At 66.8% G+C, this 56,087-nt stretch carries 54 protein-coding genes and 1 pseudogene (1 of these 55 only partly in view); 43 read left to right on the forward strand and 12 right to left on the reverse strand.

Features of this window, described 5'->3' with window-relative positions; translation table 11 throughout:
• Positions 1–455: the start of a lipase maturation factor family protein gene (locus AC5RU7_RS06230; protein WP_494051547.1), read on the reverse strand. The gene continues 1,003 nt to the left of window position 1, outside the view; the window shows 455 of its 1,458 coding nt (coding positions 1–455); its start codon is at positions 453–455; the stop codon falls past the left edge of the window.
• A gap of 58 nt (positions 456–513) precedes the next feature.
• On the opposite strand from AC5RU7_RS06230, the gene dxr reads away from it, so the two are divergent.
• The 8 genes from dxr (at position 514) to AC5RU7_RS06270 (ending at position 7,636) form a co-directional block, all read left to right on the forward strand.
• Positions 514–1,695, forward strand: a complete 1,182-nt coding sequence (dxr, locus tag AC5RU7_RS06235; protein ID WP_494010468.1) for a 1-deoxy-D-xylulose-5-phosphate reductoisomerase — start codon at positions 514–516, stop codon at positions 1,693–1,695.
• An 18-nt stretch (positions 1,696–1,713) separates the two neighbouring features.
• Positions 1,714–3,045 carry a M50 family metallopeptidase gene (locus tag AC5RU7_RS06240; RefSeq protein WP_494010467.1) on the forward strand — a complete coding sequence of 444 codons (1,332 nt, stop codon included), beginning with the start codon at positions 1,714–1,716 and terminating at the stop codon, positions 3,043–3,045.
• Positions 3,046–3,180: 135 nt separating this feature from the next.
• The gene (locus AC5RU7_RS06245) at positions 3,181–3,888 is read left to right on the forward strand and encodes a MarR family transcriptional regulator (RefSeq protein WP_494051548.1); all 708 of its coding nucleotides are present in this window, start codon (positions 3,181–3,183) and stop codon (positions 3,886–3,888) included.
• The gene (locus AC5RU7_RS06250) at positions 3,885–4,412 is read left to right on the forward strand and encodes a hypothetical protein (RefSeq protein ID WP_494010465.1); all 528 of its coding nucleotides are present in this window, start codon (positions 3,885–3,887) and stop codon (positions 4,410–4,412) included. Before AC5RU7_RS06245 ends, AC5RU7_RS06250 begins: the two co-directional genes overlap by 4 nt.
• Positions 4,413–4,492: 80 nt before the next feature.
• Complete coding sequence (locus AC5RU7_RS06255; RefSeq protein ID WP_494010464.1) at positions 4,493–4,786, forward strand: YciI family protein; 294 nt, start codon at positions 4,493–4,495, stop codon at positions 4,784–4,786.
• 32 nt (positions 4,787–4,818) lie between these two features.
• Positions 4,819–5,985 carry a flavodoxin-dependent (E)-4-hydroxy-3-methylbut-2-enyl-diphosphate synthase gene (gene ispG, locus AC5RU7_RS06260; RefSeq protein ID WP_411376019.1) on the forward strand — a complete coding sequence of 389 codons (1,167 nt, stop codon included), beginning with the start codon at positions 4,819–4,821 and terminating at the stop codon, positions 5,983–5,985.
• A complete protein-coding gene (locus AC5RU7_RS06265) occupies positions 5,948–6,838 on the forward strand; it encodes a GNAT family N-acetyltransferase (RefSeq protein WP_494051619.1) in 891 nt (296 codons plus the stop codon). Before ispG ends, AC5RU7_RS06265 begins: the two co-directional genes overlap by 38 nt.
• Positions 6,839–6,925: 87 nt before the next feature.
• Positions 6,926–7,636 (forward strand): hypothetical protein, encoded by a 711-nt coding sequence (locus tag AC5RU7_RS06270; RefSeq protein WP_494051549.1) that lies wholly within the window; start codon positions 6,926–6,928, stop codon positions 7,634–7,636.
• Here the strand turns inward: AC5RU7_RS06270 and AC5RU7_RS06275 are convergent.
• From AC5RU7_RS06275 to AC5RU7_RS06285, 3 genes are read right to left on the reverse strand one after another with little or no spacing between them, the layout of a single operon-like run.
• Positions 7,613–8,245 carry a TetR/AcrR family transcriptional regulator gene (locus AC5RU7_RS06275; RefSeq protein WP_494051550.1) on the reverse strand — a complete coding sequence of 211 codons (633 nt, stop codon included), beginning with the start codon at positions 8,243–8,245 and terminating at the stop codon, positions 7,613–7,615. The genes AC5RU7_RS06270 and AC5RU7_RS06275 overlap by 24 nt on opposite strands.
• Positions 8,242–8,997, reverse strand: a complete 756-nt coding sequence (locus AC5RU7_RS06280; RefSeq protein ID WP_494051551.1) for an ABC transporter permease — start codon at positions 8,995–8,997, stop codon at positions 8,242–8,244. Before AC5RU7_RS06280 ends, AC5RU7_RS06275 begins: the two co-directional genes overlap by 4 nt.
• Complete coding sequence (locus AC5RU7_RS06285; RefSeq protein ID WP_494051620.1) at positions 8,997–9,827, reverse strand: ABC transporter ATP-binding protein; 831 nt, start codon at positions 9,825–9,827, stop codon at positions 8,997–8,999. Before AC5RU7_RS06285 ends, AC5RU7_RS06280 begins: the two co-directional genes overlap by 1 nt.
• Before the next feature lie 426 nt (positions 9,828–10,253).
• On the opposite strand from AC5RU7_RS06285, the gene AC5RU7_RS06290 reads away from it, so the two are divergent.
• From AC5RU7_RS06290 to AC5RU7_RS06300, 3 genes and pseudogenes are all read left to right on the forward strand, one after another.
• Positions 10,254–12,059 (forward strand): proline--tRNA ligase, encoded by a 1,806-nt coding sequence (locus AC5RU7_RS06290; RefSeq protein WP_494051552.1) that lies wholly within the window; start codon positions 10,254–10,256, stop codon positions 12,057–12,059.
• 9 nt (positions 12,060–12,068) lie between these two features.
• Complete coding sequence (locus AC5RU7_RS06295; protein WP_494010458.1) at positions 12,069–12,863, forward strand: sulfite exporter TauE/SafE family protein; 795 nt, start codon at positions 12,069–12,071, stop codon at positions 12,861–12,863.
• Between the two features lie 66 nt (positions 12,864–12,929).
• Positions 12,930–14,322: pseudogene (locus tag AC5RU7_RS06300) on the forward strand (pyridoxal phosphate-dependent decarboxylase family protein).
• A gap of 13 nt (positions 14,323–14,335) precedes the next feature.
• Here the strand turns inward: AC5RU7_RS06300 and AC5RU7_RS06305 are convergent.
• Positions 14,336–15,373, reverse strand: coding sequence for an aminoglycoside phosphotransferase family protein (locus tag AC5RU7_RS06305; RefSeq protein WP_494051553.1), 1,038 nt, complete (start codon positions 15,371–15,373; stop codon positions 14,336–14,338).
• 70 nt (positions 15,374–15,443) lie between these two features.
• Positions 15,444–16,637 carry a DUF4439 domain-containing protein gene (locus AC5RU7_RS06310; protein ID WP_494051554.1) on the reverse strand — a complete coding sequence of 398 codons (1,194 nt, stop codon included), beginning with the start codon at positions 16,635–16,637 and terminating at the stop codon, positions 15,444–15,446.
• A gap of 106 nt (positions 16,638–16,743) precedes the next feature.
• Between AC5RU7_RS06310 and rimP the strand changes: the two genes are divergently transcribed.
• The 5 genes from rimP (at position 16,744) to rbfA (ending at position 22,689) form a co-directional block, all read left to right on the forward strand.
• Positions 16,744–17,361, forward strand: a complete 618-nt coding sequence (gene rimP / locus AC5RU7_RS06315) for a ribosome maturation factor RimP (RefSeq protein ID WP_494051555.1) — start codon at positions 16,744–16,746, stop codon at positions 17,359–17,361.
• Positions 17,361–18,341, forward strand: a complete 981-nt coding sequence (gene nusA, locus AC5RU7_RS06320) for a transcription termination factor NusA (protein WP_494010453.1) — start codon at positions 17,361–17,363, stop codon at positions 18,339–18,341. The genes rimP and nusA overlap by 1 nt, the downstream gene beginning before the upstream one ends.
• A gap of 162 nt (positions 18,342–18,503) precedes the next feature.
• Positions 18,504–18,866, forward strand: a complete 363-nt coding sequence (locus tag AC5RU7_RS06325) for a YlxR family protein (protein WP_133349936.1) — start codon at positions 18,504–18,506, stop codon at positions 18,864–18,866.
• Between the two features lie 152 nt (positions 18,867–19,018).
• A complete protein-coding gene (gene infB, locus AC5RU7_RS06330; protein WP_494051556.1) occupies positions 19,019–21,946 on the forward strand; it encodes a translation initiation factor IF-2 in 2,928 nt (975 codons plus the stop codon).
• Positions 21,947–22,179: 233 nt separating this feature from the next.
• On the forward strand, positions 22,180–22,689 hold the full coding sequence (rbfA, locus tag AC5RU7_RS06335) for a 30S ribosome-binding factor RbfA (RefSeq protein ID WP_494051557.1): 510 nt from the start codon (positions 22,180–22,182) through the stop codon (positions 22,687–22,689).
• A 90-nt stretch (positions 22,690–22,779) separates the two neighbouring features.
• Here rbfA and AC5RU7_RS06340 read toward each other — a convergent pair whose 3' ends face one another.
• On the reverse strand, positions 22,780–23,931 hold the full coding sequence (locus AC5RU7_RS06340) for a ScyD/ScyE family protein (RefSeq protein WP_494051558.1): 1,152 nt from the start codon (positions 23,929–23,931) through the stop codon (positions 22,780–22,782).
• Between the two features lie 182 nt (positions 23,932–24,113).
• On the opposite strand from AC5RU7_RS06340, the gene AC5RU7_RS06345 reads away from it, so the two are divergent.
• Both AC5RU7_RS06345 and trxA read left to right on the forward strand, forming a co-directional pair.
• Positions 24,114–24,599, forward strand: a complete 486-nt coding sequence (locus AC5RU7_RS06345) for a nucleoside deaminase (RefSeq protein ID WP_494010448.1) — start codon at positions 24,114–24,116, stop codon at positions 24,597–24,599.
• Between the two features lie 2 nt (positions 24,600–24,601).
• Positions 24,602–25,039: a thioredoxin gene (trxA, locus tag AC5RU7_RS06350; protein WP_494010447.1), complete on the forward strand. Its 438-nt coding sequence runs from the start codon at positions 24,602–24,604 to the stop codon at positions 25,037–25,039.
• A gap of 12 nt (positions 25,040–25,051) precedes the next feature.
• Here the strand turns inward: trxA and AC5RU7_RS06355 are convergent, their stop codons facing one another.
• Positions 25,052–26,215 carry a pyridoxal phosphate-dependent aminotransferase gene (locus AC5RU7_RS06355; RefSeq protein ID WP_494051559.1) on the reverse strand — a complete coding sequence of 388 codons (1,164 nt, stop codon included), beginning with the start codon at positions 26,213–26,215 and terminating at the stop codon, positions 25,052–25,054.
• A gap of 65 nt (positions 26,216–26,280) precedes the next feature.
• Here AC5RU7_RS06355 and truB point away from each other — a divergent pair, with 65 nt between their 5' ends.
• The 10 genes from truB (at position 26,281) to AC5RU7_RS06405 (ending at position 36,484) form a co-directional block, all read left to right on the forward strand.
• A complete protein-coding gene (gene truB / locus AC5RU7_RS06360) occupies positions 26,281–27,219 on the forward strand; it encodes a tRNA pseudouridine(55) synthase TruB (protein ID WP_494051560.1) in 939 nt (312 codons plus the stop codon).
• 1 nt (position 27,220) lies between these two features.
• Positions 27,221–27,574 (forward strand): hypothetical protein, encoded by a 354-nt coding sequence (locus AC5RU7_RS06365; RefSeq protein ID WP_133349922.1) that lies wholly within the window; start codon positions 27,221–27,223, stop codon positions 27,572–27,574.
• Between the two features lie 19 nt (positions 27,575–27,593).
• Positions 27,594–28,049, forward strand: a complete 456-nt coding sequence (locus AC5RU7_RS06370) for a hypothetical protein (RefSeq protein WP_494051561.1) — start codon at positions 27,594–27,596, stop codon at positions 28,047–28,049.
• Between the two features lie 78 nt (positions 28,050–28,127).
• Positions 28,128–29,111 carry a bifunctional riboflavin kinase/FAD synthetase gene (locus tag AC5RU7_RS06375; RefSeq protein ID WP_494051562.1) on the forward strand — a complete coding sequence of 328 codons (984 nt, stop codon included), beginning with the start codon at positions 28,128–28,130 and terminating at the stop codon, positions 29,109–29,111.
• An 89-nt stretch (positions 29,112–29,200) separates the two neighbouring features.
• Entirely contained in the window at positions 29,201–30,055 is an 855-nt protein-coding gene (kynA, locus tag AC5RU7_RS06380) for a tryptophan 2,3-dioxygenase (RefSeq protein ID WP_494051621.1), read from the forward strand.
• Positions 30,052–31,311 carry a kynureninase gene (locus tag AC5RU7_RS06385; protein WP_494051563.1) on the forward strand — a complete coding sequence of 420 codons (1,260 nt, stop codon included), beginning with the start codon at positions 30,052–30,054 and terminating at the stop codon, positions 31,309–31,311. The genes kynA and AC5RU7_RS06385 overlap by 4 nt, the downstream gene beginning before the upstream one ends.
• A gap of 181 nt (positions 31,312–31,492) precedes the next feature.
• Positions 31,493–31,762, forward strand: coding sequence for a 30S ribosomal protein S15 (gene rpsO / locus AC5RU7_RS06390; RefSeq protein ID WP_494010440.1), 270 nt, complete (start codon positions 31,493–31,495; stop codon positions 31,760–31,762).
• Positions 31,763–32,002: 240 nt separating this feature from the next.
• Positions 32,003–34,261, forward strand: a complete 2,259-nt coding sequence (locus AC5RU7_RS06395) for a polyribonucleotide nucleotidyltransferase (protein WP_494051622.1) — start codon at positions 32,003–32,005, stop codon at positions 34,259–34,261.
• Positions 34,262–34,373: 112 nt separating this feature from the next.
• On the forward strand, positions 34,374–35,717 hold the full coding sequence (locus AC5RU7_RS06400; RefSeq protein ID WP_494051564.1) for a M16 family metallopeptidase: 1,344 nt from the start codon (positions 34,374–34,376) through the stop codon (positions 35,715–35,717).
• An 89-nt stretch (positions 35,718–35,806) separates the two neighbouring features.
• Entirely contained in the window at positions 35,807–36,484 is a 678-nt protein-coding gene (locus tag AC5RU7_RS06405) for a DUF1579 domain-containing protein (protein WP_494051565.1), read from the forward strand.
• A 35-nt stretch (positions 36,485–36,519) separates the two neighbouring features.
• Here the strand turns inward: AC5RU7_RS06405 and AC5RU7_RS06410 are convergent, their stop codons facing one another.
• The 3 genes from AC5RU7_RS06410 to moaA form a co-directional block, all read right to left on the reverse strand.
• Positions 36,520–38,373: an HNH endonuclease signature motif containing protein gene (locus tag AC5RU7_RS06410; protein WP_494051566.1), complete on the reverse strand. Its 1,854-nt coding sequence runs from the start codon at positions 38,371–38,373 to the stop codon at positions 36,520–36,522.
• Positions 38,374–38,524: 151 nt separating this feature from the next.
• Positions 38,525–38,791: a MoaD/ThiS family protein gene (locus AC5RU7_RS06415; RefSeq protein ID WP_494051567.1), complete on the reverse strand. Its 267-nt coding sequence runs from the start codon at positions 38,789–38,791 to the stop codon at positions 38,525–38,527.
• A gap of 6 nt (positions 38,792–38,797) precedes the next feature.
• Positions 38,798–39,919, reverse strand: a complete 1,122-nt coding sequence (moaA, locus tag AC5RU7_RS06420; RefSeq protein ID WP_494051568.1) for a GTP 3',8-cyclase MoaA — start codon at positions 39,917–39,919, stop codon at positions 38,798–38,800.
• 309 nt (positions 39,920–40,228) lie between these two features.
• Here moaA and AC5RU7_RS06425 point away from each other — a divergent pair, with 309 nt between their 5' ends.
• The 7 genes from AC5RU7_RS06425 to AC5RU7_RS06455 all read left to right on the forward strand — a co-directional run bounded on the left by AC5RU7_RS06425 (position 40,229) and on the right by AC5RU7_RS06455 (position 45,776).
• Positions 40,229–41,644 carry a molybdopterin-dependent oxidoreductase gene (locus tag AC5RU7_RS06425; RefSeq protein ID WP_494051623.1) on the forward strand — a complete coding sequence of 472 codons (1,416 nt, stop codon included), beginning with the start codon at positions 40,229–40,231 and terminating at the stop codon, positions 41,642–41,644.
• Positions 41,645–41,667: 23 nt separating this feature from the next.
• On the forward strand, positions 41,668–42,909 hold the full coding sequence (locus tag AC5RU7_RS06430; protein WP_494051569.1) for a molybdopterin molybdotransferase MoeA: 1,242 nt from the start codon (positions 41,668–41,670) through the stop codon (positions 42,907–42,909).
• Positions 42,897–43,391: a cyclic pyranopterin monophosphate synthase MoaC gene (gene moaC / locus AC5RU7_RS06435; protein ID WP_494051570.1), complete on the forward strand. Its 495-nt coding sequence runs from the start codon at positions 42,897–42,899 to the stop codon at positions 43,389–43,391. The genes AC5RU7_RS06430 and moaC overlap by 13 nt, the downstream gene beginning before the upstream one ends.
• On the forward strand, positions 43,388–43,918 hold the full coding sequence (locus AC5RU7_RS06440) for a MogA/MoaB family molybdenum cofactor biosynthesis protein (RefSeq protein WP_494010433.1): 531 nt from the start codon (positions 43,388–43,390) through the stop codon (positions 43,916–43,918). The genes moaC and AC5RU7_RS06440 overlap by 4 nt, the downstream gene beginning before the upstream one ends.
• On the forward strand, positions 43,908–44,396 hold the full coding sequence (locus AC5RU7_RS06445; RefSeq protein ID WP_494010432.1) for a molybdenum cofactor biosynthesis protein MoaE: 489 nt from the start codon (positions 43,908–43,910) through the stop codon (positions 44,394–44,396). Before AC5RU7_RS06440 ends, AC5RU7_RS06445 begins: the two co-directional genes overlap by 11 nt.
• 124 nt (positions 44,397–44,520) lie before the next feature.
• On the forward strand, positions 44,521–45,291 hold the full coding sequence (dapB, locus tag AC5RU7_RS06450) for a 4-hydroxy-tetrahydrodipicolinate reductase (RefSeq protein WP_494051571.1): 771 nt from the start codon (positions 44,521–44,523) through the stop codon (positions 45,289–45,291).
• A 2-nt stretch (positions 45,292–45,293) separates the two neighbouring features.
• Complete coding sequence (locus AC5RU7_RS06455; protein ID WP_494010430.1) at positions 45,294–45,776, forward strand: hypothetical protein; 483 nt, start codon at positions 45,294–45,296, stop codon at positions 45,774–45,776.
• A 59-nt stretch (positions 45,777–45,835) separates the two neighbouring features.
• Here AC5RU7_RS06455 and AC5RU7_RS06460 read toward each other — a convergent pair whose 3' ends face one another.
• Complete coding sequence (locus tag AC5RU7_RS06460) at positions 45,836–47,071, reverse strand: heparan-alpha-glucosaminide N-acetyltransferase domain-containing protein (protein WP_494051572.1); 1,236 nt, start codon at positions 47,069–47,071, stop codon at positions 45,836–45,838.
• 142 nt (positions 47,072–47,213) lie between these two features.
• Between AC5RU7_RS06460 and AC5RU7_RS06465 the strand changes: the two genes are divergently transcribed.
• From AC5RU7_RS06465 to AC5RU7_RS06500, 8 genes are all read left to right on the forward strand, one after another.
• On the forward strand, positions 47,214–47,558 hold the full coding sequence (locus AC5RU7_RS06465; protein ID WP_494051573.1) for a hypothetical protein: 345 nt from the start codon (positions 47,214–47,216) through the stop codon (positions 47,556–47,558).
• A 103-nt stretch (positions 47,559–47,661) separates the two neighbouring features.
• Positions 47,662–48,474: a carbon-nitrogen hydrolase family protein gene (locus AC5RU7_RS06470; protein ID WP_494051574.1), complete on the forward strand. Its 813-nt coding sequence runs from the start codon at positions 47,662–47,664 to the stop codon at positions 48,472–48,474.
• Positions 48,475–48,532: 58 nt separating this feature from the next.
• A complete protein-coding gene (gene dapA, locus AC5RU7_RS06475; RefSeq protein ID WP_494010426.1) occupies positions 48,533–49,441 on the forward strand; it encodes a 4-hydroxy-tetrahydrodipicolinate synthase in 909 nt (302 codons plus the stop codon).
• A gap of 40 nt (positions 49,442–49,481) precedes the next feature.
• Positions 49,482–51,173 (forward strand): ribonuclease J, encoded by a 1,692-nt coding sequence (locus AC5RU7_RS06480; RefSeq protein ID WP_494010425.1) that lies wholly within the window; start codon positions 49,482–49,484, stop codon positions 51,171–51,173.
• A gap of 167 nt (positions 51,174–51,340) precedes the next feature.
• Positions 51,341–54,238: an FtsK/SpoIIIE family DNA translocase gene (locus tag AC5RU7_RS06485; RefSeq protein WP_494051575.1), complete on the forward strand. Its 2,898-nt coding sequence runs from the start codon at positions 51,341–51,343 to the stop codon at positions 54,236–54,238.
• Between the two features lie 22 nt (positions 54,239–54,260).
• Positions 54,261–54,905 carry a CDP-diacylglycerol--glycerol-3-phosphate 3-phosphatidyltransferase gene (gene pgsA, locus AC5RU7_RS06490; RefSeq protein WP_494051576.1) on the forward strand — a complete coding sequence of 215 codons (645 nt, stop codon included), beginning with the start codon at positions 54,261–54,263 and terminating at the stop codon, positions 54,903–54,905.
• Positions 54,902–55,381 carry a CinA family protein gene (locus tag AC5RU7_RS06495; RefSeq protein ID WP_494051577.1) on the forward strand — a complete coding sequence of 160 codons (480 nt, stop codon included), beginning with the start codon at positions 54,902–54,904 and terminating at the stop codon, positions 55,379–55,381. Before pgsA ends, AC5RU7_RS06495 begins: the two co-directional genes overlap by 4 nt.
• A 200-nt stretch (positions 55,382–55,581) precedes the next feature.
• Positions 55,582–56,034 (forward strand): helix-turn-helix domain-containing protein, encoded by a 453-nt coding sequence (locus AC5RU7_RS06500; protein ID WP_494010421.1) that lies wholly within the window; start codon positions 55,582–55,584, stop codon positions 56,032–56,034.
• The last annotated feature ends 53 nt before the right edge of the window (positions 56,035–56,087 follow it).

Here is a 56,087-nt window from a genome sequence, read left to right on the forward strand (position 1 = left end):
GTGCGGGGCGGGTCTGTCTGGTTGGAACCCAGAAAGGCTACGGTGAAGCCGGCTTCCAGGAGCAGCATTTCCCAGCCGAAGCCGTAGAACGTCTGGCCAACGTTGACGATCGACATGTACAGCAGCCAGAGGGCCAGGAAGGCAATGAGCGGCACCCACGGCGGTCCGAGTTGCGGAATCCCCGCCACCAGCAGTGCGGATACCACCAGCCCCGTGGCGCAGACAACCCGCAACAGCCGGTCCGAGTACCGCCAGCGGAACAGGGTGGGCCGGCGCATCCTGTTGAAGGCGCCGACGTATTCCGGGACCGGCAGAAGCCCGCGTTCGCCCAGCAGCGCAGGGAACTGGTTGAGCGAGGAGAGGAACGCCACGAAGAAGAGCGCGGCGACGCCCCGTTGCAGCACCTGCCGGGCGAACTCGTATTCCGGCGCATCGAACCATGACAGCCAGTCCACGGGATCCACGTTACGCCGGGCCGTCAGGAGGTCAAGAATGGTGCGGGATACTTAAGCAATGCAGCGCAGAGTCGTCCTCCTCGGATCCACCGGTTCCATCGGCACCCAGGCGATTGACGTCGTCGACGGCGCCCCGCACCTCTTCAAGGTCGTGGCACTCAGCGCGGGCGGCGGCAACCTTGAACTCCTGGCCAGGCAGGCTGTCCAGACCGGTGCTTCCGCGGTTGGCATCGCCGGGGGCGATCCGCGGCAACTGGAGTCGCTGATTGCCGGAGCGGCAGCCGCGGCCGGAAGGCCGGGCTACCGGCCGGAAATCGTTGCCGGCCCCGATGCCTCCACCCGGATCGCCGAAATCGAGGCGGACGTGGTGCTCAACGGCATCACCGGGTCCATCGGGCTTGCCCCCACCCTGGCGGCACTGAAATCAGGCGCCACCCTGGCGCTTGCCAACAAGGAATCGCTCATCGTGGGCGGAGAACTGGTCAAGGCCGCAGCGCGGGAAGGCCAAATCGTGCCCGTTGACTCCGAGCACTCCGCCATCGCCCAGTGCCTGCGGTCCGGATCCACCGCGGAAGTGGAGAAACTGATCCTCACGGCCTCGGGCGGGCCTTTCCGGGGCAGGAGCCGCGAAGACCTCCACGGCGTTACCCCTCAGGAAGCCCTGGCGCACCCCACCTGGGATATGGGCGTCATGGTCACCACCAACTCGGCCACGCTGGTGAACAAGGGCCTTGAGGTCATCGAGGCGCACCTGCTGTTCGATGTTCCGCTGGACCGGATCGACGTGGTGGTCCACCCGCAGTCAGTGGTGCACTCCATGGTCCAGTTCATTGACGGATCCGTCATCGCCCAGGCATCGCCGCCGGACATGCGCCTGCCCATCGCGCTCGGGCTGGGCTGGCCGGACAGGGTGCCCAAGGCTGCCGCCGCGTGTGATTGGACCAATTCAGTCACGTGGACCTTCGAGCCGCTGGACGCGGCGGCGTTCCCCGCCGTCAACCTCGCCAAGGACGCAGCACGGCAGGGGAGCACCTTCCCAGCGGTCTTCAATGCCGCAAACGAGGAGGCCGTGATGGCCTTCCACGCGGGCCGCATCCGCTTCACGGACATCGTGGATACCGTGGATAGTGTCCTCAGTGAACACTCAGGTTCCTCCCGGCTGACGCTGGAATCAGTGCTGGATGCTGAAGGATGGGCACGGTCCCGCGCCCATGAACGTTTAGCAGTCAGCAGTCTTTAGGAAGCAGCAGCACCCTCTATGACCCCCGTTCTCCTTTTTGTCCTCGGCGTCGTGTTCGTGGCCATCGGCATCGCTGCCTCCATCGCGCTCCATGAAGTGGGCCACCTGGTACCGGCCAAGCTCTTCAAGGTTCGGGTCACCAAGTACATGATCGGCTTCGGCCCCACCCTGTGGTCCCGGCGGAAAGGCGAGACCGAGTACGGGATCAAGGCCATCCCGCTGGGCGGCTACGTGTCCATGATCGGCATGTACCCGCCCAACAAAGAGGATGGCTCGGTCCGCCCCTCAAGCACCGGAATGTTCCAGACGCTCGCAACGGAAGCACGCTCCCTGGCTCATGAGGAAGTAGGCCCGGGCGACGCGAACCGGGTCTTTTACCGGCTTCCGGTGTGGAAGAAGATCATCGTCATGCTCGGCGGGCCGGCCATGAACATGGTCCTCGGCCTGATCCTCACTGCCGTCCTGCTGATGGGCTTCGGCATGGCAACGGCTACCACCACCATCTCGGACGTGTCCAAATGTCAGGTGGCAGCGGGCGAAACGGTGGACCCGGACTCTGCGGACTGCCAGTTGACCCCGGCCGCCGCGGCAGGACTTCAACCCAACGACACCGTCACCTCCTTTGACGGGAAGGTGGTCACCAGCTGGGACCAGCTGACAGAGTGGATCCGTGCCTCCGCCGGCCGGGAAGTGGACATCACCGTGGAGCGGGACGGCGCCTCCGTTTCCACCACGGTGACGCCGGTCCTGTCCGCCCGGCCCATCATCGGCGCCGACGGCAGGCAGGCAACGGACGACGCCGGCACCCTCCTGTACCAGGACGTAGGCTTCCTGGGCATTGGCGCGCAGACGGAGTTGGTGCCGCAGCCGGCGTCGTCCGTCCTTCCGATGGCGGGGGAGAACATCCGCCAGGTGGCCGGAGTCATCTTCAATCTGCCGGCGCGGGTGGTGGGTGTTGCGAAGGCGGCATTCAGTGAGGAACCGCGGGACCCCAACGGCCCCATCAGCGTGGTGGGCGTGGGCCGGGTTGCCGGCGAAGTGGCCGCGATGGAAGAGATCCCGGTCCAGTCCCGGGTGGCCACCCTGATTGGCCTGCTGGCCGGGCTCAACTTCGCGCTGGCAGTTTTCAACCTGGTCCCGCTCCTGCCGCTCGATGGCGGCCACGTTGCCGGGGCACTCTACGAAGGTGCCCGGCGCCAGGTGGCAAAACTGTTTGGCCGGCCTGATCCCGGGGCGTTCGATATCGCGAAACTGCTTCCCGTCACATACGTGGTGGCGGCCCTGCTCATGGGAATGAGTGCCCTGCTGATCTACGCCGACATCGTGAAACCTGTGAACCTCTTCGGCTGATGGCGGCGCCCCTTCTTCCGCGGAGCCGGTTCCCGCCCTGCCCAATGACGGGTCCATATCAGCCGTTGATGGCTGATATCAGAAAATCAGCTAATTCCGATTGATTGATGACGATCAGCCGCTTACGGTTGAATCATGTATGTCCTGACGATCGACCAGCGCGGCAGTACCTCCGATGTGGACCGGGTGCCGGAGCTCATCTCGGACCTGGCAAGGCTGACGCCCGCCACTTTTGAACGCTCCGTGGGTGACGAACTCCAGGGCGTGCTGGCCTCCGCCGACGAGGTGGTGGATGTAGCCCTGCATGCGCTGCGGGGCAGGCACTGGTATGTGGGGATCGGATTGGGAAACGTACAACTTGCCCCTGGCGGCAGCCCTCGTGAAGGCTCCGGGAGCGCCTTTGTGGCGGCGCGCAAAGCTGTGGAACTGGCGAAGGGTGCGGCCAGCCAGGTTCCGTTGTCAGTGGTGGCCGGGACGATGGGTGGTGATACCCGGACCCCAGCCCAGGAAGGTGACATGGCGAGCGCAAATGCGCAGGCGGTGCTTCGTTTGATCGGGCGCCTGGTGCAGCAGCGGACCCCTGCGCAGTGGCGCGTAGTAGACCGGCTGCGCGCACTGGAGGGCGGGGCAGGCAGGCACGGTGGCCAGAAACTCGTGGCCGGGGAACTGGGAATTACGGAACAATCGGTGAGCCGTACCGTGCTGAGGTCCGGATGGCAGGAAGAATGGGCTGCCAGGCCGGCAGCTTCCATGCTCCTTGTCCATGCCCACTCCCTGGTGGCTGCCGGCTCCCGTCCCAAAGGCACCCACACTGAACCTGGCCAGACCGAAGGAGACCGTTGACTGCATTCTGGATCGCTGCCGCCCTGCTGCTGGCCGGGTTTGGCGGATGGCCTGTCACGGCGTTCGTCTTCAAGCTCGCCCGCACCATCGACGACAAGGCGGACGCGGCGAAGGCGGCGGAAGAGGCGCGGAGGGCGGCCGAGGACCCCGCCGCGGACGTCACGGTGGACCGTTCCACCGGGCACCGGCCGGACACGCCCCACCAGAATGTGGACGGTGAACTCACCGCTGAACCCGGCCGGCCGGCCTCAGACGCTGCGCCTGCCGGGCCGGCGGTCCCCAGCCAGCGGATCCTGCGCGGCGGGGCCATCATTGGCATCCTGGAGCGGCTGGGCGTGTGCCTTGCCATCCTCACCGGCCAGCCGGTCGCCATCGCCTATATCGTGGCCGTCAAAGGCCTTGGCAGGTTCGCCGAGCTGAAGGAGACGCCGGTAGCTGCGGAGCGCTTCATCATCGGGACCCTCACGTCGATGCTCTGGGCCGCAGGAATCGCTGCTGCCACCAAGGTCCTGTTCCTCACCTAGCATCCCGCCGGGTACCTTCCCGCACGGCCGGACAGCCTGCGGGATGGGTGGTAGGGCAGGCAGGGCGATAGGGTAGCAGTATGACAGTTTTTGCCGTTGAGTACGTTTACGCCGCCGATTCCGCCGAAGCCCGGAACGAGGCACGGCCCGCCCACCGAGAATGGACCGGCACCCTGGCCCAGGACGGAGCCATCCTGGCCAGCGGACCCTACGGCGACGGCGCAGGCGCGCTCCTGATCTTCAAGGCAACGGACGAAGCAGCACTCAACTCGATCCTGAAGCAGGACCCGTTCGCTGCTGCCGGAGTCATCGCCGGAATCCGCATCACTGAATGGTCTCCGGTCACCGGCATGCTCGCCGGGCTCACCGCCTAAGCCGTTTCCACTTTTTACCTTTAGGAGTCCACGTGACCTCGGTCAGCCTGGGAATGCCGTCCGCCCCGCCACCCGTCCTTGCCCCCCGCCGGAAGACGCGCCAGATCAAAGTCGGTTCCGTCGGAGTCGGCTCGGACTATCCCATCAGCGTGCAGTCCATGACCACCACGCCCACCACTGACATCAACGCGACCCTGCAGCAGATCGCTGAGCTGACGGCATCAGGGTGCGACATTGTGCGTGTTGCCTGCCCGTCCGCGGACGACGCCGAGGCGCTGCCCATCATTGCCCGGAAGTCCCAGATCCCGGTCATCGCGGACATCCACTTCCAGCCGAAGTATGTGTTTGCCGCCATCGAGGCCGGCTGCGCCGCCGTCCGGGTAAACCCCGGAAATATCCGCAAGTTCGATGACCAGGTCAAGGAAATCGCCGCCGCCGCACGCGACCACGGCACGTCCATCCGCATCGGCGTGAACGCCGGTTCGCTGGAACCCGGGATCCTCAAGAAGTACGGCAAGGCCACCCCCGAGGCCCTGGTGGAGTCCGCCGTCTGGGAGGCGTCCCTGTTCGAGGAGCACGGATTCCACGACTTCAAGATTTCCGTGAAGCACAACGATCCGGTGGTCATGGTGGCCGCCTATGAAATGCTGGCGGAGAAGGGCGACTGGCCCCTGCACCTTGGCGTGACCGAGGCCGGACCAGCCTTCCAGGGAACCATCAAGTCGGCAACCGCCTTCGGAGCGCTGCTGTCCCGCGGCATCGGCGACACCATCCGCGTCTCCCTCTCGGCTCCGCCGGTGGAAGAGATCAAGGTGGGAAACCAGATCCTGCAATCGCTCAACCTGCGCCCCCGCAAACTCGAAATCGTCTCCTGCCCCTCGTGCGGACGTGCCCAGGTGGACGTGTACACCCTGGCCGAACAGGTCACCGCCGGACTCGAAGGAATGGAAATCCCGCTCCGGGTGGCCGTGATGGGCTGCGTGGTGAATGGACCGGGAGAGGCGCGGGAAGCCGACCTGGGCGTTGCCTCCGGCAACGGCAAGGGCCAGATTTTTGTGAAGGGCGAAGTCATCAAGACTGTCCCCGAGAGCGCGATTGTTGAGACACTGATCGAAGAGGCCATGCGTATCGCGGAAGAGATGGGGGAGGCCGATGGCGAAGATGCTGTCAAGGGTAGCCCCGTGGTTAGCGTCTCGTAGGGACGCTCCTGATCCGCCCGGGCTCTCCGTCCGTACGTTGGACGGCCAGGACACCGCGGCGCTGAAGTCGCTTGCGCAGCAGGACCCGGTGGCCAATGTGTTCATCCTTGCCCATCTGCGGGCTGTCGGCACGGCGGCGCCCACCAGCGGCGGCGCCGGGATTATCGGGGTTTTCGACGACGGCGTGCTGGTGGGTGCATGCTGGGCAGGCGCTAACCTGGTGCCGGTCCAACTGGACCCGGCCCTGGCCGCGGCGGTTGCCGGCGCGGCGAACAGGTCCGGGCGCCGCTACGCCTCCGCCTTCGGGCCGGCGCCCGCGGTGCTGGCCATTTACGCCGAACTCTTGGAACTGGGGCACCGGGCGCATGAGGTCCGTGAGGACCAGCCGCTGATGATCATCGACGGGCCACCGTGCGTGGAGCCCAATCCCGCGCTTGGGCTGGGGAGCCTCGCGGATTTCGACCGGATCCTTCCTGCCTGCGCCGCCATGTTCGAGGAGGAGGTAGGGTATTCGCCTTACCTCGGCGGCAGGGAGTTCTACAGCCGCCGCGTGGAGGGCCTCATCCGGCAGGGCCATTCCCTGGTGCACCTCAATGAGGTTCAGGAGGTGGTGTTCAAGGCCGAACTCGGGGCGGTCACCTCCGAGGTCACCCAGGTCCAGGGCGTGTGGATGAATCCGCTCTTCCGCGGGAAGGGGCTCAGTTCCGGCTATATGTCTGCGGTGGTGGAGCACGCACAAAAGGTGGCACCCATCACCAGCCTGTACGTCAACGGCTTCAACGTCCGGGCCCGCTCAACCTACGAGCGCGTCGGTTTCCGCCAGGTGGGAACGTTCGCTACAGTTCTCTTTTAGCCGGCCATCGCAGGCTTGAATCTGAATATTGGGGGAAAATTGAAGACGTCCGTGCTGGGAACTTTTGCGGCCACAGCCCTGCTTGCCATGGCAATCACTTCCTGCGGCGGCGCATCCGCTCCGGCCACCGGCTCCGAAGCCACCACGGACGCCCCGGCGGCAACCACAGCTTCCGCCCCAACCCCAACACCAACCCCCACCCCCGAGCCGAAGGTTTACACGGCTGAGGAGCTGTCCGCTGTCCTGGCACAGTTGCAGGACTCCAACGGCAGGAAACTGTCGGTCATGGCCAGCTCCGACCTCGCCGGGAGCATTGAGCAGGGTAAGGCCCTCATCGCATCCATGGACGTCCAGCCCGCGGAGTGCAAGGAAATGGCCGCCTCCACCGGGGTCCCGGCTTTGGATGACGCCGTCATGGCGGTGGGCCAGAGCCTGGACACCGCCGCCGGTTCAATGACCATGCTGACGCTCGCGACGGGCCTTGACCAAGCGTTCGTCGCCGGAGCCGCCGCGCAGGAGCAACAACTGGCAGCCTGTTCCGCCATGACCATGACCGTTTCCGGTGTGACAGCGGACGTCACGCTGACGCCGCTGGAGGCAGTGGGGACGATTCCGGGCACTCTGGCCTTCCGCACGGACACTTTCCTGCCGGACGGCCAGGTACAGTCCATGATCACGGCACAGGCACTGCAGCAGGGCGTGCTGTTCACGGCTGTCGCCGCTGGCGGCGAGAGCGAGGCGGAAGCTGTTGCCCGCACCGGCGCGCTCCTCGACTCAGCGGCGGCCCTGCTCAAATAAGTCGCCGGTGAGGTACCGCTGCACGGTGGGGGCGACGAGCCGGACCACCTCGTCCTGCCGCGCAGACGCCAGGGGCTCAATCCGGACCACGTAGCGGACCATCATCAGTCCCACCATCTGGGTTGCCACCAGGTCCCCGCGCAGGGCCACCTCTGCGGGCAGCCCTGGTACGCCGGCCATGATGCGGCTGATGATGGTGCGGCCCACCATCTCCCGAAGAAGTGTTGTCTTCGCCCGGGATCCGAGTGTTCCGCGCAGGAACGCCACCAGGCTCGCCTGCGCGGGGCTTTCCCACAGGTGCAGGACGGTGCGCACGAGCAGTTCTGCCCGCTGGCCCGGGTCCGTGTCCGCCACCCCGCGAAGGACCTCCTCGGGGTCGGCCGGCAGCTCCACGCTCAGGGCGAAGAGTTCGTCCTTGCCCTTGAAGAAGTGGTGGATCATGGCCGGGTCAACGCCTGCCGCACGGGCAACCTGGCGAAGGCTTGTCCCCTCGAAGCCATGTTCGGCGAACAACCGCCTGGCGGCGTCGAGAATGTGCTCACGGGATACGGCGGCGCCGCCCCGGCGTCCCCGCCGGGCCGTGGCACCACCAGGTCCGGGAGACGTCATGCGCTGCGCCTGCGCAGCGTCAGTGATGCGAGCACCAGTACGGCCAGGACAATGGCAACCATGATGCCGGCATCCTGCCAGAGCTGTCCGGTGGCCTCCGGATGTGCCGCGATTTCCTGCAGTGCGTCCACGGAGAACGTCAGGGGAAGGACATTGGAGACTGACTCCAGGACGTCATTCATCCGGTCACGGGGCACGAACAGCCCGCACAGCAGGATCTGCGGGACCACCACCACCGGCATGAACTGCACCGCCTGGAACTCTGTCCTGGCGAAGGCGGAACACAGCAGGCCCAGGGCCACGCCCAGTACGGCATTGATCACGGCGATCATCACCACGTAGCCCGGCGGGCCTTCGATGTCCAGGCTGAAGATCCAGTAGGCCACGGCGGTTGCCACCATCGACTGCAGGGCCGCCATGATGGAAAACGCCAGGCCGTAGCCGAAGAGCAGGTCCGCTTTATGCACCGGCGTTGTGAGCAGCCGTTCCAGCGTTCCGGAAGTCCGTTCCCGGAGCATCGTGATGGAGGTGACCAAGAACATCACCACGAACGGAAAGATCGCCAGCATCATGAGGCCCACCCGGTCGAAGGTGCGCGGCATTCCCGGCGGAAGCGCCTCGTTCTCGAAGAGGTAATAGACCGCCGTGAGCAGGAGCGCCGGAACCACCAGAATAAGGGCGATGCTCCGCCGGTCATGGCGCAGCTGGTCCAAAACGCGGCCTGCGGTGGCCAACAGCATCCTGGCGTCCATTACCCTGCACTCCTGTCTGCTCCAGCACCGCGGTGCCCCTGGCCGCTGCCCGTGTCCTCTGCCGGCGCCTGGTTCCCGCGGCCGCCACCGGATTCGCGGATGATGGAAAGGAACGCCTGCTCCAGGTCACTGCTGTGCCCGCGCCTGCCCAGCTCGTCGGGAGTCAGCTGCGCCAACAGCAGGCCCTCGCGGAGAAGCAGCAGCGTGTGGCAATGGCTGGCTTCCTCCATGACATGGCTTGACACCAGGAGCGTGGTCCCCGCCTCCGCCATGGAGCGGAACCGGCTCCAAAGGTCCGCCCGGAGCACCGGATCCAGGCCCACGGTGGGCTCGTCCAGTACCAGCAGCCTGGGGCGCGCCACCAGCGCGCACGCCAGTGAGGCGCGGCTGAGCTGGCCGCCGGAGAGGTTCGCCGTCTTCTGGCGGGCCTCCCTTTCCAGGCCGACGGCGGCTATTGCCTCTGCCGCGTCGGCCTTGCCTTTCCGGTGCATGGCACCGAAGTACCGCACGTTCGCTTCCACCGTAAGGTCCGGATACACGCTTGGAGACTGGGTCACGTAGCCCACCCGGTGCCGCAGTACGGTACTGCCCGCCGGCACCCCCAGGACGTGCACTGTCCCGGACGAGACAATCTGGGCCCCCACAATGGCCCGCATGAGGGTGGTTTTGCCGCTGCCGGACGGTCCCAGCAGCCCGGTGATCCGCCCTGCAGGGACGGTGAAATCCAGTCCCCGGAGGACCTGCAGCCTGCCCCGCGTGACCATCAGCCCCGAGGCGGCCACGGCCACAGAGGAGTCAAAGTGTTGTGGTTGGGTTGCCGCGTGGGACATGGCGCCTCCGCCGTCGTACAGGCTGCCGGGCACCTTACTGGCCCTGGAATTCACCACCTGATGAATTAAAGCTAGGCACCGCTCTGCTGCCCGTCAATGGGTCCCGAACCGAAAAATACTTGTCAACGTGGGCGCCGTCACATAGGTTCGATCTAGCTGCGCTGGAGTGGTTTGGGCGGTCTCACCAGTCCTCACCAGTACTTGGGCGATAACGGCGTTGAGCCACGCCCGGATGCGATGACCAGCCTCACGGGGGGGCCAGGGGCTTTGTTATTCCGGGCGTGGCTCTACTGTGTCCGGCGCCGGATGTGTCCGACCGGTGCCGGCCACAGTCGGGAGCGGGGGCCGGGTGCCGGTAGATTAGTACCCAGACGAAAATTGTCCGGCCCTGCTGATCCAGCACTTCCCCAGAAACGGATACCACCCGTGGTCCTAAGACTGTCCCAGCTTTTCCTGCGCACCCTGCGTGAAGATCCCGTCGACGCCGAGGTCGCCAGCCACAAGCTCCTGGTCCGCGCCGGATACATCCGCCGCGCAGCCCCCGGCATCTACACCTGGCTTCCGCTGGGGCTCAGTGTCCTGCGCAAGGTCGAGGACATCATCCGTGAGGAGATGGCGGCCATTGGAGCCCAGGAAGTCCACTTCCCGGCGCTGCTGCCGCGTGAGCCGTATGAGGCAACCAATCGCTGGACCGAATACGGTGAGGGCCTGTTCCGCCTCCAGGACCGCAAGGGTGCTGATTACCTCCTGGCCCCCACGCACGAGGAAATGTTCACGCTGCTGGTCAAGGACCTGTACTCCTCGTACAAGGACCTGCCCCTGAGCCTCTACCAGATCCAGAACAAGTACCGTGATGAGGCCCGTCCCCGCGCAGGCCTGCTGCGCGGGCGCGAGTTCATCATGAAGGATTCCTACTCTTTCGATGTTGACGACGCCGGCCTGGACGCCAGCTACGCCGCCCACCGCTCCGCCTACCTGAAGATCTTTGCGCGGCTTGGCCTGGAGGTTGTCCCGGTCACAGCCACCGCCGGCGCCATGGGCGGCTCCAGAAGCGAGGAATTCCTGTACCCCACGGAGATTGGCGAGGACACCTTCGTCCGCTCGGCATCCGGCTATGCAGCGAACGTCGAGGCCGTAACCACCGTGGTCCCCGAGGAGATCGACTTCAGCGACGCCCCCGCGGCCCAGGTGCTCGAGACCCCGGACACCCCCACCATTGAAACCCTGGTGGCCGCCTCGAACCAGATTTTCCCGCGTCCCGACGGCCGCGACTGGACTGCCGCCGACACCCTCAAGAACGTGGTCCTCGCCGTCACGCTGCCCACGGGCGAGCGCCAGATCGTCGTCATCGGTGTACCCGGCGACCGCGCCGTGGACCTCAAGCGCGTCGAGGCAAACATCGGAGCCTTCCTGCCGGTCGCAGGCGAGATCGGACTGGAGGCCGCAGGCGAAGAGGACCTGAAGAAGCACCCGCTGATCGTCAAGGGCTACCTCGGCCCGGGCATGTCCCTGGACCAGGCCCTGCTGGGGTCCGAAGGCGCCGCCAAACTGCCCTACCTGGTGGACCCCCGCGTTGTCAGCGGGACCGCCTGGATCACGGGTGCCAACGAGGCCGGCAAGCACGTCTACGGCCTGGTGGCCGGACGCGACTTCACCTGGGACGGTGTCATCGAGTGCACCGAGGTGCGTGCCGGTGACCCCGCGCCTGACGGCTCGGGCCCCCTGGAGACGGCGCGCGGCATTGAAATGGGCCATATTTTCCAGCTGGGCAGGAAGTACGCCGAGGCCCTGGACCTGAAGGTCCTGGACCAGAACGGCAAGCAGGTCACCGTCACCATGGGCTCCTACGGCGTGGGCGTCACCCGGGCCGTGGCAGCGCTGGCCGAGTCCAACCATGATGCCAAGGGCCTGGTCTGGCCCCGTGCCGTGGCGCCTGCGGACATCCACGTCGTGGCCGTCGGCAAGGGCGAGGACATCTTCGCCACCGCTGAACAGCTGTCACTGGACCTTGAGGCGGCAGGCCTAACGGTCATCTACGACGACCGCCCCAAGGTATCGCCCGGCGTAAAGTTCGGCGACGCGGAACTCGTGGGCGTTCCCACCATCCTGGCGGTCGGCCGCGGATTGGTGGATGGCGTGGTGGAGATCAAGGACCGGCGTACAGGCGAAGCGGAAAACGTGGCGGTTGATAAGGCCGTTGACTACGTGGTCAACGCCGTCCGCAACAGCTGAACCGCGGCAGTGGAATTTGGACTTGAATCCCTCCAACTGACAACGCTGCTCCTGCTGGTGCTGGCAGGCTTCGCTGCCGGCTGGGTGGATGCCGTGGTGGGCGGGGGCGGTCTGATCCAGCTCCCCGCCCTCCTGCTGGTTCCCGGCATCACGCCGGTGCAGGCGCTGGCCACCAACAAGCTGGGCTCGATCTTCGGAACGGCCACCAGTGCCACCACGTATTACCGCCGGGTGGGGCCGGACCTTAGGACGGCCCTCCCCATGGCGGTGATTGCCCTGGCGGGAAGTTTCGGCGGGGCAGTGCTCGCGGCCACGTTGCCGGCCAACGTCTTCAAACCCATCATCGTCGCGGCCCTGGTTGCCGTCGCCCTCTTCACGGCGCTTAAGCCCGACGTCGGTGACATCACCGCGCTGCGCCATGATGGCCACAAGCACTATGTGGTGGCATGCCTGATCGGCGCGGTCATCGGCTTCTACGACGGCCTGATCGGACCGGGTACCGGATCCTTCCTGGTCATCGCGCTGGTCTCGGCTATGGGCTACGCCTTCCTCGAGGCCAGCGCCAAGGCAAAGATCGTGAACATGGCCACCAACGCCGGCGCCCTGTTGTTTTTCATGCCGCACGGCTCCATCCTGTGGGGACTTGGCCTGCTGCTGGGCGCGTCAAACATGGCCGGCGGCTATCTCGGCGCCCGGACTGCCGTCAAGCAGGGCAGCAAGTTTGTCCGCATTGTCTTCCTGGCGGTGGTGGCGGCCCTCATCATCAAACTCGGCTATGACATCTGGCAGGAAAACTTCGCCTGATTTCCGCACTGAGTGAGGGGGGTGCCGGTGCTCGTGGCCCCGCGGGGGCAGGCGTAGCATGCAGGTATGTCACACGGCGACGATGACTACGCCCGGGCCCTGTCAGCCGCCCTTCACCACGCCACGGGGTGGCTGCACAGCCTTCCGGAGCGGCCGGTTGGACCAAGCGCCACTGCGCATGACCTGGCCGGCGTCTTCGGCGGCCCCCTTCCCCGGCACGGAATGCCGGCCGAACAAGTGCTGGACTTCCTCGCCCGGAGCGCTGGGCCCGGGCTGATGGCCATGCCGTCCGGCCGCTTCTTTGGCTGGGTTATCGGCGGCACACTGCCGGCGGCACTCGCTTCGGACTGGCTTGTCAGCGCGTGGGACCAAAACGCCGGCCTCCGCTATGCCACCCCCGCCGCCGCGGCCATCGAAGAAAGTGCAGGTGCCTGGCTGCTGGAACTGCTGGGCCTTCCCCCGGAGTCCGACGTCGGGTTCGTAACCGGCGCCACGATGGCGAACTTCACCGGAATGGCGGCCGCCCGGTGGCGCCTCCTCGCCGACGCAGGCTGGGACCTGGACCGGGACGGGCTGGCAGGTGCCCCGCGCATCCGCTGCTTCGTCGGCCGGGAACGGCATGACACGGTTGATCTTGGACTGCGCTACCTCGGACTGGGGCAACCAACGGCGGTGGCTGCAGACCACCAGGGACGCCTGCTTCCCGAGGCGCTGGACGCGGCGCTGGGGAAAGGCGGGGGACCGGCGCTGGTCTGCCTGCAGGCGGGCAAATGTGCACTCCGGCGCCTTCGATCCGTTTCCCGAGGCCATCGCCGTTGCCAGGAAGCATGACGCCTGGGTGCATATCGACGGCGCGTTCGGGTTGTGGGCGGCAGCAGCCCCCGGACTGCGCCACCTGACCAATGGATACGAGGCGGCGGACTCATGGGCGACGGACGCGCACAAGACGCTGAACGTGCCCTACGACTGCGGGATCGCCATCGTCCGGGACGCAGCCGCGCTCCGCTCCGCCATGGGCCTGCACGCCAGCTACCTGGTGCACGACGCCGAAGGGCCCGGGGACCCGTTCGAGAAAGTGCCCGAGCTTTCCCGCCGCGCACGCGGCGTCCCGGTCTGGGCTGCCCTGAAAAGCCTTGGCCGCGACGGCGTGGCAGCACAGGTGCACGGCTTGGCGGCAGCCGCCTCGGACATCGCCGCCGGGCTCGCCGGGCTGGATGGCGCCGAGGTCCTTAACGACGTCGATTACACGCAGGTGTGCGTGGCCTTTGGCGACGACGGCACCACCCGCGCGGTCACGGCCCGCATCATCGAGGACGGCAGGGTCTGGATGTCCGGCTCCCGCTGGCACGAGCGGGACATCCTGCGGGTCTCCGTCAGCAACTGGCAGACGGCCGAAGAAGAAGTGCGCCTTGCTGTGGCAGCCGTCGGCTCGGCCCTCGCCGCAGTCCGCAGCAGCTGAGCGGATAACATCGTCAGTCGGTACCGGCCGCCGCGCCCGGCTCCGGCAGTTCCTGCACCGGCGGCAGTTCCGGCAAAGTACGGCCGGCCAGGGTACTGGCCACCCAGAGTGAACGTGCCAGGTCGCCTTGATGGCCTGGCTTCCCGGCATACCCCAGCGCGTTGGCAACCTCCCTGGCGACGGCCCACTGCCTGGCCACCTCGCCATCCAGTCCCGCTGCAGCGCTGAAGTCGCTGCACCGGCGCCGCAAGGCTTCGGCCGCGCCGCCAGCCGGCAATCCGCTGATCCGGTTCCAGAGCAGGGGTGCCACGGCATACTCGGGTTCGCCGATCATGGGCTGGGGGTCGATGGCTGCATAGTCCGCGGCCGTCGGCCGTCCGTCCAAGCTGCCCTGCCTGGCCAGGACATTGAGGAAATGCAGGTCAGTATGAACCAGGACATCCCGTCCGGACCGCCGTCCCACCGCACCCCGCGTCTGGCAAACCTCCAGCGCGGCTTCCAGCAGCCAGCGGGGGAACGGGCGGCCCAGCTGCTCCCAGTCGGCGGGCAGGTCATCGCTCCACTGCTCGGCGCGGGCGGCAATGTGGTCGAACTCCCGCCACTGCGGCCGGTGGTCCGGTGTGAGGCTCAACTGCCGCACCAGCCCGCCCCACACTTCGGCAGCCGCCTCAAAAGGCACTGTGGCAAGCGAGCTGCCGGCGTCCAGCCGCTGCAAGAGCATGGCGCACGTGCCCGCGTCCGCTTCGAGCAGGGCCACCGCGCCCTCCCCACCCCACAGCTCCAGCGCGTGCCGCTCAACCCGGGCTTCGTCGTGCGGAAAGGCAACTTTGAGGGCCGCCGTGGAACCATCGGCCTGCCGTACCGGTACCACCACGCCGCCGTGCCCGTTCCAGGGAAGGCTGCCGGCGGGGAGGTCGGTTTCGAGGCGCCATTGCTCCAGCCGGCCCTGGATCAGGTCCGGCAGCGAGGCAAGCCAGGCACGTCCTGCGCTGCTCCGGCTGTACCGGGCGGTAAGGTCCGGCGGGATGGGTACGGCTGCTGGCGTGTTCATCAGGTCCAGCCTAGGCGCCCCAGGCGGGACTTCCGGAGCGGGCAGGGCGGGGGACCCGGAAATCCTGCCCTTACTGCGGCAGCAGAGGCAGCCGCGCCTCATCCAGCATCATTCCGGGAACAGCGCCCGGGTCCCCGCCCCAGTGCATTGTCCGGGCCGCGGCCGCCTGCAAGCCCGCCATCGCCCACGCGCGGGCGGAGCCGTCCGTCAGTGCCACCACGTCTCCATACGCGGGAAGGGTCGCAGCCTCCAGGCGCGCCAGTCCGACGGCGGGCGCAGCCAGGAAACCGGGCTCCAGCGCGTAACCCGGCTCCTGCGGCGGCGGAACGGCGCAGTACAGACGGCTGGCGGCTTCGGCATCCTCCACAAGGTCCTGGTGCCGCCCCAGGAATTCCGACGCCGTCCCGGCAGCATCCGCGGGGAGCCGCGCCAGGGCCGCCTGGTAGCCGTAGACCACCTCCAGCTCGGCGGCAGCCAGGGCTGCGAGGGCGCTGCCCGCCCCCGCCCGCCCAGCTGACTGTGCCTGCTCTCCGGGCTGTTGCTGCTCTCCTGACTGGGCCTGCCCTTCGGACTGGGCCTGCTCGCTGGCGGGAGCCTGGCCTGACGGGACAAAAGGGCACGCTGCAGCTGTCCCAGCGGACGGTGATCCTGATGTCACGGGCGCGGTGGCGCCGGCACCCGCGGCGGCCGGTGCCGTTGGTGCGGTGCCACCCGGCACGGCCTGGTTGATACCGGCGACGGCGTCGGGGCTGCCGGCTGCCGCGGCGAGCTCTTTGGCCGCCAGTACCTGGGCTGTGCCTGCCCCTGCCAGCAGGCGGGCCATCCCGCCGTCGGCCGTTTCCGCGTCCCGGAGCCGTTCCGTACCGCTGGTGGCCAGGGCTGTGGCAAGTCCGGCAGCTGTCAGCCCGGCAGGAGCCGGCGTGGGGGTGCCAGTGGTTGGCGATGGGGCCGCCGACGCAGCGGCCTCCGGCAGCAGGAGCGCGCGGGCCTGAATGGTCAGCAAGGTCACAACCCGGTCCAAGCTGGCGGCAGCAGCGCCGTCGGCCGTTCCGGCAGCAAGCTGGAGCCCTGAGGCGCGGAGTTCAAGGACGTCCGCCAGGGCGGCCGCGCGGGCCTGCTCCGTGAACGGGGGAGCGGGCGGCTCGGGCGGATCCGCGGGAATCAGGGCGAATCCCAGGCTGAGGACAAGGAGTGCTGCGAGGGTGATGACGGCGTACCGGAAATAGCGCATCCGTGGTTGGTTTTCCTGGTTGTCGTCGTTCACAACAGACCATGGTGCCACGGCTGAGGGGGATCGCCGTGCACCGTTCTGCCGGTAAAATAGCTACGCTAGTACACACCACATCATCTATAGGGAGGCGGCCGGCATCGTGAGCAATGCAGAAGCCACGGCTTCACCAGACCACACCGGAACTGGCAGGGCTGGGACCGCAGCGGCACACAATCCGGAAGCTGCCCGGCTGAGGGCGCTCCTTGAACCCTCTGTCCTGGCCAACAGGCTGTACCTCGAGGACGTGGAAATAAACGTTGCCGGGTCCCACCGGGTGGTCCACGTCGTGGTGGACCTGCCGCAGGAGGAGACGGGCGGCGTAAGCCTCGATGTCATCGCAGACATTTCCAAGGTCATGTCCGATGTCCTTGACAACGATCCCAGCATGGACAGCCGCCCCTACGACCTGGAAGTTTCCTCACCAGGTGTGGGGCGTCCCCTGACCGAACCCCGCCACTGGCACCGGGCCAGGGGCCGGATGGTCACGGTGAACGTCATCCAGGGTGACAACGTCACCGGCCGCATCCAGGCGGTGGACGACGCCGGCGTGACAATCGTCCCGGAGATCGCCGTTAAGAAGGGCATGAAGCCCAAGCAGGGCGGCCCCACCAAACTTCCTTTCGACAGGATCCGCAGCGGAAAAGTCGAGATCGAATTCAGCCACCTCAATGAGGGCGGTCTGGAACCTGAACACAATGGACCTTCTGAGGAGGCCTGATGGATATTGACATGAGCGCACTGAGACTTCTGGAGCGTGAGCGTGAAATCCCGCTGGACCTCCTGATCCCCACCATCGAGCAGGCGCTCCTGGTGGCCTACCACAAGTCTCCCGGCGCCTTCGAAAAGGCCCGGGCCGAGCTGGACCGCAAGAGCGGCCACGTGACCATTTGGGCTGTGGAGATCGACGACGACGGCGCGCCCATCGGCGAGTTCGAGCACACGCCGGAGGGTTTTGGGCGCATTGCCGCCAGCACGGCCCGGCAGATCATCCTCCAGCGCCTGCGCGACGTTGAAGACGACAACGTGCTCGGCGAATTCAAGGGCCGTGAGGGCGAACTGGTTTCAGGCACCATCCAGCAGGGCAATAATCCGCACATGATCCAGGTCAACCTGGGTTCAGTGGAAGCGCTGCTTCCGCCGCCCGAGCAGGTTCCGGGGGAGAAGTACATCCACGGCAACCGGCTCCGTGCCCTGGTCATTGACGTCCACCGCGGCTCCAAGGGCCCGTCCGTCACGCTGTCCCGCTCCCACCCGGGGCTTGTGCGCAAACTCTTCGAACTGGAAGTTCCGGAGATCGCGGACCGGTCAGTGGAGATCGTGGCACTCGCCCGCGAAGCGGGCCACCGCACCAAGATTGCGGTGAAGGCGAACGTCCCCGGGATCAACGCCAAGGGAGCCTGCATCGGTGAAATGGGTTCCCGGGTCCGCGCCGTCATGAACGAACTCAACGATGAAAAGATCGACATCGTCGACTTCAGCGAGAACCCGGCCACGTTCATCGCCAGCGCCCTCTCGCCCTCGCGTGTGAATTCGGTCACCATCACGGATGAGGCCACCCGGTCAGCACGCGTGGTTGTCCCCGACTACCAGCTGTCCCTCGCCATCGGCAAGGAGGGCCAGAACGCCCGCCTGGCCGCGAAGCTCACCGGCTGGCGCATCGATATCGTCTCCGACGCCGCCACGGCCAAGGAAAGCTGACCCGCCGCCCGGCCGGATCCTGCCACGCCGGAGCCGGCCGGCAGTTCCGGCGGAAGGCCCCGGAGGGGCTAGAATAGATAGGACCGCGCCTTACGGCCGGTAACCGTGTGCCTTGCGCGTGCCCTTTCCCGATGGGGAGGAGCGCGTCCATGGCCTGCAGAGATGAACGTCAGGACGATTGCCGTGGCAGAAGTACGTACCAGCGGGAGTCAACCGGAACGCACCTGCATCGGTTGCCGGAAGAAGGGGCCGCGGTCTGAGTTACTCCGGCTCGTCGCCGAAGGCAGTGGATCAACCGCTGTCCTGGTGGATGAACGACGCCGGATGGCTGGCCGGGGTGCATGGCTGCATCCCAGCGAATCGTGCCTGGCTCTGGCAGTAAAGCGGCGAGCGTTCGGACGCGCCCTTCGGGGAGCAACCGGAACCGAAGCCGTGGAACGCCGGATCACATCAGGTCCGATCGTCACAGGCGCCACGGCGGCTGCGACACCAACCGTCCAACCTGAAAGCGGGTCAGAAATCTGATGGAAACCCGATGAGTTCCCAGCGATGAGTGCGTAACGATGACAACTTTGTTGCGCTCTGCAATGGGCCCTTATGCAGCATCCGCGGCTGGGGCCCGCAGTAAGAAGTAGACGGTTCGTGCCTGGCTCGGTGCGGACCGAGACAGGAGAAATGTGGCCAAGGTCCGCGTACACGAGCTCGCGAAAGAGCTCGGTATTACTTCCAAAGATGCAGTGACAAAACTGCAGGAACTGGGCGAATTCGTTCGCTCCGCCTCATCCACCATTGAGGCCCCCGTCGTGCGCAAGCTGCGCAACGCCTTCCCCGATGCTGCCCCCAAGAGCGCAGCACCCGCAGCTGCTCCCAAGGCACCTGCTCCCGCCGCGGAAGCACGTCCGTCAACCCCGGCTCCGGGCCCGGCAGCTCCCAAGGCTCCGGCACCCAAGGCTCCGGCACCCGCAGCCCCTGCCCAGGCGGCTGCCCCGTCGGCACCTGCTGCCAGCGCGCCGTCGGCACCTGCTGCCAGCGCGCCGTCGGCACCTGCTGCCAGCGCTCCGGCTGCGCCCGCCGCGCCCGCAGCACCCTCCACCGGCGCAAAGCCCGGTGCCCGTCCGGCTCCCAAAGCTGAGACCCCCGCCGCCCGCCCGGGTGGCTCTACTCCCGGTTCGAACGCGCCCCGGCCGGGCGGCCCCCGCCCCGGCAACAACCCGTTCGCCACCTCGCAGGGCATGCCCCGCGGCCGTGGCGGCGACGGTGACCGCGCTCCCCGTCCGGGCAACAACCCGTTTGCCACGTCCCAAGGCATGCCCCGCCCGGGTGGCGGCCGCACCGACGGTGACCGTCCCGGTGGTCCGCGTCCCGCGGCCGGTGCCGGTGGTCCCCGTCCGGGTGGTCCGCGTCCCGCGGCCGGTGCCGGTGGCCCCCGTCCCGCAGCCGGTGCCGGCGGTCCCCGTCCCGGTGCACCCCGCCCCGGTGGTCCGCGTCCCACTCCCGGCATGATGCCCAACCGCACTGAGCGTCCCGCACCCGCAGGTGCAGGCCGTCCCGGTGGCGGTGGCCGTGGTCCCGGACGCCCGGGTGGCGCTCCCGGAACCGGTGGTCCCGGTGCCGGCGGCGGTGCTCCCGCCGGCGGTGGCTTCGGCAAGGGCGGCCGCGGCCGCGGCGGCACCCAGGGTGCCTTCGGCAAGGGCGGCGCAGGCCGTGGCAAGCAGCGCAAGTCGAAGCGCGCAAAGCGCCAGGAACTTGAGCAGATGAGCGCACCGTCGCTGGGTGGCGTGAGCGTACCCCGCGGCGACGGCAACACCGTTATCCGCCTGCGCCGTGGCTCCTCTATCACGGACTTCGCCGACAAGATCGAGGCAAACCCCGCCGCACTGGTGACCGTGCTGTTCCACCTCGGTGAAATGGCAACCGCCACCCAGTCGCTGGACGAGGACACCTTCGCGCTGCTGGGCGAGGAACTGGGCTACAAGCTGCAGGTCGTGTCCCCGGAGGACGAGGAGCGCGAGCTGCTCTCCACCTTCGACATCGATGTGGAAGCCGAACTCGAAGCCGAGGGCGACGACGAACTCGAGCCGCGCGCTCCGGTGGTCACCGTCATGGGCCACGTTGACCACGGTAAGACCCGGTTGCTGGATGCCATCCGCAACTCGGACGTCGTGGCCGGCGAGCACGGCGGCATCACCCAGCACATCGGTGCCTACCAGATCAGCCATGAGCATGAGGGCACCCTGCGCGACATCACCTTCATCGACACTCCCGGCCACGAGGCGTTCACCGCCATGCGTGCCCGTGGTGCGAAGGTCACCGACATCGCCATCCTGGTGGTCGCAGCGGACGACGGCGTTATGCCGCAGACCGTTGAAGCGCTCAACCACGCCCAGGCCGCCAACGTGCCGATCGTCGTGGCCGTGAACAAGATCGACAAGGAAGGCGCCAACCCTGACAAGGTCAAGGGCCAGCTGACCGAGTACGGCCTGGTTCCGGAAGAATACGGTGGCGACACCATGTTCGTTGAGGTCTCGGCCCGCCAGAACCTGAACATCGACGAACTGATCGACGCTGTGCTGCTGACCGCCGACGCCGCGCTGGACCTCCGGGCCAACCCGGACAAGGCCGCCCGCGGTATTGCCATCGAAGCCAACCTGGACAAGGGCCGGGGTGCGGTGGCAACCGTCCTGGTGCAGTCCGGTACCCTGGCCGTCGGCGACACGATCGTGGCCGGCACGGCCCACGGCCGCGTCCGCGCCATGTTCGACGAAGACGGCGAAGCCCTCGACGTCGCGCTGCCGTCCCGTCCGGTCCAGGTCCTGGGCCTGTCCAACGTGCCTCGCGCCGGTGACAGCTTCCTGGTGACCTCCGATGAGCGTACGGCCCGCCAGATCGCGGAGAAGCGTGAGGCTGCGGACCGCAACGCCCAGCTCGCCAAGCGCCGCAAGCGCATCAGCCTGGAAGACTTCGACCAGGCAGTGGCCGACGGCAAGATCGACACCCTCAACCTCATCCTCAAGGGTGACGTGTCCGGTGCCGTGGAAGCCCTCGAAGACGCCCTGCTCAAGATCGACGTCGGCGAAGGCGTACAGCTGCGCGTCATCCACCGCGGCGTGGGTGCCATCACGCAGAACGACGTCAACCTGGCAACGGTCGACTCCGCCGTCATCATCGGCTTCAACGTCAAGCCGGCCGAGCGGGTTGCCGAACTGGCAGACCGCGAAGGCGTGGACATGCGCTTCTACTCGGTCATCTACGCTGCAATCGATGACATCGAGATGGCGCTCAAGGGCATGCTCAAGCCGGAATACGAAGAATTCCAGCTGGGCACCGCCGAGGTCCGCGAAGTCTTCCGCTCCTCCAAGTTCGGAAACATCGCAGGCTCGATCGTCCGCAGCGGAATCATCCGCCGTAACACCAAGGCACGCATCAGCCGCGACGGCAAGGTCATCGGTGACAACCTCACCATTGAGACGCTCAAGCGCTTCAAGGATGACGCCACCGAGGTCCGCACCGACTTCGAGTGTGGTATCGGCCTTGGCTCGTACAACGACATCGTTGAAGGCGACATCATCGAGACCTTCGAGATGCGCGAGAAGCCGCGCGTCTAAACTGCCGCTTTACCGGTGGGGCCGCTGGAATTTTCCGGCGGCCCCGCCCCTACGCTGGGCGGCAAAGGATCTACGATCCTTTGCCGCCCAGCTTCGGCAGCGGAGCTGGCCTTCCCAACCCTCGCAAGCTCGGCTCGGGGCCCTCGGCCATCTCCTTAGATGCCACTCCCGGGCCCCACATCGATTGGCGCTTTTGTGTGCGCCCCCACATTTTCTTCTTATAGGAGTTGTTCATGGCTGATCCGGCACGTGCTGCCAAGATGGCGCAGCGGATTAAGGTTGTTGTTGCTGAGGCCCTGAGCCGGAAGGTTAAGGATCCGCGGCTTGAAGGAATTACTGTTACCGATGCCCGTGTGACCAATGATCTTCAGCATGCCACCGTTTACTACACCGTCTTTGGGGACCAGGCTTTGCAGTCTGATGCTGCCAAGGGGCTGGAGAAGGCCAAGGGTGTGCTGCGGCAGGAGGTGGGCCGCAATATCACTGCGCGGCTGACTCCCACGCTTGAATTCGTGGCCGACCAAATTCCGGTCAACGCCTCCAACCTTGAGGAACTGCTGCGGGAAGCGAAGAAGCGTGACGCCGAGGTGGCCGCCCTGGCTGCCAAGGCCAAGCACGCCGGCGACGCCGACCCCTACAAGAGCGATGCGTCCCCTGACGTGGAGATCGACGAAGACGACTTCGACGAAGAGGACCTCGACCTCAACGACGCCGACCAGTTCGACGAAGACGGCAACAAGTAGCCCCGAAAACCCCAGCAGAAGGCCCGGACCGCGAATGCAGTCCGGGCCTTCTGCTTCCCAGAAACCTTTGTGCATGCCTCCTGCAGGTGCCTACCGGATGTCAGCCTTGATGACGCGCCCGGTGGCCGGTGGCGGTCCTGCCGCTTCAGGCCCGCCCATCGGTGGCAGCGCGTCAACTGTGGCGTACAGCGTCCGGCCCTGGATTTCGACGTCGGCCGGCTGGTTCACTGCCAGGAACTGGGTGCGGTGTCCTTTCCAGGCGTGGAATTTCAGGATCTCGTTGCCGAAGAGCGATGCCACGTAAACGTCGCCGGTGTTGGCCACAGCCAGGCCCGTGGGGCTGAGGATGTTTTCGACCCAGAGTTTTGTCTGGCCGGTCCAGGGATTCACCTTGAAGACCGCGCCGCGGTGGCCGAGCTCCGGAATTTCCGGACCGCCCGGCAGGGACGTCACGTACAGCCATCCGTCGGGGCCGAACTCCACGTCCGTGGGGACGGGCTCAAAGGCATACGTCCGCCCGGCAACACAAGCAGGAACGTTGAAGGTATTGCCCGCCATGTCCACGGGGAGTACCAGGCCTGCCGGTACGACTGCGGGCCTGGGCGGAAGGACAGCCAAGGTGCTGACCTGGCCCGAATGAATGTTCACCTCAAGGATCGCGTTGGCCCCGGCATCGGCCACGTACGCAGTGTTGCCCCGCACCGCGGTGGCATAGGCGTTCGAGTCGAGTTTGCCCTTGTAGCGGGCCGGGAAAGCTTCGGGCCAATCCTTGAGGCACTGATCGCTGACGTCACTTCCGAAGCCGTACTGCTGGTTGCCATCGGGATTATTCTTCCGCTCGTAATCCGCCAGGTCGGCTATAAGCCGCTCCTCGCCGTGCGGCCTGATGGCTTTCAGGTAGCCCTTCAGGCCCTCCGCAGGACCTCCGGCGCCGGCCGTTTCCAGGAAGAACGTTGTGGTTCCACGGGTTTCCACGCCAGCCACGCCAAAGCCTTCGGGGGCCTGGTAGATGTCCTCGACGTCGCCGTCCCTGTCGATCCGGCTGAGCGTGCCAGCGAAGTCCTGCGTCACGTACAGGGACTTGCTTGTCCCGACGGCCAGGTGCAGGGGAGAGACCAGGCCGGTGGCCACTTCCTCGTAGGGCTCGCCGTGGTGGCCCCAGTCGGAGGCCGAAGACGGTGCGGCCGGGGCGATGACAGCTGCCAGGGCCAGGGAGGCGATCAAGGTGAGCTTTCTCTTCATTGCGTACTCCGGGGTTGGCGCCCTATAACGGGCCGGGATGAGGGTGCCCCACGGGGAGGCAGTACAGCTGAAGCCCCAGGGCGCCAGACTATGCCTGCAGTGAACAGATGTCGTCGGGACTTTCCCCCTAATACGCCCCCTATTTCATCCCCTAACCGGGATGCGGTGGCTAGGATCGAGCTATGACCCAGGCACCTGAGCACCTTGAGTCCACGCGGTACCTTGAGCAGGCCGTGGAATTGGCCGTCCGGAACGTTGCCGAGGGCGGCGGGCCGTTCGGTGCGGTGGTGGTGACTGCCGACGGGCGGGTGCACGAAGGCGTCAACCGGGTCACCCGGGACAACGATCCAACCGCCCACGCGGAGGTGGTGGCCATCCGCGCCGCCGCCTCGGCGACAGCCAACTTCGACCTCCACGGCGCGGTGCTGTACGCCAGCTGCGAGCCCTGCCCGCTCTGCCTTGCGTCCGCCCTCTGGGCCCGGATCGGCCGCGTATACTTCGCCGCTGACCGTCACGGCGCCGCAGCTGCCGGGTTCGATGACGCCTTGTTCTACGACTACTTCAGCGGCGCCCGCCCGGAGCTGATGCCGGTCACCCGCGGTGACATCCCGACGTCGGGCGCCCCCTTCCAGGCTTGGGACGCCTTCGCCGGAAGGAGGGAGTACTAGGCATGGAACCCGCACTCATCGCCTGCCCCTCCTGCGGCAAGACCAACAGGATTCCGGCGCAGGCAGCCGGGATGCCGCGCTGCGGCAACTGCAAGGCCGGGCTGCCCTGGATCGTCAACGCCGGAGATGTTGACTTCGCCGCCGTGGCCGAGAGGTCACGCGTGCCGGTGCTGGTGGACTTCTGGGCGGACTGGTGCGGGCCCTGCCGCATGGTGAGTCCGGTCCTGGACAAGCTCGCCCGCGAACGGCCAGGCCGGATCAAGCTGGTCAAAGTCGATGTGGACAAGGCCCCGGGCCTGTCGCGGCGGTTCGATGTGCAGGCGATCCCCACCCTGATGGTGCTGGTGGACGGAAAGGTTGCCGCCCGGCAGGCAGGCGCGGCGCCTGCAGAGGTGCTCCGCTCCTGGCTTGACGGAGCCCTCAGCGGCGCGGCACGCTAGCGGCCGGGGCCGTTACTCCAGGCCGGGCCTCGCCGGCAGGCGCGATAGCCCCTCCAGCAGTTCCTGCTTCCGTCCGCACAGGGCAATCCGGACCCAGCCCTCGCCGATCGACCCAAAAGCAGTGCCCGGGGCCAGGGCAACACCGGCGTCCGCCAGGAACCGGCGCACCCATGCCCGCACGTCGCCACCACTGGCGTGCGACATATCCGCCCACAGGTAGAAGGCGCCCTGGGCCTGGAGGTACGGGATGCCCTTGGCGTCAAGGACTGCGGAGGCGGCGTCGCGGTTCTCCCGGTAGTGCCGGTGGGCGTGCTGCACATAGTCCTGGGGGCCGGTGAGGGCAGCGAGTGCGGCGTACTGGGGCGGCGCCGCGACGCAGGAGACGATGGATTCCATCACGTTGTCCATCTGCTGCTTCAACTCCGGCGGACACACCAGCGCCCCGACCCGAAGGCCCGTGAGCCCATAAGTCTTGGACAGGGTCAGGGAGGTGAAGACCCGCGCTTCGCCGGGCGTGCCGCCGTCGAACCTTGCCGGGCTGATGTGGGGCACGTCGTAGGTGAACGCCTCGTAGCATTCGTCCGAGATGACCCAGAGATCATGCCGCCGGGCCAGGTCCATGAGCTCGCGGGTCAGGTCCCCGCCCAGGACGGCACCGAGCGGGTTGGACGGTGAGTTCAGCACCAGCACCCGGGTTCGGTCCGTAATGAGCGCTTCGACATCCTCCGGCCGGGGCTGGAATCCATGCCCGGGGTACAGCGGGTACCCCACGGGCACGGCGTTCAGGAGCCGGCCGGTCATCGCGAAGGTGGGGTAGCCCGGGTTGGGGATGAGGATTTCATCGCCGGGGGAGAGCAGCAGGCTCATGGCCAGGTGCAGGCCCTGCTGAGCGCCCGCCACGACGTACACCCGGTCGGCTCCCACATCCACGCCCTGCTGTTCCCGGAACCTGGCGGCGAAGGCTTCGCGCAGGTCAGGAATACCTGCATTGGGGGTGTAGTTCGTTTCATCGCGGTCCAGGCACGCCATGCCGGCGTCCAGCACGTGGCGGGGGAGCGGGAAGCCCGGCTCCCCGATGCTCAGGACCAGTGCGCCGGGGGTGCGCCACGCCGCCTCGGTGATCTCACGGATCTGGTTGACGGGCACGTCGCGGACATGGGCGGCAAGCTCGGGCATGCCTGCCATCCTAGCTGCCGCCATCCTGCACCGGCGCCCCAGCCTGCGCCGATATACTGGTAGGCGTGCTTTCTGGACTGGTGATAGTGGACAAGCCGCAGGGATGGACCAGCCATGATGTGGTTGGCCGGATGCGGCGCCTCGCAGGGACCCGGAAAGTGGGGCACGCGGGAACCCTTGATCCAATGGCCACCGGCGTCCTGGTGGTCGGCATCAACAAGGCCACGCGGCTGCTCACCTACATCGTGGGCACCTCCAAGACCTACACGGCCACCATCCGCCTTGGGCAGTCCACAGTGACGGACGACGCCGAGGGTGAAGTGACTGCCACGGCCTCCGCCGCCGCCGTGGACGAGCAGGCGATTCACGACGGCGTCGCAGCGCTCACGGGGGACATCCAGCAGGTGCCCAGCAGCGTCAGCGCCATCAAGGTCAATGGCGAACGTGCTTATGCGCGGGTCCGGTCCGGTGAGGACGTCAAGCTCACAGCCCGCCCCGTCACCATCCACCGCTTCGAGGTCCACGGCATCCGCCGGGATGACGAAGCCGGCGTGGTGGATGTGGACGTAACGGTGGAGTGCTCCTCAGGTACCTACATCCGCGCCCTCGCCAGGGACCTGGGCAACGCTTTGGGCGTCGGCGGGCACCTCACGGCGCTCCGGCGGACCCACGTTGGTCCGTACTCCCTTGAGCAGGCACGCACCCTCGAACAGCTCGCCGAGGAGCTCAACGTCGTGGAAATGTCCCAGGCGGCGCGGGCGCTGATGCCCAACCGGGAGCTCACCCCCGAGGAAACCACGGAAATCTCGTTCGGCCGCCGCATTGCCGCCGGAGCGGAACCGGGGAGCCCCTCCGCCGCCACGCCCGACCATCCCGCCGCCGCTTTCGCCCCGGACGGAAGCCTGGTGGCACTGCTTGCTGACGCCGGCAGTTACGCCAAGCCGGTCCTGGTGTTCGCACCCGGCAACGGCGCACCCACGGCGGCGGCAGCGGGGGAGGCCTAGGTTGGACGCGTATTTCTGGATCATCCTGGCGGTTGGCCTGCTGTCCACCGCCATCTGCCTGGTGGCCGGCATTATGAAGAAGGCGCCCAACGACGTCACCATCCTCTCGGTGGCCGCCGTGGAACTCGCCCTGGTTGTCTATCTTGTGGGTTCGATCGTCCGGGTCATCGCCGGGGAACCCATCGCGGGCGAGGCGTGGGAGTTCTGGGGCTACCTTGCCACGGCCATGCTCCTGCCCCCGGCTGCCGTCTACTGGTCCATCCTGGAACGGACGCGATGGAGCAACTTCGTCCTGGCCGCCGTCGGTGTGACGGCCCTGGTGATGGCCGCCCGCATGAACCAGATCTGGTACTGAAGTGGAAGAAGCACGCAACGTGAATGACCAGCAATCAGCCGCCGTCGGCAGTGCACCCGCCGGCACCTCCCGCAATACACGCAACACGGGCCCGGGACGGCTCCTTATCGCCGTCTACGCCGTTTTTGCCATTTCGGCCTCTGCCCGCGCCGGCTACCAGATCCTCACCAAGTTCTCCGAGGCCCCGCTTGCCTACCTGCTGTCCGCCTTCGCGGCCCTGGTCTATGTGATAGCCACGGTCTCCCTGGCGAAGGCCGGCAGCACCTGGTTCAAAGTGTCCGTCGCCGCCGTGCTGGTGGAACTTGTGGGCGTCCTGGTGGTGGGGGCGCTGAGCGTCTTCGATGCCGTGGCGTTCCCCCATGAAACCGTGTGGTCCCTGTTCGGCCGCGGCTACGGCTTCATCCCGCTCCTGCTGCCGATCCTCGGCCTGGTGTGGCTGTACCGGCGCCGGCCCCCGGGAAAAGGGGCACGGTGAATACGGGTAACCTTGAAGAGTTCCGCGGCCGGTCCGGCTGCGGAATGTTGATGCTGCAGGCAGTCTAAGGCGAGGGTGATGGTCTACATCTGGAACGATCCGTCCGAGGTCCCGGCGGACTTCGGCCCATCTGTCGTCACCATTGGGAACTTCGACGGCGTGCACAGGGGACACCAGCAGGTGCTGTCCCAGCTGATCCGGACGGCGCGCCTCACCCGCTCCAAAGCGGTAGCGGTCACCTTCGATCCCCACCCTGCCCTGGTCCATCGTCCCGAGTCCGCCCCCGAGTTGATCATGGGGCTGGACGACAAGCTGGAGGCACTCGGGGAGCTGGGCCTGGACGCGATTTTGGTCATGAAGTACTCACTGGACCTCGCAAGTCTCACCGCGGAGGAATTCGTGGAGCAGTACCTGGTGGACTGCCTGCACGCCAGCCACGTCGTGATCGGCCATGATGCCCGCTTCGGCCGCGGCAATTCCGGGGACCTGGACACCATGAAGGCCCTGGGCGAAAAGTTCGGCTTCGAGGTCCAGGTGATCAGCGAGTTCGGCTCCGAGGGTTACCCCCTGCATGACGACGACGGCAAGGACCGCCGCTGCTCGTCCACGTGGGTCCGCGAAGCGCTGCAGGAAGGCGACGTCGCCACGGCGGCTGCCGTGCTGGGCCGGTGGCACCGGATGCGCGGCGAAGTGGTGCATGGCGCCGCCCGCGGCCGGGCCCTGGGTTTCCCCACCGCCAACCTCGCCTCCAACGCCAGCGGCCTCATTCCTGCCGACGGCATCTACGCGGGCTGGCTTGTGGACCAGGCCGGCAAGCGCTGGCCAGCCGCCATCTCGGTGGGCTCCAATCCCACGTTCGACGGCGTCAGCCGCCAGGTGGAGGCCCACGTCATCGACAGGCCCAAGGAGGCCGTTGAGGACTTCGATCTGTACGGCCAGACAGTAGTTGTGGAATTCGTGGCGCGCCTTCGGGGGATGGTGGCCTATCGTGGGCCTGAAGCACTGGTGGACCAGATGAAGCTGGACGTGCTCCAGGCCCACGACCTCCTGGTCAAACGCTGACCAGACGTTGACCAGACCGGGGCGCCGCATCCGGTCCGCTGCATCCGTCCCGGCGGGAAGCTGCCGGGGTCCGCATGGAAAGGCAGTACGTGTCCGTCGAAAAGAACACCCGCAAGCTGGATAAAGGCATTGTCCGTGACTTCAGTTCCCGGATGAGCTACGCCTCCTACCTTCAGCTGCCCATCCTGCTGAGTGCCCAGCAGCCGGTCAGCAAGCCCGAACACCACGACGAACTGCTGTTCATCATCCAGCACCAGACCACGGAGCTGTGGCTGAAGCTGGTGCTGCATGAGCTTCGGAGCGCCGCCGCCTGGCTCCGTGACGATGACCTGGGTTCGGCACTGAAGGGCATTGCCCGGGTCAAACACATCCAGAAGACCCTCACCGAACAGTGGTCCGTGCTGGCTACCCTGACCCCTACCGAGTACTCCCAGTTCCGCGGCTTCCTGGGCAACTCCTCCGGCTTCCAGTCCGCCCAGTACCGTGCCGTGGAATTCGTCCTGGGCAACAAGAACCGCAAGATGCTTCCGGTGTTCGAATCCGATCCTGAGGCCACTGCCATGCTGTCCGAACTCCTCGCAGCGCCCAGCATCTACGACGAATTCCTCGCCTACCTTTCCAGGCACGGCTTCGACGTCCCTGCCTCGGTCCTGGACCGGGATGTCAGCCGCGCCCACGAGTTCACCCCCGAACTGGTACCGCTGTTCAAGCACATTTACGAACACGCGGCAGAGAACTGGAGCGCGTACGAGGCCTGCGAGGAGCTTGTTGACCTGGAGGACAATTTCCAGCTGTGGCGGTTCCGCCACCTGCGGACGGTGCAGCGGACCATCGGCATGAAGACCGGAACGGGTGGGTCCAGCGGCGCCGCCTTCCTGCAAAAGGCCCTCGAACTCACTTTCTTCCCGGAGTTATTCGCAGTCAGGACGGAGATCGGCCAATGACCACACAGCAGCAGCCCCTGGTGGAAGAAGAAGGCGTGGCGCTGCAGCAGCGCGCCGAAGAGCTTGACCGCCAGGACCCACTGGGACGCTACCGGGGCCACTTCATCGGCACCGACACCCCGCTGTCCTACCTGGACGGCAACTCCCTGGGCCGCCCGCTGAAGCGGACGGCCGATGACATCGCGGCGTTCATCCGCGAGGGCTGGGGCGGGCGCCTGATCCGCGGGTGGGATGAGGAATGGCTGGACCTGCCGCAGGCCATCGGCGACCAGCTGGGCCGTGCCGTGCTGGGTGCTGCGCCCGGGCAGACGATTATCGCGGACTCCACCACGGTGGTCCTCTACAAACTGATCCGGGCTGCACTGGCCGCGGTGGCTGACCCGGACCGGAACGAGCTGGTCCTGGACACTGAGAACTTCCCCACGGACCGTTACCTGGTGGAAGGCATCGCTTTGGAGGAGGGCCTGACGCTCCGCTGGATCAAAGCCGACCCCGCCGCCGGGGTGACCGCCGACCAGGTGCGCGAAGCGACCGGCCCCCGCACCGCCGTCGTCCTTCTCAGCCAGATCGCCTACCGCTCGGGACACTTGGCAGACCTGCCCGCCATCACCAAGGCAGTGCACGACGCCGGCGCCTTGGTGGTGTGGGATCTTTGCCATTCCGCGGGGTCAGTGGAGATTGACCTCGACGGTGCGGGCGTGGACTTCGCAGCGGGCTGCACGTACAAATACCTGAACGGCGGTCCGGGTTCTCCCGCGTTCGCCTACGTCAACCAGCGGCACCTGGCCTCGCTGAACCAGCCCATCTGGGGTTGGATGGGCCGGAAGAACGCCTTCGAGATGGCCATGGGGTATGAGCCGGCGGCAGGCATCCGGGGATTCCTGAGCGGCACCCCCGCCATCTTCGGAATGCTCGCCATGCGGGGAACCCTCGACCTGATCGAGGAAGCGTCCATGGCTGCCATTCGGGCGAAGTCGGAGAAGCTGACGGCGTTCGCCGTCGAAATCTTCGACGCCTGGCTGGCCCCGCTGGGCGCCGAACTGGCAACACCGCGCAGTCCGGGGGAGCGGGGAAGCCACATCACCGTGGACCACCCCAGGTTCACCAAGGCCACCGTGGCGTCGCTGTGGGATGACGACGTGATCCCCGACTTCCGCTCGCCCCGCGGCATCCGGGTAGGACTCTCACCCCTGAGCACCAGCTTCCGGGAGGTGCTGCAGGGAATGGCGGCCATCCGGGACCGGTTGCGGGACTGACACCGACTGTTTCGACAGGTTAGGCCCGGGCCGGTAAACTTGACGATGGATCCGGCTGCAGTCCGTGGCGGCTGGTTCCTGTCGTGTTCGGACCCTCCCGGTTTTCCGGGCCAGGCACCGGCGGCAGACCCGGCAGTGATTTTCTGACCGGGCCCTCACGGCACATTTCATAGGAGTTATTGTGGCACTTGACGCCGCTGTAAAGCAGTCCATCATCAAGGAGTACGCAACCGTAGAAGGCGACACCGGTTCACCGGAGGTCCAGGTTGCTGTCCTGACCCAGCGGATCAAGGATCTGACTGAGCACATGAAGGAGCACAAGCACGACTTCCACACCCAGCGCGGCCTGCTGGCCATGGTGGGTCGCCGCAAGCGCATGCTGAGCTACCTCAAGAAGACCGACATCGCCCGCTACCGTTCGCTCATCGAGCGCCTCGGCCTGCGCCGCTAGTCAGACTTCGGGGGCGGCCCTTTCCAGCACGGAACGGGCCGCCTTCTTCAATCAAAACTAAACAGGAGGATCAACCGCATCACGCATTCGCGGTCCTCGGTAGTGATCCCCGGGAAGGCTTCAGCGACTGAAGTCCCGGCCCGTGGGTCTCGATCGATGACCGGGTGCAGGGCCAGTAGACAGATGCTGGCCAGGTTGATGCGGCTGGACTTCCGTAAAACAGAAACGGAGGTGACTCTCTTGGAGGGTCCCGAAATCCAGTTCTCAGAAGCAATCATCGACAACGGCCGCTTCGGCAAGCGCGTGGTCCGGTTCGAAACCGGCCGCCTCGCCAAGCAGGCTGCCGGTGCCGCCATGGTGTACATCGACGAAGACACCGCGCTGCTGTCCGCCACCACGGCCGGCAAGCACCCGCGCGAAGGCTTTGACTTCTTCCCGCTGACGGTTGACGTCGAAGAGCGCATGTACGCCGCCGGACGCATCCCGGGCTCGTTCTTCCGCCGTGAAGGACGCCCGTCCACCGAAGCCATCCTGGCCTGCCGCCTGATGGACCGCCCGCTGCGCCCCGCCTTCATCAAGGGCCTGCGCAACGAGGTCCAGATCGTGGTCACCGTCCTGGCGATCAACCCCGACGAGCTGTACGACGTGGTGGCCATCAACGCCTCCTCGATGTCCACGCAGCTGTCCGGCCTGCCCTTCTCCGGGCCCATCGGCGGCGTCCGCGTTGCCCTGGTTGCCGACGAAAACGGCTCCCAGTGGGTTGCCTTCCCGAAGCACTCGCAGCTGGAAAACTCCGTGTTCAACATGGTTGTTGCCGGCCGCGTTGCCGGTGACGACGTCGCCATCATGATGGTCGAAGCCGAAGCCACGGACAACTCCTGGGCCCTCATCAAGGAACAGGGCGCCACCGCCCCCACCGAAGAGGTTGTTTCCGAGGGCCTCGAGGCTGCCAAGCCGTTCATCAAGGCTCTCTGCGACGCCCAGGCCGACCTCGCCGCCCGCGCTGCCAAGCCGACAGTCGAGTTCCCTGTCTTCCTCGATTACGAGGACGACGTCTACGCCGCCGTGGAGTCCGCAGCCATCGAGAAGCTGACCGCTGTCTTCCAGATTGCGGACAAGCAGGAGCGCGAGAACGCAGCTGACGCCCTCAAGGACGAAGTCCTGGCCAACCTGGCCGGCCAGTTCGAAGGCCGCGAGAAGGAACTGTCCGCAGCATTCCGCTCGGTCACCAAGCACGTTGTGCGCCAGCGCATCCTCAAGGACCAGATCCGCATCGACGGCCGCGGCCTGACCGACATCCGCCAGCTCACGGCTGAGGTCGAGGTCCTGCCCCGCGTCCACGGTTCGGCGATCTTCGAGCGCGGCGAGACCCAGATCATGGGTGTCACCACGCTGAACATGCTCAAGATGGAGCAGCAGATCGACTCGCTGTCGCCGGTGAAGACCAAGCGCTACATGCACAACTACAACTTCCCGCCGTACTCCACCGGTGAAACCGGCCGCGTGGGCTCGCCCAAGCGCCGCGAAATCGGCCACGGCGCCCTGGCAGAACGCGCCCTCGTGCCGGTCCTGCCGTCCCGCGAGGAGTTCCCGTACGCCATCCGCCAGGTATCCGAGGCCCTCGGGTCCAACGGTTCGACGTCGATGGGTTCCGTCTGCGCCTCCACCCTGTCCATGCTGAACGCCGGTGTGCCCCTGAAGGCCGCCGTCGCCGGCATCGCCATGGGCCTGGTTTCCGACCAGGTGGACGGCCAGACCCGCTACGCAGCCCTGACTGACATCCTCGGCGCCGAAGATGCCTTCGGTGACATGGACTTCAAGGTTGCCGGTACCTCCGAGTTCGTCACAGCCATCCAGCTGGACACCAAGCTCGACGGCATTCCCGCATCGGTGCTGGCAGCAGCCCTTAAGCAGGCCCGCGAAGCACGCCTGCACATCCTGGAGGTCATCAACTCGGCGATCGACACCCCGGATGAGCTTTCCGAGTTCGCACCGCGCGTCATCGCCGTGAAGATCCCCGTGGACAAGATCGGTGAGGTCATTGGCCCCAAGGGCAAGATGATCAACCAGATCCAGGAAGACACCGGCGCCGACATCTCCATCGAGGACGACGGCACGGTCTACATTGGCGCCACCGACGGTCCGTCTGCCGAGGCAGCACGTTCCGCCATCAACGCCATTGCCAACCCGCAGGTCCCCGAGATCGGCGAGCGTTACCTGGGCACGGTCGTCAAGACCACCACCTTCGGTGCGTTCGTGTCGCTGACCCCGGGCAAGGACGGCCTCCTGCACATCTCCGAGCTGCGCAAGCTGGCCAACGGCAAGCGCGTGGACAACGTGGATGACGTGGTTTCCGTCGGCCAGAAGGTCCAGGTGGAAATCACCAAGATCGACGACCGCGGAAAGCTCTCGCTCGCCCCTGTGGTGGCCGAGGAGGAAGGTGCGGCTGAGACCGAGCGCGCCCACACCACGGAACCTGCTGAAGGCGCCGAGGTCTAACAGCTCCGGTCTCCGGCAGAAGCAATGAATCGGCGGGGCCGGTGGATGATCCACCGGCCCCGCCGCTGTTACGATGGCAGCCAGATCCGGCTGCCCGTCCTGAAAGGCCTCAATGACTGTTGTACCCCTGCCTCTTGAGCAGAACCACCGCGGCGACACCCTGGTCCACGGTTCCGACGGCGGCTCCGAAGTCCGGCGTTCCGTGCTGCCCGGGGGAGTGCGGGTGCTGACGGAGGCCATGCCGGGGCAGCGGTCAGCCACCATCGGCTTTTGGGTGGGCGTTGGCTCCCGCGACGAGGCCCCCGGCCAGCACGGGTCCACGCACTTCCTTGAGCACCTGCTGTTCAAGGGCACCAAGCGCCGCACGGCCCTGGAGATCGCGTCAGCGTTCGATGAGGTGGGCGGGGAATCAAACGCCGCGACCGCCAAGGAAAGCACCTGCTACTTCGCCCGGGTGCTCGATACCGACCTGCCGATGGCCATCGACGTGATTGCGGACATGATCACCGGTGCGGTCATCGACCCCGCTGAGATGGAGCAGGAACGGGACGTCATCCTCGAAGAGATCGCCATGGACAGCGATGATCCAACGGACGTCGCGCATGAGCACTTCGTATCCGCCGTGCTCGGCAGCCACCCCCTGGGCCGTCCCATCGGCGGAACGCCTGCCGCGATCAAGGCTGTGGCCCGCGACTCCGTGTGGGAGCACTATCGCCGCTACTACCGGCCGGACGAACTGGTGATTACGGCTGCCGGCGGCTTGGAGCATGACGTGGTGTGCGACCTCGTCATCACCGCACTGGAATCAGCCGGCTGGTCGCTCGAGGCCAGCGCTTCGCCGGTTAAGCGGCGTTCCACCGAGCCCTCGCTCATCACGGGTACCGCCGGGCTGCATGTGGTCAAGCGCGCCGTCGAGCAGGCCAACATCATCATGGGCTGTCCCACCATTGTTGCCACTGACGAGCGACGCTACGTCATGAGCGTCCTGAACGCTGTCCTGGGCGGGGGCATGTCCTCCCGGCTTTTCCAGGAGATCCGTGAAAAGCGGGGCCTGGTGTACTCCACCTACTCCTTCGCTTCCTCTTACGCGGATGCCGGCTATTTCGGTATGTACGCAGGGTGCACCCCGTCCAAAGTCCGGCAGGTGCTGGACCTGCTGGCTGTTGAGCTGGACAAGCTCGCCGAGCACGGGATCTCCGACGAGGAGCTCCGCAAGGCGGTAGGACAGCTTGGCGGTGGCATCGTCCTGGCCCTCGAGGACACCGGTTCACGGATGTCCCGGCTGGGCCGCGCCGAACTGGTTTCCGGGGAATACCAGGACATCGACGAAACCCTTCGCCTGATCAAGGCCGTCACGGCCGAGCAGGTTCAGGACCTTGCAGCCGAACTTGCCGCCGCACCGCGGACCGTAACCGTCGTCGGCCCCTTCGAGGAGACGGAAACCTTCGGACTCTGACCCCTGCCGCCACATTCGTGCCTGGGCATAGGATGAGCGCATCCGGCGTTCGGCAGAGGGCTGACGCCTTGCGGTAAGGGGTGAAGGGCGTGGACGAACCCCTGTCGGGCACGGACAACACCGGCCAAGACGACCCCGGCAGCATCAACCCCGCCGACATCAACGCCGCCGGCGGCCATTCCGCCGACGCCCATTCCGCCGACACCCGTTCCGTTGCCAGGGATGCTGCTGCGGCGCATGCCGGCGGCCGTCCCACCGGTGTCCATCCTGCCGACCATCCTGCGCTGCGCGGGCTCCTCGGCCGCTGGCGGGGGAGCACGCGCCTGGCTGCCGGCCCGTGGGGGCCAGAACGTACGGTGGAGGCGGACGTTACCTACCGGCGGGTGGCGAGTGGCTTCGGCGTTGTGCAGACCTATAGCCACCGGGAGCCGGACGGGACGCACTTCGAAGGCCACGGAATGTTCACGGTGGACCCCGACCACCCTGATGTTCTCTGGTACCACGCGGACACGACAGAACCGGTGCCGGCGGCTCCGGACCGCTGCACATGGCGCGGGGGTGTGCTCCGGGTGGAGCGCCACGGCAGTGCCGGCTGGACCCGCCACTCCGTGCGCCTCGACGGCGACGTGCTGACTCATGTCACGGAATTGAGGTCACGCGAGCCTTCCAAGACGCAACCCGGCGGAGGGAGCGCTGAAAATGCCGGCGCTGATGGCACAGGCTCGGCTTACACCCCGTTCATGACGTCGATTTTCACCAGAGGATGACATGCCCGTGCTGCCGGGGCTGCGGAGCGCCGTTGTCATATCGGGTTAGGAGACGCGCATGGCGTCAGGTGGTTGCTGGGGTTTGGGTCTTGCATGGCCAAGAGTTTGAGGGCTTCTGCGCTCGAGTCCCAGTCCCTGTCCGGATCCGCCAGCAGGATGGAGGGCGTGGAGTAGTAGCTGTCCCAAGCTGCGTCGTCCCACGTGAGGGAGTCCGGAGGAATATCGTGGAGGTCCATCCCGGGGGGCCATTGAGGTGGTTCCCAATCTGGTTGTTCGCTTGGGTAGTGTCGGCCGGTGGGTGACGTATAACCGGGTGGTTGGTTTTCTGTTGCCTGCGCGGGTGCCCAGCCGCTGTTGTGCTTCAGGCGGTGGTGTTTTGGGCAGAGTTGTGCCAGGTTGCTGATGCCGGTTGTTCCGCCGTGTTGCCAGGCGGTGAGGTGATCGGCTTCGTTGTCGAGGGAGTTGTTGTTGCAGCCGGGGAAGGTGCATTTGCCGTCCCGCAGGGTCAGGGCTTGTCGCATTGCTTTGGTGATCCGGTAGCTGGTGCGGCCTATCTCGAGGGGTGCGCCGTCGCGGGGGTCGACGAGGACCCGGGTGAAGGAGTCAGCGCCGTCGGTGAGGAGTTTGCGGGCCATGGACGCGGGGATAGGGCCGTATCCGTCGAGGCTGGCTGGTTCGTCCGTTTGGCCGATCAGGGCGAACACGGGGACGGTCACCAGCACGTCGGCGCGGGGTGTCGGGACTTTCCCGAGGCTGGAGTCGCCCTCAATTGGGGTGGTCGCGATATTGCTGTAGCTGCCGGCAGTGCCGCTGGGCTGGTGGGAGGGCGCAGCCAGGCTGTCGGGAATGCTGAGGTCCGCTGCCAGTTCGTCGGAGCCTGAGAGTGTGGCGACCCCGATGAAGGCATCGGGTATGTGTTCTCCGATGACAGCAAGTTGTTCATTGCCCTGGTTGACTGCCGTGTTCGCACCGCTCTCCAGGGTGCCTGCTATGTTCGCGCCGCTGGCTGCGCTGTCTGCGTTGGCTGTGCTGCTAGTGGTGGTGTGTGAGAGGAGGCGGCGGGCGAACTCGTCGGCCTTGATCTGGGGCAGGGTCCGGGTCTCGGTGGGGCCTTGGAGGCCGCGGGCGATGGCGGTGTTTTTGTTCCAGATCGCCGTGGCGGAGTCGGCGGGGAGGTAGGCGGAGATCCAGGCCATGCCGTCACGGTCCCGGTGGAACTCGACCCGCCGGTCGGCCACGGATTTAGCGTGGCGTTTTTCGATGGAGTCGGGGTGGTGGCGTTCGCGCCAGGCGCGGACCTTGGCCCGGAGCCGGGACGGTACGAGGGCGGTGGCGGGGCAGCCCCGGGCCGGGTTCGGTGCGTCCGGGTCCAGGAAGTGGTCCGCGAGGGCCACGGCGGCGGTATGGTGCAGGGCCTCTGTTTCGTCAGCGATGATCTTGGCGCCCTGCCAGGACAACGCCCCCGAAGACAGATTCCCGTAGACGGAGGGGAGGGAGCAGACCCGCCGGGCCTGGGTGAGGAACGCCCCTGCGGCCCCGGCGCTGATGGTCAGGATCCCGGCGAGCTCTTCCACCGCTGATATTTCCGTGTAGGTGCGGTCGTGGGTGGAGGCGTCGGGTGGGGTCAGGGCCTGCTGCAGGTCGAGGGACTGGGCGGCGTCGCGGGCCTTGAGGGCGGCGACCTGCGCCTCGAGCTTTGCTATCAAAGCCAGGCGGTCCAGCCGGATCTCGTAGGCACGTTGGAGCACATCCGTGCCCGTGCCGGAGTTCTCGGGATCTTGCAGACGGGCGTCAAGGAGGAACAGCGCGTTGATGGCAGCCATGGTGGCAAAAACACCTTCCATCGGTGCTGCTGTGATCGCGCCGTTTGTGGCTGCGCCGTTTCCCATAGGAGAATCATCGCCGGAGGCACTGACATTCTGGCCCGCATCGCTTCAGCGGCCTGATCCGCGGCAGGACCAGCGGGCGGATAGTCCACAGGCGGCTACGGAGCAGCTACGGAAATAAGGCGCGGTGCGGAACTAAGGCGCGTTGCGGGCTTTATCCGCCGGCGAACGGAGGCAGCACGTCAATCACATCTTCCGGCCTCACAACGGTTGACTGGTCGCGCACCGCCACCTCATTGAGCAGGAAGCTGCTCCGGGAGAGGATACGGGGGAGCGAAGGGGTACCGGCTGGAGGTTCCGGCCGCTCCACGGACTGTATAGCCTCCAGCAGCCCGGCCACCGTAGTGCCCTCAGGCAGGTCGAACTTCTCTTCCTCGAGGCCTGCGGCTGCACGTGCGGCAGCGAAGTAACGTACGTTCATAAACTGCTAGCCCCCGATGGCGCTCATGCTGCGGTCCGGCTGGACGAAGTCCGGAGCGTCGAGTCCCACGTGGTCCATGCCGTGGGCCTTTGGCTTGAGCCACATGGCGTCCTGCCACCGGCGGGCGAGGTCGTCATCGCTGGCGCCGGACCGCAGGAGGCCCAGGAGGTCGAATTCCTCCCGCGAAAACAGGCAGCTCATGATCTTGCCCTCGGCTGTGATGCGGGTCCTGCGGCAGTCCGAGCAGAAGGGCTCCGTGACCGAAGCAATGATGCCGACTGTTCCCAGCACGGGGCCATCCGTAGGAGCAGCAGACCCCGCCGCCCGCCGTCGTACTTCAAAGCGTTCCGCGGGAGCACCGTCTCGGGCTCGCGGATCGGGGGTGAGGACAAAGTCGGAAGACAGCAGCCCGCGGATCTCGGCCGCGGTGATCATGTTGCGGCGGGTCCAGCCATGGTCGGCGTCTAGCGGCATCTGCTCGATGAACCGCAGCTCGTAACCCCGATCCAGCGCCCAGGCGAGCAGCGACGGCGCTTCGGCGTCATTGATGCCGCGCATAAGGACCGCGTTGAGCTTGACCGGACCAAGCCCGGCCGCCCACGCCGCATCCACCCCGGCCAGGACCTGGTCCAGGAACGGGCGGCGGGTCAGCTTGGTGAATGTTTCCTCGTGCAGCGAGTCCAGGGACACGTTGATGCGCGTCAGTCCGGCGGCCTTGAGCGGCGCGGCCTTCCTGGCAAGCCCCACTGCGTTGGTGGTCATGGAGATCGGCAGGTCAGGATGGTTCCGCCGCAGTTCCGCAATGATGTCCACCAGGTCGTGCCGCACCAGCGGCTCACCACCGGTCAGCCGCAGTTCGCGGACTCCCAACTGCTCAACGCCGACCCGGACAATGCGGACAATTTCGGCGGCGGACATGACCGCCTGCTTCGCGAGCCATTCGAGGCCCTCTGCAGGCATGCAGTACGTGCAGCGGAGGTTGCACTTGTCCGTCAGGGATAACCGCATGTCAGTGGCACGGCGCCCGTAGCGGTCCACAAGTCCGGCGCCCGCGCCGGCAGGACGGGCTGCCGGCACGGACAGTCCGGCATCCTCCCGCGGCTGCGGCATGCCTAGCTGGACACTCATGAAATCAGGCTACGCCACGATGGGCTGTAGATCACATTCGTGTCCGCGCCCAGCAGGACCATTCCGAAACACACCGGCGCTTGCGGCCACCCGCAAACCTATGCTGGACATGTGGACAGTTCCCGGCAGCAGCAGGCAGCGCACGACGGCGGCACGGGCCTTGAAGGGCCCGTGGCTGCCAACGTGGAGCAACAGTTCACGGAACGCCAGCGCCGCCGCTTTGCGTCCGCCGCCGGCGTGGTTGCCGTCGGTGCCGCAGTGGTGCTAGGGGAACTCCTGGCGGGCATCCTGAGCCCTTCCCTGTCGCCGATGACGGCTGTAGGCGGCGCCGTCATCGACGCTGTCCCGCCGGGTGTCAAGGACTGGGCGGTGGCGTTGTTCGGCACAGCGGACAAGGCCGCCCTTCTGGCTGGCATGGGCCTGGTTATCGCGGCCCTCGCTGCGGTGGCGGGGAACCTCGAGGCCAGGCGGCGCTTCGCCAGCGTGGCGGTGGTGGGTGTCTTTGGGCTGGTGGGAGTGGCCGCGGTTTTGACGAGGGCGCAACTGACGCCCGCAGCACTTGCCTTGCCGGCAGCGACTGCCGTCCTGGCGGCCGTACTGCTGCGGTTCCTGGTCCGCAGGCTTGACGCGGCAGCCTTGGCAGGAACGGAAGGCACCGCGCGGCGCCGGTTCCTGCGGAACCTTGGAGGTGGTGCGCTTGCCACCGCGGCGGGCGGAGTCCTTGCTGTAGCCTGGCGCGGCGCCACGGCAGGAGTGCATGACGCCCGGGAGCGGCTGAGGCTGCCGGCAGCAGCATCGGCCGCCCCGCCCATACCTGCCGGCGCTGAAGCCGGAGTGGAGGGGATGCAGCCCCTGGTCACTCCCAACCGGGACTTCTACCGCATCGATACGGCGTTGTCCGTGCCCGCAGTCAATCCGGACACCTGGGTTATGAGAGTCACCGGGATGGTTGAACGAGAAGTGGAGCTGGACTTCGCGTCGCTCCTGGCCAAGCCCCTCATCGAGCGTCATGTGACCATCGCCTGCGTCTCCAACCCGGTGGGCGGTGATCTGATCGGCAACGCCCGCTGGCTGGGCTGGCCCGTCCGGGAGCTTCTCGCCCAAGCCGGACCCCGCCCCGGAGCGGATATGGTGCTTTCCCGCAGTGCCGACGGCTGGACCGCCGGCACCCCGCTGGAGGTCCTGACGGACAGCCGTGACGCGCTGCTCGCCGTCGGCATGAACGGCGAGCCCCTGCCACTTGAGCACGGCTTTCCTGTCCGGCTGGTGGTGCCAGGGCTCTACGGATACGTCTCGGCCACCAAGTGGGTCACCGAACTCAAAGTCACCAGGTTTGCCGACGACGCCGCCTACTGGACCCCGCGCGGCTGGTCCGAGCGGGGCCCCATCAAGACCTCGTCCAGGATCGACGTGCCCCGCGGGGGCCGGTCCGTGCCGGCTGGCACCGTCACTTTCGGCGGCGTCGCCTGGGCGCAGCACATCGGCATTGGGAAAGTGGAACTCCGCGTCAACCGCGGCCCGTGGCGGGAAGCCAGGCTCGCACCAGGCATCTCCGTGGACACCTGGTACCAGTGGACGCTGGAGGTGGACCTGGTTCCGGGGCAGTACGAGGTGCAGGTGCGTGCCACGGATCTTCGCGGCGCAAGCCAGGACGAGGAGCAGCGGCCGGTGGCGCCCGACGGGGCTACCGGTTTCCACACGGTTAGAGTGGACGTGAAACCCTGACGGCCGCAACCGAAGGCACATCCATGACCAGCACGTACCCGCACGGCCCACAGAAGGGCCGGGCAAGGTCCACCGACAGCCACCTGGCAGCCGTCACGGAACTCCTTCGCCCCTTACGGGACTCCGCCCGGACTGAACTCCTCCCGCTGTCCAAGGCCCTCGGGCGCGGCCTCGTGGAGGACCTCACGGCGCCAATCAGCCTCCCGCCCTTCGCCAACTCGCAGATGGACGGATACGCCATCCGCTCCAGCGACGTGCCCGACGGCGGTAGGGAACTTGGCGTCGCGGCTCCCGTTCCGGCGGGCGCCGGCGCCGCAACCCTGGAAGCCGGAACCGCGGCGCCCATCATGACAGGCGCGATGATCCCGGAAGGTGCCGACGCCGTCGTACCTATTGAACGGGCCAGCCCGGACCATTTCCTTCCGCCGGGCGGCGCGGGGTGGGTAAAGCTGCCTGCCGCCGCCCCTGGCACTTATGTACGCGAGGTTGGAAGCGATATTGCGGCGGGGCAGCAGGCCCTGGCCGCCCGCACCTTCCTCGGCCCTGCCCAGCTGGGGCTGCTGGCCGCCCTCGGCGTCCCCGAGGTCACCGTTTACCAGTCGCCCACCGTCCTGCTGGTCACCACCGGGGACGAGGTAGTGGAGCCGGGCCGGGACCTTCCGGCCGGCAAGATCTACGACTCCAACGGCACGCTCCTGGAAGCCGCCATGACCCAGGCGGGGCTGCGGGTCCTGCGCGCAGGTATCTCCACCGACAATCCCGAAGAACTGCACACCCTGCTGCGGAACCAGGGGGCCAGGGCGGACCTGATCGTCACCACCGGCGGAGTGAGCAAGGGCGCCTATGAGGTGGTCCGGCAGGCGATGGCGGACCAGCCGGTGGAATTCCTGCACGTGGCAATGCAGCCCGGCGGCCCGCAGGGAATCGGCACCTTTGAGGGCACTCCGTTCCTCGGTTTTCCCGGCAATCCCGTGAGCTGCCTGGTCTCCTTCGAAATGTTCCTCCGCCCAGCCCTCTCGCAGTTGCTCGGTGCACCGGCCGCCCGGATGCCGGTCCGGGCCCGCCTGGGCCACCCGCTGACGTCGCCTGAACACAAGCACCAGGTGCGGCGCGGCAGGCTCCGGCCCGACGGTACGGTGCAGCTTGAGGGCGGCGAAAGTTCGCACTTGATGCACGCCCTGGCCGGATCGAATGTGCTGGTGCATGTTCCCGAGGGCGTAGCCGCCCTCGCTGCCGGGGATGAGGTGGAAGTATGGATGCTGTGAATTCAGAACAAACCCCCGGCGCCCTGACACATCTTCGCCAGGACGGCAGCGCCCAGATGGTGGACGTCTCCACCAAAGCAGAGACCACCCGCGAGGCAACGGCCACCGCAACCGTCAACACCACAGCGGAGGTGATGGGCCTCCTCGGCTCCGGCGGGCTTCCCAAGGGTGATGCCCTGGCCGTCGCGAGGGTTGCCGGGATCATGGCCGCGAAAAAGACTCCCGAACTGGTTCCGCTGTGCCATCCGCTGCCTTTGTCCAAGGTCACGGTGGATTTTGAGCTGGCCGCGGAGTCCGTCATCATCGTGGCCACCGTGAAGACGCGCGGAGTCACCGGCGTGGAGATGGAGGCGCTCACCGCAGCATCGGTGGCCGCCCTGAGCCTGTACGACATGATCAAGGCGGTGGACAAGCACGCCGTTCTCACCGACATCAAGGTGCTGGCCAAGAGCGGCGGCAAGAGTGGAGACTGGGCCCTGTGACCATCCATGCCACGCACAGTGCTCCCGAACCGCACCGGCACGGCGAGGTCCAGGGCCGGAAAGCCGGGGTGGTCATCGCCTCCACCCGGGCGGCCGCCGGGATCTACGACGACGAAACCGGGCCCGTGATTTCCGACTGGCTGATTGAACACGGCTTTGACGTGTACCCCGCCATGGTGGTCCCCGACGGGGAGCCTGTGGGCGCCGCCATCCGCGCCCTCCTGACCCAACGTCCCGCCGTCGTCATCACCAGCGGCGGGACCGGCCTGAGCCCGGACGACCGCACCCCCGAAGTCACGCTTCCCCTGCTGGACCGCGAGATCCCCGGCATCATGGAAGCGATCAGGCGTGCCGGCGCCGCGAAGACGCCGCTGGCAGCCCTGAGCCGCGGGTATGCCGGTGCGGCCAAGAGTACGTTTATTGTTAATCTCCCCGGCTCACCAAAAGGGGTCATGGACGGACTGGCCGTCCTGGACCCGGTGATCGGACACCTCTGCGACCAACTGGAAGGCGGACATGGGCACTGAAGCATTCGAGGTGGTTTCCGCCGTCCTAAGCGCGGAACCAATCTCCGTAGATCAAGCGATCGCCGCCGTGGAGAGCGATACCGCGGGCGCCGTGGTGAGCTTCAGCGGCGTCGTGCGCAACCACGACGGCGGGAAGCAGGTCAACCGCCTTAGCTACAGTGCGCACCCCACGGCACATCAGGTAATGTCCGACGTCGTCGCGCGCCTTGTGGCCGAGCAAGACGCGGCGTCCGGCACAGCCGGGGACGCAGGCACCGGAGACCCGGCGGCACAACCCGTCCGCATCTGGGCCGCCCACCGGATCGGCATGCTCGAAATCGGCGACCCCGCACTGGTCTGTGCAGTCTCTGCAGCCCACCGAGGCCAGGCCTTCGCCGTGTGCTCGGAGCTGGTGGACCGGATCAAGGAACAGGTGCCCATCTGGAAGGAACAGTTCTTCTCGGACGGAACGGTGGAGTGGGTCGGCGCCGGCGCCTGAACCCACCTCCGCTGGGTCCGCACATGGAAACTCACGGCACGCCGTGAGTTTCCATGTGCGTCCTGCGAGGTAACGCACACCCTCCGGTTCCTTGCCCCGGCAGGCCCGCCGGTAGGGTTAAGGCATGACCCAACAACACTCCGATCCCAAGCTGGTGGCCGTGCTCGGCGCCAACGGACGCATGGGCGCCGAAGCCGTGAAAGCCGTTGAAGCCGCACCCGACATGAAGCTCGTCGCAGCATTGGGACGGGGCGATTCCCTGGACCAGGTCACCGCCGCCGGAGCGCAGTACCTGGTGGACCTGACAGTGCCGGAAAGCACCGAGGCAAACGTCCGGTTCGCCGTTGAACACGGGATCCATGCCGTTGTGGGCACCACGGGCTGGGACGCCGGCCGCCTCTCCGCGCTGGAGGCGCTGCTGGCCGAACACCCGGAAACCGGTGTGCTCATCGCCCCCAACTTTGCCGTGGGCTCAGTCCTCGCCTCGGCGTTCGCTGCGAAGGCCTCAAAGTACTTCGAATCCGTGGAGATCATCGAACTGCATCACCCGGACAAGGTGGATGCGCCCTCTGGCACGGCCGTCCGCACCGCGCAGCTGATCGCCGCTGAACGCAGTGCCGCCGAGGTTCCGCCCAGCCCCGATGCCACTACCAGCGAACTGGCCGGCGCCAGGGGGTGCGAGGTGGACGGCGTGCGGGTGCACAGCGTGCGGCTGCGCGGGCTGGTGGCCCACCAGGAAGTCCTGCTGGGCGGTCCCGGTGAGCAGTTGACGTTCAGGCACGATTCCTACGACCGCGCTTCCTTCATGCCCGGCGTCCTCCTGGGCGTGCGGAATGTGGCAGCCCATCCCGGCCTCACCGTGGGCCTGGACGGCTACCTGGACCTGGGAATCTAGCCATGGGCGGGTTCCTGGCGGCTTTCCGGAAGAACCGCACCAAGATCTGGGTGGGTGCGGTGACCCTGCTGCTGGTCTTCTACCTGGTGGTGTCCTTCCAGCGTTCCATCCTGCTCCTGACGGACAGAAACCTGGCGGCCCAGGCCATTGGCGCCGCGTACTTGGTGCTGCCCGTTATCGGCGCGTGGGCCCTGATCCGGGAACTGCTGTTCGGCGCCCGCACGGAACAGATGGCAAAGGTGCTGGAGGCCGAGGGCGGCCTGCCCGTGGACGAACTGCCCCGCACTCCCGGCGGCCGGATCGTCCGGGCAGCAGCCGATGCCGAGTTTGAGAAGTACCGGGCCGAGGCTGAAGCCGCACCTGATGACTGGCGCTCCTGGTTCCGGCTGAGCTGCGCCTACGACGCCGCCGGGGACCGCAAGCGTGCCAGGGCATCCATGCGCGACGCCGTCCGGCTGTTCCGCGGCAAGGTTCCGGCTTCGTAGCAGGTTGCGCGTGTCGTAGCGGCTTGGGCAGCCGCGCGGGCGGCCCGGGGACGCTCAACTCAGCGGAGGGCCTTGAGCTCGCCCCGGCCTGCCTGGCTCGCCGCGTGGCCCACCCATTCCAGCGGACCGCGCCACTTCAACACCGCAAACACCATGCCCACGATGATGGCCGTCGCCGCGTGCGCAAAGTACATCCCGTCCTCTGTCCAGCCGGCAGGCAGCGGCTTGAGGTAGAACCCGGACACCACCCAGACGTGCACCGTGTACAGGGTCAGCGTCATGGCGCCTGCCCCGCGCAGCGGGAGCAGCAGGTCCAGGTCCACCCATTCGGCCAGCCGTCCCAGCAGCAGGCAGGCGCCAATGACGGCCGCTGCCACGGCTGAAGTGTGCAGCAGGTCCAAGGTAGTTGCCGAGTGCGGCGCAGCGGACGCCAGCCACCACCACGATCCTTCCTGCGGGATGCCCGTCAGGTTCACCTGGAGCACGCTGTCCAGCGGGTAGCCGGGCGAATTGAGGACCTGCTCAAGCGCGGCCCGCCCGCCCCAGCTTTCCATCGCCGTCACACCCAGGGCCTTGGCTGCCACGGCCACTACCGACCCCAGCACCAGGAGCACCACCGGAACCACCGCCTTGTGGAGCATGAGGCGGCCGATCACCAGGCCCACCAGCAGGTAGGAAAGCCACTGGAACACCGGGTAATAGCCGGTGAAGAACAGGTCCGCGAGCAGCCGGCCGGGTGTGCCGAGGTCTTCCCATTTCGGGTTGTGGCCCAGCCTTAGCGGCGGTTCGGCGGCCAGCAGCCAAGGCCGCAGCAGGTAGGCGAGTACGGGGGACGCCAGGATCCAAGCCGCGGCCCAGGCGCAGAGATGCTTCAGCCGCAGGCCCAGGAAGGGCAGGACACAAAGGAACAGCACGGCGTAATGGACCAGGATGATCGCCAGGCTTACTTCCACCCCGCCCAGCGTGAGTCCGACGGCGGCAATCACCAGGGCGCGCAGGGCAACGCCCCGGCGCGCGGCTGAGAGTTCGCCGCCGTCCAGGGGCTTGTGCTTTCCGGTGGACAGGGCGAGCCCCACCCCCGCCAATACAGCGAACAACGCGGCGGCCCGGCCCGAAAACGTCAGGCCGATCCAGGTGGGCGTGAGGTCCGCATTCGACTCGAAGGTGGGCAGCAGGTGCGTGGCCATCATTCCCAGCAGTGCCAGGCCGCGGGCAGCGTCGATGCCGTAGAGCCGTGCGGGAACGGACGCGCCCCGGGTCTTCCGGGAGGCTTTGGCCGGGGTGCGGGAGCTCATGAGCCGATCGTCTCACACCTGCCTTTGAACTAGCTGTCAAGTGCCACGGTGCAACAACGTTTGCAGCGGCGCAGGGGGAGTGGAAATGGCAGGGCCCGGCGGAGCCTTGTATTCGAATATATGTTCGAATACTATGGGCGGCATGCACACCCCAATGCGAGGTATCCCAGGAGACGGGCCAGAAGGCATCGAGTCCGGGAGTGCCGGTGTCCTCAAAGCCATGAGTCCGGGAGTGGTGGATTTCCTCTTCCGGCAGATGGTCGCCGGGCGGCCGGCCGAAGATGTCCAGTGGGAACAGGAAGGCATCAGCCTTTCCAGCCAGCCGGAGGGGGCCGAGCTGGCCCGCCGCCTCGCCGAGACTGACATTGAGGCACTGACGCCCCTGGAATTGTTCCATTACGTCAGGGCGGCCCAGCGGCTGGCCTCCTGGGCGGAGGGCCTCCGGCAGGCAGCTGTGGGACGCTACTGCGATTCCCCGCGGGATTAAACCCCGCCGGGGGTTCCCGGTGTCCCGGGAAGGGCAGCGGGCCGGCGCAGAATGCCTGCCGCCAGCCCGGCAGCTGGTTCCGCCGCGCGCCTAGGATGGGAACGTGACCGAGCTGCCATCTGTCTCCACGGAACCTGCCGGGACCCTGACCGTGGCCACCGTCCAGTACGAGGCCGTGGAAGGCGTGGCCGAGAATGTGGGCCAGCATGTGCGCCTCATTGAAGACGCCGAAGCGCACGGTGCCCGGCTGGTCTTGTTCCCGGAGCTGTCGCTGACCGGCTACCGCCTGGACCTGCTGTCCCGGAACGAAACCTGGATCGCTCCCGAAGACGCCCGGCTTGGCCCCATCCGTGAAATCTGCAGGCGGACTGGAATCACGGCCGTGGTCGGCGCCCCCTGCCGGGAGGCGGGCGGTACGCCCCGCCTGGCCTCGCTGGTTCTGCATCCGGACGGCAGTACACAAAGTGCCTTCAAGTCCCATCTTCACGGCCAGGAAAAGGAGCTGTTCGTGCCGGGGGACGGGCCGCACGTCATGGTCCTCGACGGCTGGCGGATTGCCCTCGCGTTGTGCTTTGACGCCGCTTTCCCGGAGCATGCCGGCGCTGCCGCTGCGGGGGGAGCGGACGCCTACTGCATTTCCGCGCTGTACACCCGCGGTGAAGAGCGCAGGCTCGACCTCCACCTTGGGGCACGCGCGATGGACCACCGGATGTTCACCCTGCTGGCCAACCTCGCCGGCAAAACCGCGCTGGGCGACTCGTGCGGGCTGAGCGGAATCTGGAGCCCGGACGGGATGCCGTTGAAGCGTGCTTCAGGAAACCGGACCGAGGTGGTCGCCGGCCTCCTGCAGCGCAGCACCCTCCTGCGCCTCCGGCATGGTGAACGGGCATTCGGAGGCGGGCCGCACGACATTTGACGTGCATCACGCCCGTGGCATTGTCCTAACCAGCGGGGGACAGGGTAACGTTTTTTCCATGGCTGACTCTTCCGCGCACATCCCTGCCCTCGGTACCCTCCTGACCGCCATGGTCACGCCGTTCACCAAGGACGGCGCAGTGGACTACGAGCAGGCGGCTGCGCTGGCCACAAAGCTCGTGGACGACGGCTGCGACGGCCTGGTGGTCACCGGAACCACCGGCGAGACCTCCACCCTCACGGACGAAGAGAACCTCGGCATGTTCCGCGCCGTCAAGGAAGCCGTGGGCGGACGTGCGGCCATCATCGCCGGCACCGGCACCAACGACACAGCGCACTCGGTCCACCTTTCCCAGCAGGCTGCAGCCCTCGGCGTCGACGGACTCCTGCTGGTCACCCCGTACTACAACAAGCCCAGCCAGGCAGGCGTGCGCGCCCACTTCGAAACCATCGCCTCCGCCGTCGACGTCCCGGTGATGCTGTACGACATCCCGGGCCGCTCCTCCATCGCGATCGAGCCGGACACCATGATCCGCCTGGCGCAGCACCCCAACATCGTGGCCGTGAAGGACGCCAAGGCCGACCTCGTCGCCGCCACCCGCGTCATGGCCGAAACCGACCTCCTCTTCTACTCCGGCGACGACGGACTGACCCTGCCCTGGATGGCGCTGGGCGCCGTCGGCCTGGTGGGCGTCACCACGCACGTGGCAACCCGCCGGTTCCGCGAGCTCATCGATGCCGTCAACGCCAACGACCTCGGCACCGCCCGGAAGATCAACTTCGAGCTCCAGCCGGTAGTCCGCGCCACCATGACCCGGGTCCAGGGTGCCGTTGCGGCCAAGCAGATTCTTAAATGGCAGGGAGTCCTGCCCAACTCGATTGTCCGTTTGCCCCTCGTGGAGCCGGACGAAGCCGAGATCGAAACCATCCGCGGGGATTTGGCGGAAGCGGGGCTGGTCTACTCCTGAAGGTGAAGACCGGCACCCTTCCCCTGGAAAGTAGTGCAATATGACCCAAACCGCCCTAACCGGCCTTGTCACCCCTCCCCGCCTGCCTGCCGGCACGCTGCGGATCGTTCCGCTCGGCGGCCTGGGGGAGATCGGCCGGAACATGGCCGTGTTCGAAATCGACGGCAAACTGCTGGTCGTGGACTGCGGCGTCCTCTTTCCGGAGGAGACCCAGCCTGGCGTGGACCTGATCCTCCCCGACTTCTCCTACATTGAGGACCGGCTGGACGATATTGTGGCCGTTGTCCTCACTCACGGCCACGAGGACCACATCGGCGCTGTCCCGTACCTGCTGAAGCGACGGAGCGACATTCCCCTGGTGGGCTCGCAGCTGACCCTCGCCCTGATCGAGGCCAAGCTTCAGGAGCACCGCATCCGGCCTTACACCCTCACGGTGGAGGAAGGCCAGGTGGAGAAATTCGGGCCGTTCGAGTGCGAATTCGTAGCCGTCAACCACTCCATTCCCGATGCCCTGGCCGTGTTCATCCGCACCGCCGGAGGCACCGTCCTGCATACCGGCGACTTCAAGATGGACCAGCTCCCGCTGGACGGCCGCATCACTGACCTGCGGCATTTCGCCAAGCTCGGCGAAGAGGGCGTGGACCTGTTCATGTCCGACTCCACCAATGCGGACATCCCCGGCTTCACCACGGCGGAAAAGGAAATCGGCCCCACGCTGGAACGGCTCTTCGCCCAGGCCAGCAAGCGGATCATCGTGGCCTCCTTCTCCTCCCACGTCCACCGGGTCCAGCAGGTCCTGGATGCGGCGGCGAAGCACAACCGCAAGGTCGCGTTCGTGGGCAGGTCCATGGTGCGGAACATGGCCATTGCGGAGAAGCTCGGCTACCTGGATGTGCCGCCGGGCCTGATTGTTGACATCAAGAACATCGACAACCTGCCGGACAACCGCGTGGTGCTCATGTCCACCGGATCCCAGGGCGAGCCCATGGCTGCCCTGTCCCGGATGGCCAACGGCGACCACCGCGTGGTGGTGGGTGACGGTGACACCGTCATCCTGGCCTCCAGCCTGATTCCGGGGAACGAGAACGCCGTGTTCCGGATCATCAACGGCCTCCTCAAACTGGGCGCCGACGTGATCCACAAGGGCAACGCCAAAGTCCACGTTTCAGGGCATGCCGCGGCGGGTGAGCTGCTGTACTGCTACAACATCCTCGAGCCGCTGAACGCCATGCCCGTGCACGGCGAAACCCGGCACCTGCTGGCCAACGGCAAGATCGCCATCGAGTCCGGCGTCCCGGAAGCCAGCGTCATCCTCGCGGACAACGGCACCGTGGTGGACCTCAAGGACCACCGGGCGGACGTGGTGGGCCAGGTGGAAGTCGGCTTCGTGTACGTCGATGGTTCCAGCGTGGGCGAAATCACCGACGCCGACCTTAAGGACCGGCGGATCCTCGGCGACGAAGGCTTCATCTCCATCATCACCGTGATCCACCGGGCCACGGGCAAGGTGGTGTCCGGGCCGGAAATCCACGCCCGCGGCGTTGCCGAGGACGATTCCGTCTTTGACGACATCATTCCCAAGATCAACGCCGCGCTGGAGGAAGCCGTCCTCAACCACGCCGACCACACCACCCACCAACTCCAGCAGGTGGTCCGCCGGGTGGTGGGCACGTGGGTCAACCGCAAGCTGCGCCGCAAGCCCATGATCATCCCGGTGGTGCTCGAGGCCTGATCGGCCCCGGCACTGTGGCACGGCAGCGCCACTGAACGTGCCCCTCCGAGTTGCTGCCAACAGGGCCCGGTTCAAGGAACCGGGCCCTGTTGCGTCCGCGGCAGGCATGGGCGGCCCGGGCCCTGATATCCCCGGAAAACCGGCCTCGTTCCGGTAGCGTGGCTATTATGGCCACACGTACTACTTCCGCGCGCAGTGGAACAGCCAGGGGCAGCTCCAGCAGTAAATCCGGCAGTTCCACGGGCCGCGGTTCCGGCTCGGCCGCATCCAAGTCCGGCCGCGGTGGATACTCCACCAGCACGGCCCGCACGCGGCAACTCCCCGCCGTCGAACACCACCAGCCCTGGCTGCTGCGGGTGGTGGGGGGCGCCTGGCTCGGCGTGGGCCACCTGGTGGGTGGGGGAGTGCGGCGGATCGGCCACGACGTCAGCGACCTCCCCGCCGAAGAGCGGCGCGACGGCGCAGCCCTGTTCAACCTTGCCCTCGGCGTCTTCATCGCCACCTTTGCCTGGTGGGGGCTGACCGGCTGGTTCCCGGATGCCGTCCATGCCGTGGTCAACGGCACCTTCGGCTGGATGTCCCTGCTGCTCCCGCTGATGCTCTTCGCTTGCGCCTTCAGGCTCTTCCGCCAGCCCACCGACGGCCGCGGCAACAACAGGGTGGGCATTGGCTTCCTCATCATGACCTTCGCCGGCTGCGGGCTTGCCCACATCCTGGGCGGGCAGCCGACGGTGGCGCAGGGTTTCGACGGCCTGCGCCAGGCGGGCGGCATGCTGGGTTTCCTGGCGGCCACCCCGCTGGCAGCCATCCACCAGGCAGTGCCGCTGGTCCTCTACGGGCTCCTGGCATTCGTATCGCTGCTGATCATCACCGCCACGCCTTTCACCGCCATCCCCCGGCGGCTGCGCGGTGCCTACGAGCACCTCATGGGCATCGACCTGATGGACCAGGACCAGCAGGACAAGCACGACCGCAGCTACCTTGAACGCCCGGCGCCGGCTGCGCCCAAGAAGAAGAAACGGCGCCTCTTCGGCAAGGACGAGGAGCCAGACGCCAGCCTCGACGGCTACGTGGGTGACGAAGCGTTCGAACACGCCGTGATCGACGACGACGACGATTCCCCGGCTCCGCGTCCCGCCCCCGGCGTCCGCCGACCCACGCAGGCCGAGATCGCCGTCGAGAAAATCAAGGCCGCCCAGGGCCTGGGTGCGGCCGGCGCTGAAGCTCCCGCGGATGCCACCGAAGCCATCCCGATGATTACCCCGGGTATGGCGGCCGGTGCGGCGGCGGCACCCGCGAACGCTCCCCAGGTTCCCTCCACCCCGGTGGCGCCTGCGCCGCCACCCACCCCGATTCCACAGCGCACGGAACAGTTGTCCTTGGCCGGGGACGTGACGTACACGCTTCCGGCGTCGGACTTCCTGACACCCGGCTCCATTCCCAAGGAGCGCACCGAAGCCAATGACGCCGTCGTGGCAGCCCTCACCGACACCCTCCAGCAGTTCAACGTGGACGCCACCGTCACCGGCTTCAGCCGCGGCCCCACCGTCACCCGCTACGAGATCGAGCTGGCGCCAGGCACCAAGGTGGAGCGGGTCACCGCCCTGTCCAAGAACATCTCCTACGCAGTCGCCTCCAGCGACGTGCGGATCCTGAGCCCGATCCCCGGCAAGTCCGCCATCGGCATCGAGATCCCCAACACGGACCGTGAAACCGTCTCCCTGGGCGACGTCCTCCGCAGCCAGAACGCCCGGCGCACCGACCACCCCATGGTGATGGGCGTGGGCAAGGACGTGGAGGGCGGCTATGTGGTGGCCAACCTCGCGAAAATGCCCCACCTGCTGGTGGCGGGCGCCACCGGTGCCGGCAAGTCGTCCTTCGTGAACTCCATGATCACGTCCATTCTCATGCGGGCCACCCCTGACGAGGTCCGAATGGTGATGGTGGACCCCAAGCGCGTGGAACTGACCGCCTACGAGGGCGTACCCCACCTCATCACCCCCATCATCACCAACCCCAAGAAGGCCGCCGAGGCACTCCAATGGGTGGTGCGCGAGATGGACGCCCGCTACGACGACCTCGCCAACTACGGATTCAAGCACATCGACGACTTCAACAAGGCCGTCCGGGCGGGCAAGGTCCTGCCGCCGCCGGACTCCAAGCGCGTCATCCGGCCCTACCCCTACCTGCTGGTGATCGTGGACGAGCTCGCGGACCTCATGATGGTGGCACCGCGGGACGTGGAAGACTCGATCGTCCGCATCACCCAGCTGGCCCGCGCCGCCGGCATCCACCTGGTCCTGGCCACCCAGCGTCCGTCCGTGGACGTGGTGACCGGCCTCATCAAGGCCAACGTGCCCTCCCGCATGGCCTTCGCAACCTCGTCCGTCACGGACTCCCGCGTGGTGCTGGACCAGCCCGGCGCGGAGAAGCTCATCGGCCAGGGCGACGCGCTCTTCCTGCCCATGGGCGCCTCCAAGGCCATGCGCGTTCAGGGCGCCTGGGTCTCCGAGTCCGAGATCCACAAGGTGGTGGAACACGTCAAGACACAGCTGCAGGCCGTGTACCGCGACGACGTTGCCCCCGAGGCGGAAAAGAAGCAGATCGACGACGACATCGGAGACGACCTCGAGGTGCTGCTGCAGGCCACCGAACTCGTGGTCACCACGCAGTTCGGCTCCACGTCCATGCTCCAGCGCAAGCTCCGGGTCGGTTTCGCCAAGGCGGGCCGCCTCATGGACCTGCTGGAATCCAGGGGAGTGGTGGGCCCGTCTGAGGGCTCCAAGGCCCGCGACGTCCTGGTGAAGCCGGACGACCTCGCCGCAGTGCTGGCGGCCCTGAAGGGACAGGAGACTCCTGCCGCCGCAGACTCCCAGACTGCCGCCCTCAGTGACAACGCCAACGCAAACATAGCCCAGGGCGGCTACGCCGAGGACCTGGTGGCCGCGGACCTGGACCAGCGGAAGCAGAAGGCTGAATATTACGACGGCTCCGATACCGCGCCGGGAGGCTACGGCGATGACGACGACGGGTCCGAAGACGCTTGGTCCCTCACCGGGCGCTAGCCGGGGAATGTAGCCTAGACAAGTGACTAGCACCGATGCAACCGCCGCCGGCCCTGGCCGTGCCGGGGTCTGGAACCTTCCCAACGTCCTGACCATGATCCGCATCGCGCTGGTGCCGTTCTTCGTCTGGTTCCTGGTCGCCGACGCGCCAGGACTCCGCAGCGAGTCCGGGCTGTGGCGCTGGGCGGCGGTGCTGGCGTTCGCCGTCGCGATCTATACAGACAAGCTCGACGGCGACATCGCAAGGAGCCGGAACCTCGTCACCGATTTCGGCAAGATCGCCGATCCCATCGCCGACAAGCTCCTCACCGGCTCGGCGCTGGTCATGCTGTCCCTCCTTGGTGAGCTGCCCTGGTGGGCAACGCTCGTAATCCTGGTCCGGGAGTGGGGGATTACCGGGCTGCGGTTCTTCGTGATCCGCTACGGCGTGATCCCCGCATCGCGCGGGGGCAAGCTCAAGACCGTGGTGCAGACCGCCGCCATCTTCCTCTACCTCCTGCCGCTGGGGGCCTTCGCGCCCTGGCTGGCCTGGGTTGCGTTCGCCGTGATGATGGCGGCCGTGGCCATCACGGTCTGGACCGGCGTCGAGTACGTCGTTCAAGCGCTCCGCCTCCGGTCCCGGGGCAAGAAGCAGGCCCGCGCCAACCTTGGACAGGAAAAGCCATGACCAACCTCCATCACCTCGCGGCGCAGGCAGTCCGGCAGGCACTCGAAGAGGGGCGCACAGTAGCCACTGCGGAATCACTGACCGCAGGCATGGTGACGGCTGTCCTGGCGGATACGCCAGGTGCGTCCGGCATGCTGCAGGGGGGCGTGGTCGCCTACCAGAACTCCGTGAAGGAGTCCGTCCTCAAGGTCCCGTCTGACCTGTTGGCCCGGGCCGGTTCCGTGGACGGGGACGTGGCCCGCGCCATGGCCGAAGGTGCACGGACAGTACTGGACGCGCATGTGGGCCTTGCCACTACCGGTGTTGCGGGGCCGGACGGGCATGACGGGAAGCCGGTGGGCACCGTATACGTGGGGGTGGCCACCGCTGCCGGAACAGCGGCCTTTGAATATTCGTTCGAGGGGAACCGCGCGGAGATCCGCGGACTGGCGTGTGGGGCGGCCCTCGAGCGGCTCCTCGAAGCGCTGTCCGGCTGAGGCGGGGGCGTTCCAAGGCGACCCAGTTCCATGCCATTGGAACAGGCCAAGTTACCGGACGTAAAGTTACGGGGAACAAAAGCCGGTACCGATTAGTTATTACATTGTGTCGCTTCCGAAGAGCGGAGGCGCCTAGGATGAAATGACCACACGGTTCGCTTCAGGGCGGACCGGACCAATGAGGGAGCAAGGCGATACAGATGGTAAAGCAGCCCGTATCCGTAAACGGCGTTGTCCGCTGGAAGGATGTGGGCCTCGCCGATCAGGGTAAGAGCGAACAGAAGGAGCGCAAGATGGTTGTACTTCGTCACGAAATTGGTGATGTCCTGCGCGATGTCCGCCAGCGTCAGGGGCGTACGCTCCGTGAAGTTTCGCACAGCGCCCGTGTCTCCCTTGGATACCTCAGCGAAGTGGAGCGCGGCCAGAAGGAAGCGTCATCGGAATTGTTGTCCTCGATCTGCTCGGCACTGGACGTTCCGTTGTCCAGCATGCTCCGCGAGGTGAGCGATCGCGTTGCAGTGGCCGAAGGCGTCACCGTGCCGGACACCGTTCCGCAGGAATTCTCGCAGCGTTACGGCCGCGACCTTGAGCGCGACCTCGACACTGAACTTAATGGCGAACTTTCCGACGGTCTGCTCTCCGGCGCCCGCTAAGGGCGGCCCCACCCGTTGGTGGGCCTTGGAACGTTGTGAAGCCCCCGGCCACA

This window comes from Arthrobacter sp. K410C, assembly GCF_059090105.1.

Bases quoted from the DNA above. Each gene is read 5' to 3' on its own strand.
- dxr (WP_494010468.1), top strand. From the start codon at position 514: ATGCAGCGCAGAGTCGTCCTCCTCGGATCCACCGGTTCCATCGGCACC.
- AC5RU7_RS06240 (WP_494010467.1), top strand. From the start codon at position 1,714: ATGACCCCCGTTCTCCTTTTTGTCCTCGGCGTCGTGTTCGTGGCCATC.
- AC5RU7_RS06245 (WP_494051548.1), top strand. From the start codon at position 3,181: ATGTATGTCCTGACGATCGACCAGCGCGGCAGTACCTCCGATGTGGAC.
- AC5RU7_RS06255 (WP_494010464.1), top strand. From the start codon at position 4,493: ATGACAGTTTTTGCCGTTGAGTACGTTTACGCCGCCGATTCCGCCGAA.
- AC5RU7_RS06265 (WP_494051619.1), top strand. From the start codon at position 5,948: ATGCTGTCAAGGGTAGCCCCGTGGTTAGCGTCTCGTAGGGACGCTCCT.
- AC5RU7_RS06270 (WP_494051549.1), top strand. From the start codon at position 6,926: ATGGCAATCACTTCCTGCGGCGGCGCATCCGCTCCGGCCACCGGCTCC.
- AC5RU7_RS06275 (WP_494051550.1), bottom strand. From the start codon at position 8,245: ATGACGTCTCCCGGACCTGGTGGTGCCACGGCCCGGCGGGGACGCCGG.
- AC5RU7_RS06280 (WP_494051551.1), bottom strand. From the start codon at position 8,997: ATGGACGCCAGGATGCTGTTGGCCACCGCAGGCCGCGTTTTGGACCAG.
- AC5RU7_RS06285 (WP_494051620.1), bottom strand. From the start codon at position 9,827: ATGTCCCACGCGGCAACCCAACCACAACACTTTGACTCCTCTGTGGCC.
- AC5RU7_RS06305 (WP_494051553.1), bottom strand. From the start codon at position 15,373: ATGAACACGCCAGCAGCCGTACCCATCCCGCCGGACCTTACCGCCCGG.
- nusA (WP_494010453.1), top strand. From the start codon at position 17,361: ATGGATATTGACATGAGCGCACTGAGACTTCTGGAGCGTGAGCGTGAA.
- AC5RU7_RS06325 (WP_133349936.1), top strand. From the start codon at position 18,504: ATGAACGTCAGGACGATTGCCGTGGCAGAAGTACGTACCAGCGGGAGT.
- rbfA (WP_494051557.1), top strand. From the start codon at position 22,180: ATGGCTGATCCGGCACGTGCTGCCAAGATGGCGCAGCGGATTAAGGTT.
- AC5RU7_RS06340 (WP_494051558.1), bottom strand. From the start codon at position 23,931: ATGAAGAGAAAGCTCACCTTGATCGCCTCCCTGGCCCTGGCAGCTGTC.
- AC5RU7_RS06345 (WP_494010448.1), top strand. From the start codon at position 24,114: ATGACCCAGGCACCTGAGCACCTTGAGTCCACGCGGTACCTTGAGCAG.
- trxA (WP_494010447.1), top strand. From the start codon at position 24,602: ATGGAACCCGCACTCATCGCCTGCCCCTCCTGCGGCAAGACCAACAGG.
- AC5RU7_RS06355 (WP_494051559.1), bottom strand. From the start codon at position 26,215: ATGCCCGAGCTTGCCGCCCATGTCCGCGACGTGCCCGTCAACCAGATC.
- AC5RU7_RS06375 (WP_494051562.1), top strand. From the start codon at position 28,128: ATGGTCTACATCTGGAACGATCCGTCCGAGGTCCCGGCGGACTTCGGC.
- AC5RU7_RS06385 (WP_494051563.1), top strand. From the start codon at position 30,052: ATGACCACACAGCAGCAGCCCCTGGTGGAAGAAGAAGGCGTGGCGCTG.
- AC5RU7_RS06400 (WP_494051564.1), top strand. From the start codon at position 34,374: ATGACTGTTGTACCCCTGCCTCTTGAGCAGAACCACCGCGGCGACACC.
- AC5RU7_RS06410 (WP_494051566.1), bottom strand. From the start codon at position 38,373: ATGGGAAACGGCGCAGCCACAAACGGCGCGATCACAGCAGCACCGATG.
- AC5RU7_RS06415 (WP_494051567.1), bottom strand. From the start codon at position 38,791: ATGAACGTACGTTACTTCGCTGCCGCACGTGCAGCCGCAGGCCTCGAG.
- moaA (WP_494051568.1), bottom strand. From the start codon at position 39,919: ATGAGTGTCCAGCTAGGCATGCCGCAGCCGCGGGAGGATGCCGGACTG.
- AC5RU7_RS06425 (WP_494051623.1), top strand. From the start codon at position 40,229: ATGACGGCTGTAGGCGGCGCCGTCATCGACGCTGTCCCGCCGGGTGTC.
- AC5RU7_RS06430 (WP_494051569.1), top strand. From the start codon at position 41,668: ATGACCAGCACGTACCCGCACGGCCCACAGAAGGGCCGGGCAAGGTCC.
- moaC (WP_494051570.1), top strand. From the start codon at position 42,897: ATGGATGCTGTGAATTCAGAACAAACCCCCGGCGCCCTGACACATCTT.
- AC5RU7_RS06445 (WP_494010432.1), top strand. From the start codon at position 43,908: ATGGGCACTGAAGCATTCGAGGTGGTTTCCGCCGTCCTAAGCGCGGAA.
- dapB (WP_494051571.1), top strand. From the start codon at position 44,521: ATGACCCAACAACACTCCGATCCCAAGCTGGTGGCCGTGCTCGGCGCC.
- AC5RU7_RS06455 (WP_494010430.1), top strand. From the start codon at position 45,294: ATGGGCGGGTTCCTGGCGGCTTTCCGGAAGAACCGCACCAAGATCTGG.
- AC5RU7_RS06460 (WP_494051572.1), bottom strand. From the start codon at position 47,071: ATGAGCTCCCGCACCCCGGCCAAAGCCTCCCGGAAGACCCGGGGCGCG.
- AC5RU7_RS06465 (WP_494051573.1), top strand. From the start codon at position 47,214: ATGCACACCCCAATGCGAGGTATCCCAGGAGACGGGCCAGAAGGCATC.
- dapA (WP_494010426.1), top strand. From the start codon at position 48,533: ATGGCTGACTCTTCCGCGCACATCCCTGCCCTCGGTACCCTCCTGACC.
- AC5RU7_RS06480 (WP_494010425.1), top strand. From the start codon at position 49,482: ATGACCCAAACCGCCCTAACCGGCCTTGTCACCCCTCCCCGCCTGCCT.
- AC5RU7_RS06485 (WP_494051575.1), top strand. From the start codon at position 51,341: ATGGCCACACGTACTACTTCCGCGCGCAGTGGAACAGCCAGGGGCAGC.
- AC5RU7_RS06495 (WP_494051577.1), top strand. From the start codon at position 54,902: ATGACCAACCTCCATCACCTCGCGGCGCAGGCAGTCCGGCAGGCACTC.
- AC5RU7_RS06500 (WP_494010421.1), top strand. From the start codon at position 55,582: ATGGTAAAGCAGCCCGTATCCGTAAACGGCGTTGTCCGCTGGAAGGAT.